Origin of the sequence: Acinetobacter sp. ANC 3832, assembly GCF_002135415.1 — a bacterium.
GTDB lineage: Bacteria > Pseudomonadota > Gammaproteobacteria > Pseudomonadales > Moraxellaceae > Acinetobacter.
This window is the reverse complement of the sequence record NZ_NEGJ01000009.1, coordinates 115,344-173,014: the sequence shown is the minus strand read 5'-3', so window position 1 is coordinate 173,014 and position 57,671 is coordinate 115,344. Positions and strand designations below refer to the sequence as shown.

52 protein-coding genes, 1 other RNA gene and 2 pseudogenes (2 of these 55 cut by a window edge) are annotated in these 57,671 nt (G+C 36.4%); 27 read left to right on the top strand and 28 right to left on the bottom strand.

Going from position 1 to position 57,671, the window contains the following annotated elements:
* From aat to trxB, 3 genes are all read right to left on the bottom strand, one after another.
* Positions 1 to 69 carry the 5' portion of a leucyl/phenylalanyl-tRNA--protein transferase gene (aat, locus tag B9T35_RS13330; RefSeq protein WP_086191594.1) on the bottom strand. 657 nt of this gene lie to the left of the window's left edge, so 69 of the gene's 726 nt are visible here — the first part of the coding sequence; its start codon is at positions 67 to 69; its stop codon lies beyond the left edge, outside the window.
* Between the two features lie 68 nt (positions 70 to 137).
* Positions 138 to 1,688, bottom strand: coding sequence for a class I SAM-dependent methyltransferase (locus B9T35_RS13325; protein WP_086191593.1), 1,551 nt, complete (start codon positions 1,686 to 1,688; stop codon positions 138 to 140).
* 105 nt (positions 1,689 to 1,793) lie between these two features.
* Positions 1,794 to 2,747, bottom strand: a complete 954-nt coding sequence (gene trxB / locus B9T35_RS13320; RefSeq protein WP_086191592.1) for a thioredoxin-disulfide reductase — start codon at positions 2,745 to 2,747, stop codon at positions 1,794 to 1,796.
* Between the two features lie 314 nt (positions 2,748 to 3,061).
* Here trxB and B9T35_RS13310 point away from each other — a divergent pair, with 314 nt between their 5' ends.
* Positions 3,062 to 6,157 (top strand): DNA translocase FtsK, encoded by a 3,096-nt coding sequence (locus tag B9T35_RS13310; protein WP_086191590.1) that lies wholly within the window; start codon positions 3,062 to 3,064, stop codon positions 6,155 to 6,157.
* Between the two features lie 241 nt (positions 6,158 to 6,398).
* Here B9T35_RS13310 and B9T35_RS13305 read toward each other — a convergent pair whose 3' ends face one another.
* The 6 genes from B9T35_RS13305 to B9T35_RS13280 all read right to left on the bottom strand — a co-directional run bounded on the left by B9T35_RS13305 (position 6,399) and on the right by B9T35_RS13280 (position 10,797).
* Positions 6,399 to 6,686 carry a PA4642 family protein gene (locus B9T35_RS13305; RefSeq protein ID WP_086191589.1) on the bottom strand — a complete coding sequence of 96 codons (288 nt, stop codon included), beginning with the start codon at positions 6,684 to 6,686 and terminating at the stop codon, positions 6,399 to 6,401.
* Positions 6,687 to 6,783: 97 nt separating this feature from the next.
* Positions 6,784 to 7,056: a cell division topological specificity factor MinE gene (gene minE, locus B9T35_RS13300; RefSeq protein WP_086191588.1), complete on the bottom strand. Its 273-nt coding sequence runs from the start codon at positions 7,054 to 7,056 to the stop codon at positions 6,784 to 6,786.
* A 2-nt stretch (positions 7,057 to 7,058) separates the two neighbouring features.
* The gene (gene minD / locus B9T35_RS13295; protein WP_086191587.1) at positions 7,059 to 7,871 is read right to left on the bottom strand and encodes a septum site-determining protein MinD; all 813 of its coding nucleotides are present in this window, start codon (positions 7,869 to 7,871) and stop codon (positions 7,059 to 7,061) included.
* A 66-nt stretch (positions 7,872 to 7,937) separates the two neighbouring features.
* A complete protein-coding gene (gene minC, locus B9T35_RS13290; RefSeq protein ID WP_086191586.1) occupies positions 7,938 to 8,654 on the bottom strand; it encodes a septum site-determining protein MinC in 717 nt (238 codons plus the stop codon).
* Between the two features lie 141 nt (positions 8,655 to 8,795).
* Positions 8,796 to 9,845 (bottom strand): preprotein translocase subunit SecA, encoded by a 1,050-nt coding sequence (locus B9T35_RS13285; RefSeq protein ID WP_139842033.1) that lies wholly within the window; start codon positions 9,843 to 9,845, stop codon positions 8,796 to 8,798.
* Positions 9,846 to 9,870: 25 nt separating this feature from the next.
* Positions 9,871 to 10,797 (bottom strand): acyltransferase, encoded by a 927-nt coding sequence (locus tag B9T35_RS13280; protein WP_086191585.1) that lies wholly within the window; start codon positions 10,795 to 10,797, stop codon positions 9,871 to 9,873.
* 240 nt (positions 10,798 to 11,037) lie between these two features.
* On the opposite strand from B9T35_RS13280, the gene B9T35_RS13275 reads away from it, so the two are divergent.
* From B9T35_RS13275 to B9T35_RS13225, 11 genes are all read left to right on the top strand, one after another.
* Complete coding sequence (locus B9T35_RS13275) at positions 11,038 to 11,691, top strand: OmpA family protein (protein WP_086191584.1); 654 nt, start codon at positions 11,038 to 11,040, stop codon at positions 11,689 to 11,691.
* A gap of 82 nt (positions 11,692 to 11,773) precedes the next feature.
* The gene (locus B9T35_RS13270; protein WP_086191583.1) at positions 11,774 to 12,406 is read left to right on the top strand and encodes an OmpA family protein; all 633 of its coding nucleotides are present in this window, start codon (positions 11,774 to 11,776) and stop codon (positions 12,404 to 12,406) included.
* A gap of 146 nt (positions 12,407 to 12,552) precedes the next feature.
* Positions 12,553 to 14,592 (top strand): UvrD-helicase domain-containing protein, encoded by a 2,040-nt coding sequence (locus B9T35_RS13265; protein ID WP_086191582.1) that lies wholly within the window; start codon positions 12,553 to 12,555, stop codon positions 14,590 to 14,592.
* Between the two features lie 142 nt (positions 14,593 to 14,734).
* Positions 14,735 to 15,187, top strand: a complete 453-nt coding sequence (dut, locus tag B9T35_RS13260; protein ID WP_086191581.1) for a dUTP diphosphatase — start codon at positions 14,735 to 14,737, stop codon at positions 15,185 to 15,187.
* Positions 15,188 to 15,414: 227 nt separating this feature from the next.
* Positions 15,415 to 16,860, top strand: coding sequence for a phosphomannomutase/phosphoglucomutase (locus B9T35_RS13255; RefSeq protein ID WP_086191580.1), 1,446 nt, complete (start codon positions 15,415 to 15,417; stop codon positions 16,858 to 16,860).
* A gap of 12 nt (positions 16,861 to 16,872) precedes the next feature.
* Positions 16,873 to 17,778 (top strand): acetylglutamate kinase, encoded by a 906-nt coding sequence (gene argB, locus B9T35_RS13250; protein WP_086191579.1) that lies wholly within the window; start codon positions 16,873 to 16,875, stop codon positions 17,776 to 17,778.
* A gap of 126 nt (positions 17,779 to 17,904) precedes the next feature.
* Positions 17,905 to 18,681, top strand: a complete 777-nt coding sequence (locus tag B9T35_RS13245; protein WP_086191578.1) for a GNAT family N-acetyltransferase — start codon at positions 17,905 to 17,907, stop codon at positions 18,679 to 18,681.
* A gap of 104 nt (positions 18,682 to 18,785) precedes the next feature.
* A complete protein-coding gene (locus B9T35_RS13240) occupies positions 18,786 to 19,634 on the top strand; it encodes a class II glutamine amidotransferase (protein ID WP_086191577.1) in 849 nt (282 codons plus the stop codon).
* Between the two features lie 566 nt (positions 19,635 to 20,200).
* Complete coding sequence (locus tag B9T35_RS13235) at positions 20,201 to 20,656, top strand: bacteriohemerythrin (protein WP_086191604.1); 456 nt, start codon at positions 20,201 to 20,203, stop codon at positions 20,654 to 20,656.
* A gap of 186 nt (positions 20,657 to 20,842) precedes the next feature.
* Positions 20,843 to 21,910: a hypothetical protein gene (locus tag B9T35_RS13230; RefSeq protein ID WP_086191576.1), complete on the top strand. Its 1,068-nt coding sequence runs from the start codon at positions 20,843 to 20,845 to the stop codon at positions 21,908 to 21,910.
* The gene (locus B9T35_RS13225) at positions 21,910 to 22,242 is read left to right on the top strand and encodes an RnfH family protein (protein WP_086191575.1); all 333 of its coding nucleotides are present in this window, start codon (positions 21,910 to 21,912) and stop codon (positions 22,240 to 22,242) included. Before B9T35_RS13230 ends, B9T35_RS13225 begins: the two co-directional genes overlap by 1 nt.
* Before the next feature lie 69 nt (positions 22,243 to 22,311).
* Here the strand turns inward: B9T35_RS13225 and B9T35_RS13220 are convergent, their stop codons facing one another.
* Positions 22,312 to 22,710 carry an outer membrane protein assembly factor BamE gene (locus tag B9T35_RS13220; RefSeq protein ID WP_086191574.1) on the bottom strand — a complete coding sequence of 133 codons (399 nt, stop codon included), beginning with the start codon at positions 22,708 to 22,710 and terminating at the stop codon, positions 22,312 to 22,314.
* Positions 22,711 to 22,822: 112 nt separating this feature from the next.
* Between B9T35_RS13220 and fur the strand changes: the two genes are divergently transcribed.
* Positions 22,823 to 23,260 carry a ferric iron uptake transcriptional regulator gene (gene fur, locus B9T35_RS13215; protein ID WP_086191573.1) on the top strand — a complete coding sequence of 146 codons (438 nt, stop codon included), beginning with the start codon at positions 22,823 to 22,825 and terminating at the stop codon, positions 23,258 to 23,260.
* A 72-nt stretch (positions 23,261 to 23,332) separates the two neighbouring features.
* Here fur and B9T35_RS13210 read toward each other — a convergent pair whose 3' ends face one another.
* On the bottom strand, positions 23,333 to 24,451 hold the full coding sequence (locus B9T35_RS13210) for a PilT/PilU family type 4a pilus ATPase (RefSeq protein WP_086191572.1): 1,119 nt from the start codon (positions 24,449 to 24,451) through the stop codon (positions 23,333 to 23,335).
* 25 nt (positions 24,452 to 24,476) lie between these two features.
* The gene (locus tag B9T35_RS13205; RefSeq protein WP_086191571.1) at positions 24,477 to 25,514 is read right to left on the bottom strand and encodes a type IV pilus twitching motility protein PilT; all 1,038 of its coding nucleotides are present in this window, start codon (positions 25,512 to 25,514) and stop codon (positions 24,477 to 24,479) included.
* Between the two features lie 119 nt (positions 25,515 to 25,633).
* Here B9T35_RS13205 and B9T35_RS13200 point away from each other — a divergent pair, with 119 nt between their 5' ends.
* The 5 genes from B9T35_RS13200 (at position 25,634) to B9T35_RS13180 (ending at position 30,332) form a co-directional block, all read left to right on the top strand.
* Positions 25,634 to 26,323, top strand: a complete 690-nt coding sequence (locus B9T35_RS13200; RefSeq protein WP_086191570.1) for a YggS family pyridoxal phosphate-dependent enzyme — start codon at positions 25,634 to 25,636, stop codon at positions 26,321 to 26,323.
* A gap of 122 nt (positions 26,324 to 26,445) precedes the next feature.
* A complete protein-coding gene (locus tag B9T35_RS13195; RefSeq protein ID WP_086191569.1) occupies positions 26,446 to 27,279 on the top strand; it encodes an undecaprenyl-diphosphate phosphatase in 834 nt (277 codons plus the stop codon).
* 180 nt (positions 27,280 to 27,459) lie between these two features.
* The gene (locus B9T35_RS13190) at positions 27,460 to 28,257 is read left to right on the top strand and encodes a thioesterase family protein (protein WP_086191568.1); all 798 of its coding nucleotides are present in this window, start codon (positions 27,460 to 27,462) and stop codon (positions 28,255 to 28,257) included.
* Positions 28,258 to 28,484: 227 nt separating this feature from the next.
* Positions 28,485 to 29,288, top strand: a complete 804-nt coding sequence (locus B9T35_RS13185; protein WP_086191567.1) for a hypothetical protein — start codon at positions 28,485 to 28,487, stop codon at positions 29,286 to 29,288.
* A 267-nt stretch (positions 29,289 to 29,555) separates the two neighbouring features.
* Entirely contained in the window at positions 29,556 to 30,332 is a 777-nt protein-coding gene (locus B9T35_RS13180) for a hypothetical protein (protein ID WP_086191566.1), read from the top strand.
* 182 nt (positions 30,333 to 30,514) lie between these two features.
* On the opposite strand, the gene B9T35_RS13175 is transcribed toward B9T35_RS13180, so the two are convergent.
* From B9T35_RS13175 to B9T35_RS13160, 4 genes are all read right to left on the bottom strand, one after another.
* Complete coding sequence (locus B9T35_RS13175; RefSeq protein WP_086191565.1) at positions 30,515 to 34,111, bottom strand: AAA family ATPase; 3,597 nt, start codon at positions 34,109 to 34,111, stop codon at positions 30,515 to 30,517.
* A 9-nt stretch (positions 34,112 to 34,120) separates the two neighbouring features.
* Positions 34,121 to 35,374: an exonuclease subunit SbcD gene (gene sbcD / locus B9T35_RS13170; RefSeq protein WP_086191564.1), complete on the bottom strand. Its 1,254-nt coding sequence runs from the start codon at positions 35,372 to 35,374 to the stop codon at positions 34,121 to 34,123.
* A 99-nt stretch (positions 35,375 to 35,473) separates the two neighbouring features.
* Positions 35,474 to 35,851 (bottom strand): VOC family protein, encoded by a 378-nt coding sequence (locus B9T35_RS13165; RefSeq protein ID WP_086191563.1) that lies wholly within the window; start codon positions 35,849 to 35,851, stop codon positions 35,474 to 35,476.
* Positions 35,852 to 36,047: 196 nt separating this feature from the next.
* On the bottom strand, positions 36,048 to 36,563 hold the full coding sequence (locus B9T35_RS13160) for a hypothetical protein (protein ID WP_416202443.1): 516 nt from the start codon (positions 36,561 to 36,563) through the stop codon (positions 36,048 to 36,050).
* 815 nt (positions 36,564 to 37,378) lie between these two features.
* On the opposite strand from B9T35_RS13160, the gene B9T35_RS13155 reads away from it, so the two are divergent.
* The 3 genes and pseudogenes from B9T35_RS13155 to B9T35_RS18285 all read left to right on the top strand — a co-directional run.
* Complete coding sequence (locus tag B9T35_RS13155; RefSeq protein ID WP_086191562.1) at positions 37,379 to 37,825, top strand: ABZJ_00895 family protein; 447 nt, start codon at positions 37,379 to 37,381, stop codon at positions 37,823 to 37,825.
* Between the two features lie 196 nt (positions 37,826 to 38,021).
* Positions 38,022 to 38,492, top strand: a pseudogene (locus B9T35_RS18290) (NAD-dependent epimerase/dehydratase family protein); the annotation flags it as partial.
* Positions 38,493 to 38,600: 108 nt separating this feature from the next.
* Positions 38,601 to 39,040 (top strand): annotated as a pseudogene (locus B9T35_RS18285) (DUF1731 domain-containing protein); the annotation flags it as partial.
* Here the strand turns inward: B9T35_RS18285 and thiO are convergent.
* Entirely contained in the window at positions 39,026 to 40,141 is a 1,116-nt protein-coding gene (gene thiO / locus B9T35_RS13145) for a glycine oxidase ThiO (protein ID WP_086191561.1), read from the bottom strand. The pseudogene B9T35_RS18285 and the gene thiO overlap by 15 nt on opposite strands.
* Positions 40,142 to 40,252: 111 nt before the next feature.
* Positions 40,253 to 41,266 (bottom strand): porphobilinogen synthase, encoded by a 1,014-nt coding sequence (hemB, locus tag B9T35_RS13140; RefSeq protein ID WP_086191560.1) that lies wholly within the window; start codon positions 41,264 to 41,266, stop codon positions 40,253 to 40,255.
* Positions 41,267 to 41,398: 132 nt separating this feature from the next.
* Here hemB and B9T35_RS13135 point away from each other — a divergent pair, with 132 nt between their 5' ends.
* The 3 genes from B9T35_RS13135 to B9T35_RS13125 all read left to right on the top strand — a co-directional run bounded on the left by B9T35_RS13135 (position 41,399) and on the right by B9T35_RS13125 (position 45,014).
* Positions 41,399 to 41,926, top strand: a complete 528-nt coding sequence (locus tag B9T35_RS13135) for a thioesterase family protein (RefSeq protein WP_086191559.1) — start codon at positions 41,399 to 41,401, stop codon at positions 41,924 to 41,926.
* Between the two features lie 400 nt (positions 41,927 to 42,326).
* Entirely contained in the window at positions 42,327 to 43,481 is a 1,155-nt protein-coding gene (locus B9T35_RS13130) for an HlyD family efflux transporter periplasmic adaptor subunit (protein ID WP_086191558.1), read from the top strand.
* 6 nt (positions 43,482 to 43,487) lie between these two features.
* Entirely contained in the window at positions 43,488 to 45,014 is a 1,527-nt protein-coding gene (locus B9T35_RS13125; protein WP_086191557.1) for a DHA2 family efflux MFS transporter permease subunit, read from the top strand.
* Between the two features lie 429 nt (positions 45,015 to 45,443).
* Here B9T35_RS13125 and B9T35_RS13120 read toward each other — a convergent pair whose 3' ends face one another.
* The 8 genes from B9T35_RS13120 to ssrA all read right to left on the bottom strand — a co-directional run bounded on the left by B9T35_RS13120 (position 45,444) and on the right by ssrA (position 52,879).
* Positions 45,444 to 46,367 carry a TIR domain-containing protein gene (locus tag B9T35_RS13120; RefSeq protein ID WP_086191556.1) on the bottom strand — a complete coding sequence of 308 codons (924 nt, stop codon included), beginning with the start codon at positions 46,365 to 46,367 and terminating at the stop codon, positions 45,444 to 45,446.
* Positions 46,368 to 46,382: 15 nt separating this feature from the next.
* Complete coding sequence (locus tag B9T35_RS13115; protein WP_086191555.1) at positions 46,383 to 47,141, bottom strand: E2 domain-associated cysteine-rich protein; 759 nt, start codon at positions 47,139 to 47,141, stop codon at positions 46,383 to 46,385.
* Positions 47,125 to 48,648 (bottom strand): adenylate/guanylate cyclase domain-containing protein, encoded by a 1,524-nt coding sequence (locus B9T35_RS13110; protein WP_086191554.1) that lies wholly within the window; start codon positions 48,646 to 48,648, stop codon positions 47,125 to 47,127. The genes B9T35_RS13115 and B9T35_RS13110 overlap by 17 nt, the downstream gene beginning before the upstream one ends.
* Positions 48,649 to 48,852: 204 nt before the next feature.
* Entirely contained in the window at positions 48,853 to 49,071 is a 219-nt protein-coding gene (locus B9T35_RS13105; RefSeq protein WP_086191553.1) for an AlpA family transcriptional regulator, read from the bottom strand.
* Positions 49,072 to 49,135: 64 nt separating this feature from the next.
* Complete coding sequence (locus B9T35_RS13100) at positions 49,136 to 49,999, bottom strand: phage/plasmid replication protein, II/X family (RefSeq protein ID WP_228147146.1); 864 nt, start codon at positions 49,997 to 49,999, stop codon at positions 49,136 to 49,138.
* Positions 50,000 to 50,583: 584 nt separating this feature from the next.
* Positions 50,584 to 50,955, bottom strand: coding sequence for a hypothetical protein (locus B9T35_RS13090; RefSeq protein ID WP_086191552.1), 372 nt, complete (start codon positions 50,953 to 50,955; stop codon positions 50,584 to 50,586).
* Positions 50,956 to 50,979: 24 nt separating this feature from the next.
* The gene (locus B9T35_RS13085) at positions 50,980 to 52,332 is read right to left on the bottom strand and encodes a tyrosine-type recombinase/integrase (protein WP_086191551.1); all 1,353 of its coding nucleotides are present in this window, start codon (positions 52,330 to 52,332) and stop codon (positions 50,980 to 50,982) included.
* A gap of 188 nt (positions 52,333 to 52,520) precedes the next feature.
* Positions 52,521 to 52,879, bottom strand: a transfer-messenger RNA (tmRNA) gene (ssrA, locus tag B9T35_RS13080).
* Between the two features lie 128 nt (positions 52,880 to 53,007).
* On the opposite strand from ssrA, the gene glpK reads away from it, so the two are divergent.
* Complete coding sequence (glpK, locus tag B9T35_RS13075) at positions 53,008 to 54,489, top strand: glycerol kinase GlpK (RefSeq protein WP_086191550.1); 1,482 nt, start codon at positions 53,008 to 53,010, stop codon at positions 54,487 to 54,489.
* Positions 54,490 to 54,603: 114 nt separating this feature from the next.
* The gene (locus tag B9T35_RS13070; RefSeq protein ID WP_086191549.1) at positions 54,604 to 55,110 is read left to right on the top strand and encodes a hypothetical protein; all 507 of its coding nucleotides are present in this window, start codon (positions 54,604 to 54,606) and stop codon (positions 55,108 to 55,110) included.
* Between the two features lie 87 nt (positions 55,111 to 55,197).
* Here B9T35_RS13070 and B9T35_RS13065 read toward each other — a convergent pair whose 3' ends face one another.
* Positions 55,198 to 55,776, bottom strand: coding sequence for a DJ-1/PfpI family protein (locus tag B9T35_RS13065; protein WP_086191548.1), 579 nt, complete (start codon positions 55,774 to 55,776; stop codon positions 55,198 to 55,200).
* Positions 55,777 to 56,148: 372 nt separating this feature from the next.
* On the opposite strand from B9T35_RS13065, the gene sbmA reads away from it, so the two are divergent.
* The gene (sbmA, locus tag B9T35_RS13060; RefSeq protein WP_086191547.1) at positions 56,149 to 57,345 is read left to right on the top strand and encodes a peptide antibiotic transporter SbmA; all 1,197 of its coding nucleotides are present in this window, start codon (positions 56,149 to 56,151) and stop codon (positions 57,343 to 57,345) included.
* A 66-nt stretch (positions 57,346 to 57,411) separates the two neighbouring features.
* Here the strand turns inward: sbmA and B9T35_RS13055 are convergent, their stop codons facing one another.
* On the bottom strand, positions 57,412 to 57,671 hold the 3' end of the coding sequence (locus tag B9T35_RS13055; RefSeq protein ID WP_086191546.1) for a chromate transporter. It continues 262 nt past the right edge of the window; the window shows 260 of its 522 coding nt (coding positions 263-522); the start codon falls outside the window, past its right edge; the stop codon is at positions 57,412 to 57,414.

Below are 57,671 nucleotides of genomic sequence, written 5' to 3'. Positions count from 1 at the left end.
AATTAATCCTTGTTGTTCAGGATCTGCTTCAATCGGATCTGGGAAAATATATTGAGAGGGTGTGAGCATAGCGCATTAAAAAAGTATAAGGATCAGCAATATCTTAGCTGATCCTTAGCACTAAAATGTAAAATGTTTTATGCGAAAAGTTTCAGCTGTTTGGCAATTTTGATTTTATCGCCATCTAAAAACTTCTGAGCCTTTTCTTGAATAATTTTAAGACTTTGTCCCAAATCTGATATTGAGTTTCCTTCGCTATCTAAGACCAACCATTTCAATTCAGTCAGTACATCTTGAACATATTGTGCAAATTGTTTTGCAGACTTTAATCCTTCCACAAAATGTGCACGATAGAACAGTTGTGTGAATTGATCTGTTGGAATACCCATACCTGTGATTGGGCAGGCTAAAGCTTGGTAATTCACATGAAAACTGGCTTGATTGAGAAGGTAATAGTTAAAGTCTTGAGCATGCTGAATCATTTCTGGATTTGCTTCAGCTTGGCAAGGTTGAGCTAAACCTAAATGGCACAAAATTACCAAGGCATTTAAGAGTTGGGCATAATTAAGCGTTGGGATGGCTTGTTCTATTTCAGCAATGGTTTGAGGTTTGTAGTCTAATTTTTTAAAGTGAGCGCCTAAAGGTCCATAAATATCTTGAATTAAATTGAACTCACCTAAATAGCCTGCAATCGTTTTAGGTAATTGTTCTGGTGCAGTAAGCAGTACAAAAGCCGTATTTCTTAAACGTTGCTGTGTTTGTAATGCGGTTAAGGTATTTTTACCTCGAATAAATAAATCTCTTCTAAATTGACTGTTGGCAAAATAATCACGACATTGTTCTTTAAAAACAGGGTGTTCAATGGCATTTAAGAATTTTTGATGCTCATCCGTAAAATTGATGTTATCCAAATGTGTGTTTAAATCAGTAGAGCCTGCATAGGAAAGTTTGATTTCTTCAAGAATGCGAACCACTTGTTGGAATGAAAAACATTGCCAATCTTGATTAAGATATTCATGGATTAAGTAGTTTGGATTTTGTTTTTTTAAATCTTGAACTTTGCTTAATGCATTTGGATTTCTTTGAGCGAAATTTGGATTTTGTTTTAATAGAGCTTCACTAAATTCTAAAGAGTCTTTGACCTTTTGAATCGGATTAGTACTGCTGCTATTAAATTTAAAATGACTGTGGAAAAGTTCACGAATCGGCATATTAGCTGCCCAGCCTGTGACACAGTTATAACTGATATAAACAATACCATTGGGTTTTAAATATTTGCGAATGAATTTCAATATAATATGTTGATTTTCATGACTAATCCAACTCCAAATGCCATGCAAGCTAATTGAGTCAAACATGGGTAAATCTTTGTTCAGTAACTCTTCAAAACTGGCATCATAAAAATGATGTGGAGCATGGCTTTGTTCAGCCAGTACATTGGCATGAGCCGCATGTGCAGGGTTAAAGTCTGTACCATAAAAGATACCAAAACTTGATGCTGCATGAATATTCAGACTGACACCTTGACCAAAACCAAGTTCGCAATGCATATGATCTTGATGTGAGGACGGGCAATCAACTCCATTTAATAACAAACAAAATTTTTGATAATTTGGACTCAAATCTTTGTAATACCCATAGGTGTAATTTACTTCAGTTTGATAGCCATCGGTCCATGCTGTTGTCATTGTTTTCCCCACAAGGTGAAATTATAAAAATAATTAAATCTCTTTATAAATCAAAAATAAATAAACCGCCATGTAGGCGGTTTATTTTTACAAAAAATAAATGAATTATTTCAAACCATCTAAAAATTTGTCAGCATCAAGTGCCGCCATACAACCTGAACCTGCAGAAGTAATGGCTTGACGATAGACATCATCAGCAACATCACCCGCTGCAAAAACACCTGGAATTGAAGTTGCAGTTGCATTTCCAGCAGTACCGCTTTGTACTTGAATATAGCCATTGCGCAATTCAAGTTGACCTTCAAACATTGCTGTATTTGGTTTGTGACCAATAGCAACAAATAAACCTGAAACATCAATATCTTGAGTGCTGTCATCCTGAGTTGATCTGATACGAACAGCCGTTACACCTGAAGCAGAATCACCTAAAACCTCATCAACTTGATGGTTCCAAATAATTTTGATTTTTCCTTCTTTCTCTTTTTCAAAAAGATGAGTTTGAAGAATTTTTTCAGAACGTAAAAAATCACGACGATGTACAAGTGTGACATGTGAAGCAATATTCGATAAATATAGCGCTTCTTCAACAGCCGTATTACCACCACCGACAACCATTACTTTTTGGTTTTTATAGAAGAAACCATCACAAGTCGCACAAGCACTGACACCTTGACCCATATAGGCTTGTTCAGATTCAAGACCTAAATATTGTGCAGTTGCACCTGTCGCAATGATTAAAGCGTCACATGTGTAATCTTCCATATCGCCTTTTAAGACAAATGGACGAACTTTTAAATCAACTTCATTGATGTGATCGTATAAGATTTCAGTACCAAAACGTTCAGCATGCGTTTGCATACGTTCCATTAAAGCAGGACCTGTTAAACCTTCAGGATCACCCGGCCAGTTTTCAACATCAGTCGTTGTTGTTAATTGTCCACCCAATTGCATACCAGCAATGAGTGTTGGTTTTAAGTTCGCACGTGCAGCATATACCGCAGCACTATAGCCCGCAGGACCTGAACCTAAAATTATTAACCGTGAGTGACGTGTGCTCATTCCAGCCATCCTTTTTATATAAAAAATATAGAATCTGTTAAAATTATACGTGAAACTCTATAACAGTGGTGAGAGTTCGATGTGGATAATATTGATCATCGAAATCGAATTGAACTATATAGAAAAGTTGTATAATAAAATAAGGTTTAAAAACAGTTTTAAATTGCTGAATTATCTACAAAGCTTTACAACACAAGTCAATAATCGTGCATCTTTTTTTATAGAACAGGTGCATAATATAAAGATTTCTTCTCTGAAGATAGCGTTACGCGTCAAGAAAAGAGCAATATGAATAATTGGTTACAGGACAGTATATGACTGCGGTGTCGAGTGTTTATGCACAGCGTTTATTATTAACATTATTCTTGATTTCATTTGGGATCTATCTGTTTTTAGCAACAGTGACGTATACCCCATTTGATCCAGGCTGGATGCATATTTCAAGTGATACTCAACAAGTGTCAAACGCCAGTGGTGTTGCGGGCGCGTGGATTGCAGATCTACTTTTTGGATTCTTAGGATGGGCAAGTTTGCTGATCCCAATATTTCTATTCGTTGAAGCAGCACAAGTATGGTGGCCACGTAGTTTTCTCAGCCGTCCATTTCGTTATGCAGCGCAATTTTTTATTTTGCTCACTTTTGCCAGTCTTTTATATTTACTTTGGAATGTACCCGCAGATACATTGGATAATGCTTCAGGTGGCATTATTGGCTATGAACTTGGGGCGAGTCTTAGCCATTTATTAACCATTTATGGGGCGACCATTTTTTTAGTATTCTTATTGGGTTTGTTATTTACTCTAGCATTCGGTATTCAATGGAATCGAACTTGGGCAACCTTAAAAGCGACACCTGCTTATTTACAAGATTTATTTTATAAGAATGTTCCTGAAAGTGAATCTGCTTATGATTTAACAACACCACAAAAAAATCAAAAAGTTAAAGTGCCTATCAATCATACAGATGATGCTGTTCAGAGTGTTGATGAAGACATCATAAATACCGCTGTGATCTCAAATTCTACTCAATCATCGAAACAACAGCGAGCTGCTGAACGTTTATTTGATGATTTGGTTGATGAGGGGATGCATGACAAAAAATATCAAGAACAGCAGTTTGTTGATGAAATTGATGATGCTGAGTTTGAAAAAACATTAGAGAAAGCACATCAATTAGAAAAAGAAAGTCAGCGTGTTGTACCAACAGGTGAAGTGTGGAAAGCATTACATCAAGAAAATGATCATAAGCGCGATATTGATGCTTTACTTCGTGCCGCAGATGATGAGTTAGAGACATCAAATATTCATCATAAAGCCGAAAATGTAATTTCATCTATACATACGCCACAAAATACCACTGTACCAACGCAACGCTCTCATGATGAAAATCATCTTGATTGGGACGATGATCAAGTCTTTGATGAGTTATTGGCGGTGGTGCCGAATGGCAAAATAGCCACAGATATTCATAGTCCGTATCATCAACAAGCTGCTGAAATGATATCACCATCAGATGTAGCAGTTGCGACGATTGCCACAACAGCAACACAGTCTAATATTGCATCTCAAGCATTACAACAGACTCAAAATTTGGCATCTGAATTAGATGATTTAGCATTGTTGGTTGAAAAAGAACAACAAGAGGTGATAGTACCTGTTCGTACAACCAGTAGTTATGCGCAATCAACACCTTTTGTAAAAGCTGAAATTCAAACCAATTTTCAACCGCATTCAATTGTTTCTGAAGAAGAAAAACAGCGCATTGCGAGTGATAAAGATGCCTTTAGAGAAGCTTGGCAAGATACAGTAGGGGCACCTGAAGAACTTGAAAGTGAAGTGGATCAATCTTTTGACTTTGATGCACCCTTAACCGATGCATCAGGTCGACCAATGTCTCGCGCAATGCAAGTTGCCAATAAACGGAAAGATTTACCGACATTACCAAGTTTAGATATTCTTGATAAAGTTGATCCCAACAAAAAAGTCAATTTTACGGCTGAACAGTTGGCAAGACTCTCGGAATTACTTGAAATTAAATTACAAGAATTTAATGTCAAAGCCAAAGTGATTGAAGCCCAACCGGGTCCTGTCGTGACACGTTTTGAGTTGGATTTAGCACCTGGTGTTAAAGCCTCTAAAGTGACCAATATTTCAAGAGATTTAGCACGTTCAATGTCCATGGCATCTGTACGTGTGGTTGAGGTGATTCCAGGAAAACCTTATATCGGTATTGAAGTACCGAATAGCTCACGTGAAATGGTTCGTTTAATTGAATTGCTTGAAACACCAACCTATCGTGATCCAAGTGGTTTAATTACCATGGCGATGGGTAAGGATATTTCAGGTAACCCAGTTCTCACTGATTTAGCCAAAGCACCGCATATGTTGGTTGCAGGAACAACAGGTTCGGGTAAGTCAGTTGCTGTAAATGCGATGATTTTATCCATGCTATTGAAATATACACCTGCAGATTTACGTCTGATTTTAATTGATCCTAAGCAACTGGAACTTGCGAATTATAATGATATTCCTCATTTACTCACCCCAGTCGTGACAGACATGAAAGATGCTGTAAATGCATTGAATTGGTGTGTTAATGAAATGGAGCGTCGTTATAAACTGATGTCTTACCTAAAAATTCGTAAGTTGTCTGATTATAATCGCAAGGTCGATGAAGCAATTGCCAATGGCGAAGATCTGATTGATCCAACATGGAAACCAAGTGATTCTGCGACTCGTGAGCGAGCTCCGCGTTTAGAACCTTTACCGTCTATTGTGATTGTTGCCGATGAATTTGCAGATATGATTATGCAAGTCGGTAAAAAAGCAGAAGAAATGATTACACGCTTAGCACAGAAGTCGCGTGCGGCTGGTATTCACTTATTATTAGCAACTCAACGACCATCAGTCGATGTGATTACAGGTTTGATCAAAGCCAATATTCCGACACGGGTTGCATTACGTGTAAACAGTAAGATTGACTCTCGTACTATCTTGGATGCAGGTGGTGCAGAAGACTTATTGGGTCATGGTGATATGCTATTTTTAGGGCCTGGTAAAATTGAACCTGAGCGTGTTCATGGTGCATTTATTTCAGATGATGAAGTGAATAGTATTTGTGATGCATGGCGTGAGCGTGGTGAACCGAATTATGTCGATGAAATCTTAACTCCTTATGATGAAGAGCCAACTTCAAGAGGTTTTGAAGATGGTGATAGTGATCCAAGTCGTGATGCACTTTATGATCAATGTGTTTCTTTCGTTTTGGAAACCCGTAAAGTTTCAGTATCTTCTTTACAGCGTAAATTTAGTTTAGGGTATAACCGAGCTGCACGTATTGTAGATCAGATGGAAGAGAACGGTATTGTGAGTTCAATGGGTACCAATGGTAAACGAGATATATTAGTGTAACGTTCACTAATGTTAAAAAGCCTCTAGTTATTAGAGGCTTTTTTATTAATAATACAAAATTGAGATCATCCATATTCTTTAATTTTAAGTGTGGTATGTCATCCATAATAGAGTGGTGTATCTGACTAAAAATTATAAAGGAGGAGATGAATGGTTGAGTCGTTATTTGATTTAAAATTAATGAAATCATAAAGCGTAAAAAAACCTGCTTCAAGCAGGTTTCATCTTTCAAAAAGTATGATTAAGCAAACTTTGCCAATACTTCTAAAAAACCATCTTTTTGGCGTGGGAATTCAGCGATCACATCATGAATGCGTTGACCTTCAGAATTTGTCGCATTCACATCACGACCATCTGCAACAAATTTTGTCAAAAGGCGTTCGTAATCGAAAGGGCGCATATGCTTGAATGCATGATAAAGCACATGAAAATCTGTATTCACGCCTTCAGGAGGAAGTTGTTCCAAATAGGCAAATACACGCTCATCTGACCATTCTTCATTGAACGTTGCTGGCTGTGAAAGTGCCATAACAGCATCTCCTCAAAATATAATTCTGATTAAAAAGGGCAAAATAACCAATGCTATTTTGCCCTGAATCAATTCACTTGACTAATCAATAATGAAATTAACGCTCTTCAGGTAAATTGATATTCATTTCAAGCATCTCAATATTCGCTTCAGAACGAACAGACATTTGAATGTGCTGTTCATCTACACCACGAACATAACGATTGACCACTTGCATGATTTCTTTTTTCATTTGATCAATTTTGTCTTGGCTTAAACGTTTGCCTAAACCTTGTTCAGAGGCAACGATCACTTTTAAACGATCTTTCGCCGTTTGAGCGCTAGATGGTTTTTCATCATTGCTAAAAAGTTTACTCCAGAATCCTGCCATGATTATGCTCCAAATAAACGTGCTAACCAGCCCTTAGGTTTCACCGTAATATGACGATATGGGCGATCTTCACCAAGGAAGCGAGCAACGAGATCATCATATGCTTGACCTGCACTTGTTTCTGTATAAAGAATGACAGGTTTACCTTCATTGGAAGCTTGTAATACGCTTGGACATTCAGGAATGACGCCCATGGTTGGTACACGAAGAATATCTTTAGAAATGTCGTCAATCGTTAACATTTCTTGTTTATCAGCACGTTCTGGATTAAAACGAGTAATACAAAGATGCTTACGGATACGACCTTCGTTCTGTTCAACTTTCTTGGTTTTACTATCAAGCATACCAATAATACGGTCAGAATCTCGAACAGATGAAATCTCTGGATTGGTTACGATAATCGCTTCATCTGCATGATACATGGCAAGAATTGCACCACGTTCAATCCCTGCAGGTGAGTCACAAATAATGTAATCAAACTCTTGAGAAAGCTCTTCCATAACGCGAGCAACACCCTCATCTGTTAGGGCATCTTTATCACGTGTTTGTGAAGCAGGTAAGATATATAAATTTTCAATTTCTTTATCACGAATCAACGCTTGTTGTAAGCGAGCTTCATTATTCAAAACATTGACAAAATCATAAACAACACGACGTTCACAACCCATAATAAGGTCTAGATTGCGTAATCCTACGTCAAAATCAATCACAACAGTTTTATGACCACGAAGGGCTAAACCTGTTGCAAAAGATGCGCTCGTTGTAGTTTTACCTACTCCGCCTTTGCCTGATGTAACGACAACAATTTTGGCCACCGAATCCACTCCTGTTATGGTGATATACCCGTTTAAACGGGTTTTCTATGGTGATTAATTTATACCTTAAAATTGAAGAGCTTCAAATACAAGCTCTTGCTGATCATTCAGGTAAATATGTACAGACTGTTTTACGACATGTTGCGGAATGTCATCAGCCACACAATACGTCCCCGCGATAGAAACCAATTCAGCTTCTAATGAATGACAAAAAATTCTTGCAGTTGTATTTCCGCCTGCACCTGCGATGACTCTACCACGAACACTGCCATAGATATGTATATTTCCTGATGCAATCACTTCAGAACCACTGTTAATTCCAGCGTTCAGAATAATATCGCCATGATCTTGTACAAGACATTGTCCAGTACGTAAAATTTCATCATGATAAGACGTTGCATGACTAATTTTTTTAACAGGCTCTGCTACAGTTGCTGTTTGTGGTTCTGCTTTTTGAACAGGTGTTTCAACTACCTGTTCTTTGGTTGGCTTAATCCGTTGTAACGGACGATCCGCCGGCATGACAGGGAATTGAATGGCACGAGCTTGATCCCCTAAGATACCATCTACCACAGCCATTGGCTGTAATTCTAAACTAATCAGCAATTGAATTAGTGCAATCAATTCTTGCTCAACAGTACTGTCAATAACAACTAAAGCACCTTGGTAAGATGCTTCATTTAACATGCTGGATAGTTGCTGGCGGATAGCATTATGATCATTGCTCTCGAAAGTTAATCGAGTGGTATGAACCATTTTGCCTGTAATCCGTATATCAGCCATAGTTATTCCTTAAAAGGCTTGTGACCTAAATCTGATGTCGTAAAGCTAAACGATGAAATTGGTCAAATGCTAGAACAAATTGATTGTTTTCTCTAGCAAAGATACAAATAATTTCAATGAATTGAGCATTCTTTAACTGGATTATTGCTTCGCTTGATCATTTTTATCTAATACCAGTTGCCATTGTTTAATTTTTACTTGTTTACGTAATGATTCTAAACTTTCGTAGACTGCGGATTCAACCAATTCTTCAAGCAAATGATTTTCAATATTTAAATTGCTGACTTTTTCTGAGATCAGTTGATAGGTAGCGTTCGGTCGTTGCACTGTTCCATTGGTGAGCGGGTCAATTAAACCGTTGGTAATATTTTCACCTAATCGCTGTCCAATATTTTGGATTTGATTTTCAATCATGCTGCCTGCAATCGGAATCAGCCTTAAAAGTTGAGTCAGTTGAGGTGTATCCTCAATGGCTTGTTTTACAATTTGACCGACATTATCTGCAATTACGGTTTGCTGTGCTTTTAATTCAGTGGCGAGCGATTCTTGTAAAATTTCTGCTAGAACTCGGGCAAATAATTCACGATGATGATCAACCAGATCGTGGATAATTTTTTTATGGCTCGAACTGGTATCTAATTCATGACGAACACCGTCAATCACAGTGATCACGATACGGTCTGAAAGCTCTTCCATCACCACACTATAATAAAAAAGTGCTTTATTTTTAATGCTTTCAGGAACAACTTTATAACCTAGTTCATGTAATCTATAGCCAATAATTGCAACACGGATTAAACGCAAGAAACGTAAATAAGGAACAATTGCAAGGACTTCATACCAGTGAATAAAAGGAAAGAAGAACCAACGTTTGTGGTGCTTATTCACAATAGAGATAGCCCATCGAATCAGTAATTCTGCAATTAAAAATGTAATAAACCAACTTTCAGTTTTAATCACCCATGGATGCAAATCAGTTTTATAAAATTGTAAAACTTGCTGTAAATGAATTTGATCAAAGAACCAAGCGCCAAAATTGCTCATTAAAAATGCATTGGCGCACAGACAAACTAAGTTAACGACAATAATCACCATCATGAAAATGTCGTAAACTAAAAAGAGCTTCCATGCGAGCGTATCATGACGAATCGTTTGAAACTTATTCTGTGATGATTGATTTGAATCCGTCATAAATATCCTGTCTTATTTCTTTTAATTATGTAGTTTCAGATTGATACTTTTGTTTCATTTGACTAATCAACATATCTTTTTCTGTCCATAGTTGATCAACCCATTGCTGAAAATGTTCACGATAGAGAGCATCTTCTTCATAGTTCCCACCTAATACCCAATCTGGAATATCTATTTTTCGTAGATTCACCGCAATACGTGAAACATCTCCCAACCAGAATTCACCATAACCCGGCGCGCCATCAGGGTACACAATGGTCATATCCACCAATGCATCGATGTCATTACCCAAAATATTGAGGGCAAGGGCAAGACCACCTGCTTTAGGTTTGAGTAAATTTGTATAAGGTGAACCTTGCTTTGCCTTCTTCTCAGGGGTAAAGCGAGTGCCTTCTAAGTAATTTAACAAGGTGAAAGGCTGGCTTAGCAGTTGCTCGCAAGCCTTACGTGCTTCTTCCATATCTTTATTTTTAAGCTCAGGGTTTTTTGCAATCTGCTCTTTGCTATGTCGTTTCATCATTGGAAAGCCTAGAATTTTAAAGGCTTGACCGACAAAGGGAATAAAAATGAGTTCCCATTTGGTAAAGAAACGGGTGAGTGGCATGCGTTTTAAACCAAAGTACTGATTCACTGTAGTATCAACCCAACTTTGATGATTACAAGTCATTAAATAACGACCTTGCATGCTTAAATCTAGATCATCATCAATGCTAATGTCCCACTTTAATTCAGGTAAGACATGATCGATCAGCCAGTTATTCACACCTAACCAACTGTTGGTAATGTTAATATTTGTTTCATCAATTTTAGGTGATTTTTTGATAAGCTTAGTGAGCCCCAAAGCAAGAACAGGTGGGCCATGAAAAAAAGTACTTCCAGTGATGACAGAGCTAACGGTTAAACCTTTAGAAATTTTTTTTAATATAGGTTGTTTCTGTTGCTGAGTTGACATAGAACAGTCCTAACTATTAGTTTAATGAATAGATTATGATTTAAATATAGCCTTAGACTCATAAATAAAAAAGTATCAATTTAAAAGTATGTGTAAATTATGATGAAGTGATCACTGTTTGCTAATTAAATATTACAAAATGTAACTTAAAGCTTAATTTTTAACAAAATGTCAATATTTTCATTCGATTTAATAGACGATCATTGGCACATACAAAAAATCAAAATCAGGAGGCGTATCATGCGCGCACTAGTAATATCATCAGTAATCGGGGCTCTAGCACTTTCAGGCTGTCAAACTATGGACAATGGTACTGGCGGTGCACGTCAGTATGATAAAACTGCAATTGGTGGTTTAATTGGTGCTGCTGCTGGTTATGGTTTGTCTCGCGGTAATGCTAACTCTTCTGCACAAAACAACCGTGCGGCAGCAATTGGTGCGATCTTAGGTGCGGGTACTGGTTTATATCTTGATAATAAAGAGAAAAAATTACGTCAACAAATGCAAGGTACGGGGGTTGAAGTTAACCGTAATCCAGATGGTTCTGTTGGTCTAGTTATGCCAGGTAACATCACGTTTGATACCAATCAATCAACAATTAAATCAAACTTCTATTCTACGTTGAATAAAGTTGCACAAACTTTAACTGAAGATAATAAGAGTGCGATTCTTGTAACTGGTTATACAGACAGCACAGGTAATGATTCAATTAATATTCCTTTATCTCAAGCACGTGCTCAATCTGTTGCATCGTATTTAGCAAGACAAGGTGTTCCAACATCTCGTATTAATGCACAAGGTCAAGGTGCTGCAAATCCGATCGCTTCGAATGCAACGGCTTCTGGTCGTGAGCAAAATCGTCGTGTAGAAATCAGTATTTATGCGGCAAACTAATCTAAAACATATATAATCTGAATCGAATCATAGGTTTCTATGGTTCGATTTTTTACGTCTAAAGTATTTACGGGGTTTTAAAATGCGCGCATTGGTTCTCTCTGCAGTTGTTGGAGCTTTAGCTCTTTCTGGTTGCCAAAACATGGAATATGACAAAGCAGCAATTGGTACGGGTCTTGGTGCATTATTGGGTGCGGGTATTGCGTATTCAAATGCAGATAAAGACAAAATGGGGCAAGCTGCTGCAATTGGTGCTGTTTTAGGTGGTGGCGCAGGCTTACTTCTTGATCAGAAAGAAAAGCGTTTAAAACAAGAATTAGCGGGTACTGGTGTTGATGTAAATCGTAATCCAGATGGTTCGATTAACATGGTAATGCCAAGTGTTACTTTTGCTTCAAACTCAGCAACGATTCAACCTAAATTCCAAGCGGCATTGAATGATGTTGCTCGTGTATTGGCTGAAGGCGGTACTGCAGGTAAATTAGCATTGGTCATCCATGGTCATACAGACAACACAGGTTCTGACGCAATTAACAATCCATTGTCTCAAAATCGTGCATCATCAGTTTTGAATTACTTGGCTTCACAAGGTATTTCAGCATCTCGTATGTCTGCTCGTGGTTATGGTTCAAGTTCTCCAATTGCTGACAATTCAACAGCAGCGGGTCGTGAACAAAACCGTCGTGTAGAAATTACAGTTTATGCAACAAACTAATTTATAGAATTAAGTTTAGTTGTTGAAAGAAAACCACCTTGGGGTGGTTTTTTTAGCTTTATATGGTTTGTAAAAATTGTATTAAGCATTAGGCAAGTCATGTTTAGATGACTATAATCGAGCTCGAAGTTTTTAGAGGAAGAACGATGTCTAAAGCAAGTCAACTCAATGACAAGCAACTTGAAGCCATGAAATATACTCAAGGACCCTTGTTAGTACTTGCAGGGGCGGGTTCGGGTAAAACATCGGTTATTACAAGAAAAGTTGCTTATTTGGTTCAGCAATGCGGTATTCCTGCATTTAAAATTACAGCAATGACCTTTACCAATAAAGCTGCACGTGAAATGAAAGAGCGTGTCAGTAAATTATTGGGAAAAGAAGAGGGTAAGGGGTTATCCGTTTCAACCTTCCATACTTTTGGTTTAAATTTACTTCGTTTAGAGTTGAAAAATACACCACTCAAAAATAACTTTTCGATTCTAGATGCAGATGATTGCAAACGTATTTTGATGGATTTAATGCATCGCGATAATTTGTCGGGTGCAGAAAGCAAAGAATTAATTGCGAAAGCAATGAAAAAAATATCAGATTGGAAAAATGATTTGATCATGCCTGAACAGGCACATAACACCTGTGAAACTACTGAAGACGTTCAGTTTGCACATTTATATCAACTGTATGAGCGTAATTTACGTGCTTATAATGCCGTTGATTTTGATGACTTAATCGTGATGCCAACACGTTTATTACAAGAAAATGCAGAAGTTCGAGATAAATGGCAAAATCGTATTCGTTACCTTCTCGTCGATGAGTATCAAGATACCAATACAGCTCAGTACACGTTGGTGAAACTTCTGGTTGGTGTGATGGGGCAATTCACTGCGGTAGGTGATGATGATCAATCCATCTATGCATGGCGTGGTGCCAAACCTGAAAATATGGCTTTGCTGAAAGAAGATTTTCATAATTTAAAAGTGATTAAGCTTGAACAAAATTATCGTTCGACCAGTCGTATTCTAAAAGCGGCAAACCATGTCATTGACAATAATCCACATATTTTTGAGAAAAAACTATGGAGTGATAAAGGTCATGGTGAGGTGATTCGAGTCATTACTTGTCGTAATGATGATGATGAAGCTGAGCGTGTGGTCAAAGATTTGATTACGCATAAATTGATGAATGGTAAAAGTTGGAAAGACTACGCGGTGCTTTATCGTGGTAATTTTCAAGCGCGTGTTTTAGAAACACATTTACGTCAAATGCAGATTCCTTATAAACTTTCTGGTGGTCAGTCATTCTTTGGACGTGCAGAAATTAAGGACATCATGAGTTATCTCAGAATTATTATTAATCCTGAAGATGACAGTGCTTTCTTACGTATTATTAATACGCCAAAGCGCGCCATTGGCCCTGTAACCTTGGAAAAGTTGGGTTTATTTGCTCAAGAAAATCATCTGTCTTTGCTCACAGCTGCTAGTGATCAGCGTTTGACGATGGTCATGCCGAAGAAAGCCACAACGCAATTGGCTGAGTTCGCAGGCTTTATTAATGATTTTACGCGTGAATTATTGGATGATGATGAGCCTGTACCTAAAATTCGTCAGATGATGATGGAAGCAGGTTATATCGATTATATTCGTGAATCTGCGGCGACGCCTGCACAAGAAAAAACCAAGCTTGATAATGTAGAAATGCTGTACACCAGTATTCAAAGTTTGATTAATCGTGCTGAAGATGTTGATGAAAAGAATATTGAAAGTGTCATTCGTAAAATGGTACTGCTTGATTTACTAGAGCAACAACAAGAAGAAGAAGATACTGATAAAGTCAATCTTCTGACCTTGCATGCTTCTAAAGGTCTAGAGTTCCCGTTTGTTTATATTATGGGCTTAGAAGAAGAACTTCTGCCACATAAGAACTCGATTGCTGCTGAAACTATTGAAGAAGAACGCCGTCTCATGTATGTGGGAATTACCCGTGCTCAACAAGGTTTAACATTAACCTTAGCAGAGCAACGTAAAAACGGTGGTCAAATGAAGCAAATGACACCAAGCCGCTTCTTAGATGAATTACCGCAAGATGATTTAGATTGGTTAGGTCGTAAGAAAAAGTTGGCTGAAAATATTGATCCTAAATTACAGGCTCAACAATATCTGCAAAATTTAAAAGCATTGTTAAAACGTTAATTGAGTAGTTTTTGAAACTTAGAGGTTTTTGAAGTTTATAGTCGTATAAATAAGTAGATTCTAAATGCCCTAATTTTGATGAACAAACTCAATAACGTTGATTGGTTGTATTTAAAGTTAAAGAAACTCATAGGATTTTATTATGAAAGTTCAAGTAAAAGTACTTGATAAACGTTTAGGTCAAGAATGGCCATTACCGACTTATGCAACAACAGGTTCAGCAGGTTTAGACTTACGTGCATGTGTAGATGAAGCGATTCAAATTGAACCCGGTCAAACTGTTTTAGTTAAAACAGGTATGGCAATATATATTGAAGATACAAATTTTGCAGGTTTAATTCTGCCACGTTCTGGCTTAGGTCATAAGCATGGAATCGTTCTGGGTAATTTAGTGGGTTTAATTGACTCAGATTACCAAGGTGAATTGATGGTTTCTGTATGGAACCGTAGTCAAGCAACTTTTAAATTAGAACCAGGTGAGCGTTTAGCACAATATGTTCTTGTACCAGTAATTCAAGCTGAGTTTGATTTAGTCAGTGAGTTTGAAGCCACTGAACGTGGTGCAGGTGGTTTTGGGCACACAGGTAAAAATTAAGTTTAATTTGAATGAATGTAAAAAAGCCTGAGAATTCAGGCTTTTTTATTATTTGTATCGCATTGTAACAAAAAGTATTTTTTAAAATTCATTTAAGCGTTTAAGATATTAAAATCGAAATTAATGTCTAACTTCAGCGCTACTAAATCTCAATATAATATCGATAGATAATGAGTCTATATTTTTAATATAGCCCGCTGAAGATTAAGCAACTAGAAGTATTGCTTATGAAAAACCCGCAAGATTATTTTCCACATCAAATTTTTCGTGCATATGATATTCGCGGAAAAGTGGAATTATTAACACCTCAATTAATCCACAGTATTGCGTATGCACTTGCTCAACAAATGAAAGAGAAAGGGCAAACGCAAATTGTGATTGGTTATGATGCCCGTTTGACCAGTCCTAGCTATGCCAAAATTATTGAGCATGTATTTATTGAACAGAATTTTAAAGTCACTGCTTTAGGCTGTTGTGCGACACCGCAAATGTATTTTGCTGCACGTCAGTTTGATGGTAATGGCATTATGATTACTGCCAGTCATAATCCTAAAACGGATAATGGGATTAAATGGATTATCCAAAATGAGCCACCAACGCCCGAAATGATTCAAGACATTGGATATCAGGCAGAAAAATTTTATCAACGAAATATTCCTCTAGAAATTTCTTGCGAAGAAAAGCCTCAGATAAAGCTAGAATTTTGTCTACAATATCAACAAGCCATTTTGAGTGATATTCAATTAAAGCGACCATTAAAAGTGGTGATTGATGGTTTAAATGGTTCAGCAGGGCATTGTGCTCAGTTAATTTTACAGAAATTGGGCTGTGATGTGATTGCGCTTCGCTGTGAAGCCGATGGTCATTTTCCTGATCATGCACCTGATCCATCTCAAGCCATTCATTTAGAGCAACTCCGTAAAAATGTATTAACTCATCAAGCCGATATTGGTATTGCCCTCGATGGTGATGGAGATCGCGTTGTTTTAATTGATGAGAAGGCCAATATTGTCTCCGCTGATCGCTTACTGTCATTATTTGCTGAAATGTGCTTAAAAGATCATCCTCATCATGAAATTGTTTTTGATGTGAAATGCTCGACCATGGTTCGTCAAGTGGTTGAACAATTGGGTGGTCAAGCCAAAATGATTCGGACTGGAAGTAGTTTTCTGCGTAAATACATGTCGCAATCCAAAGGCTTGGCTGTATTTGGTGGAGAATATGCAGGGCATTATGTCTTTAACGATGGTCGAGGTATGGGCTATGACGATGGCTTATATGCAGGACTACGTGTTATGGAATACTTGAGTCAGCATTCACAAACGCTGTCTGAGCTTCTTGCTGTATATCCTGAGCGTTGCTATACCCAAGATACTTATATTAGTACACATTATACTGACCCTAAAACAGTGCTGAATGAAATAGAAGCTTCAAGTGATCAGATAGGTGCATCATTAAGTAAAATTGATGGAGTGAGGCTCGATTTTGAAAATGGTTTTGGCATTATTCGGGCATCGAATACAGGTGAGTTTTTCACAGTGCGTTTTGATGCAGATAGTCCATCCAGATTAAATGAAATTCGGCATACATTTGCTTCCATGTTAAGTGAACGTTATCCTATGATCGCGCAAGATATATTAAATGCACATTCATACTCATCTATAGGTACATAAGGGGATAGACGAATGCCACAACAACATACTGGCATCGACAAAGCTCAAATTTTGACTGAGGCTTTGCCATATATTCAACGTTTCGCTGGTAAAACGTTGGTGGTTAAATATGGCGGCAATGCAATGACTGATCCTGCTTTGGAAAGTTCATTTGCACGCGATATCGTTCTATTGAAAACAGTGGGTTTAAATCCAATTGTTGTACATGGTGGTGGTCCACAAGTTGATTCCCTTTTAAAGCAATTAGGTCGTGAATCTGATCGTATTGATGGAATGCGTGTGACGGATGCTGCAACCATGGAAGTGGTTGAGATGGTGCTCGGCGGTAGTGTTAATAAATCGATTGTGAATCTCATTAATAAACATGGTGGACGCGCAATTGGTTTAACGGGTAAAGATGGTAATTTATTACGTGCCCGTAAGTTAATCATGCAAAAGACCAATGAAGATGGCAGTGTAAAAGACATTGATCTTGGTTTAGTCGGTGAAGTGGTTGGTGTAAAAACTGATGTTTTAGAAATGTTTACTCAAAGCGATTTTATTCCAGTGATTGCACCTTTGGGTGTGGATGATGACGGAAATACCTATAACATCAATGCTGATTTGGTGGCTGGCAAAGTGGCAGAAGCATTGGGCGCAGAAAAGTTGATTTTATTGACCAATATTACAGGCGTATTGGATGAAAATAAAAACTTGCTTACTGGGCTCAGTACGCAGGAAGTTGATCGTCTGATCGAAACAGGCGTGATTTATGGTGGAATGATCCCGAAAGTGGGTTGTGCACTAGATGCTGTAAAAGGTGGTGTTGTCAGCGCGCATATTGTTGATGGACGTGTACCACATGCGACTTTATTAGAAATTTTTACAGACCATGGGGTTGGAACATTAATTACCAATCGTACTAAGTCAGTAAAATGATGCTAACTTAAATAAAAGTAACATTTGAAAAGCCACGATTTGTGGCTTTTTTTAATCTTCATCATTTAGTCATGTCATTGTCATCTAGATTGCCTAGTGTAAAGAAAAGCACAAGGAGTCTAGAATATGTTTGCGAAATTAAACCAATATCGTCAAAACTTAAGCATTCCGTTAATAAAACCTAAAAAAGCACAATCACAATATCGTTTTGAATGGGTCGAAGACCTCAAACAACTGAAAGAAGTACAAAAATTTCGTGCAACACAATTTTCTGATCAATTTGGGATCAACTTTGATCATGGCTTAGATCAAGATTTATATGACTTAGATTGTGAACACGCCGTGCTACGTGACAAATGGAGCAATGAAATCGTTGCTTATACACGACTCAAACTTTTCCAAGGTCATGAATTAGCACAGAGTTATAGCGCACAAGAATTTGATGTATCAGGTTTTTCACAATTATCCAATATTGTGGAAATAGGCAGAACATGTGTGCATCCACGTTATCGTTCAGGCAAGGCATTGTCTATTTTGTGGTTACATTTAGTACCGACAGTATTGTGGAAAATGAAGGCGAAGCACCTGATGGGCTGTGTCAGTATTCGCTTAGAGGATAATAAAGCGCGTGCGTATTATACGCATCAATTTATTAAGCAGTTAGAGGATAAAAAAACAATCAATATTAATGCGATATCTGCTTATGAACCGACACATCCTAAATTTAGTTTTCCGCAGGATGAACGTATCCCTAAGTTGTTTGACGTTTATTTAAAGATGAATGCGAAGCTATCTAAACAAGCTTATTATGATCAAGCCTTTAATTGTTTGGACTATTTTGTCTTTCTCGATGTAAATGAAATTGCGAAAAACTTTGTATTAAATAAAATGGTGCATCGTTAATTTGCTTGATTTTTACTCGCTCGTAAGTGTTGCTACTTTTGATATTTGCAAGCGAGTGAGGACTCATGCACAATATTCACATAATTAAAGCTATATGAATACTTATGTGCCAACTACTTGGAATGAATTGTGCGACACCTACGGATATTACCTTTTCATTCCGAGGTTTTTCGCAACGTGCAGGAATTACGTCTGACCACTCTGATGGTTTCGGAATTGCCTTTTTTGAAGATAAAGCTTGTCGTTTATTTGTTGATAATCAATCTGCTGTGGAGTCTCCCATCGCAGAACTTGTTCGAAACTATCCAATTAAATCTCGTAATGTTATTGCACATATTCGTAAAGCAACCCAAGGTAAAATTACCTTAGAGAACTCACATCCATTTATGCGCGAGTTGTGGGGAAGACAATGGATTTTTGCACATAATGGTGATTTACACGATTTTCAACCGAATTTATCGGGTCGTTTTATTCCGATTGGAAATACCGACAGTGAGTTAGCATTTTGTTATTTACTCGATCAACTGGTTGAAAAATTTGGTTATGTAGAGCCTAGTTTAGAACAAATATTTTCTGTACTTGAGACAGTTTCACCACAAATAGCAGAATATGGCACATTTAATTTTTGTTTATCCAATGGGCAAGCACTTTTTAGCTATGCCATCACAAAATTACATTGGCTAGTACGAGAATACCCATTTCAACCTGCACAATTGATTGATTTAGATGTAGAAGTTGATTTTAGTGAAGTCACTACAGCAGAAGATCGTGTTGCTGTAATTACGACAGAACCACTAACACACAATGAAAATTGGACGTCATTTCAAGCAGGGGAAATGATTTTATTTCAAGCTGGGCGACCGATACAGCGTGCAATTACTTGTGTTACTCGCTTAAAAAGAGAAGCTGAGAATCCAAATTTAAAAAGGGTAACCAAAGCGGATCAATATTAGATATTTTACATCAATGTTTACAAGCTCCTTATTTTTTTCATAAGAAAAAAGGAGGCTGTAAGAAACCTATTCATTCATTTGTTAATTTTCAAAAATATATAAAGTAATTTATTTAAGAGTAAATAAATTACTTTATATATGGTGTTTAATTAGTCATTTAAAATTTATATTTATTTTATATCCTGCATTAGTATTTATTTTGTCTTTGGTTTTTATTGAAAATAAAAAATGATTTATTTAAGAGTTCTATTCTTTAATTGAATGATTTAAAGATTTTAGTATTAAATTTTATATAAGTTGATATATATAATTCATCAAAATTGTTTAATTAAATTAAACTATTGTCATTTTAATGATAAAAATAATGAGTGTTAAAATAATATAAACGGTTAATAAATAATTGAGCCTTTTAGTTGGGTATATAAATAAAATTATATTATATCAGTGTGTTATTGATTTTTTGAAGCTTTCTATATAATCCAGAGTGATATGGTTTGTTTTTATTTATCAATTAAATAGATACTATGGTTGAAATTGTACTGCAATTATTTTTTAAAGGTGGTCGTATGAAGATGAATTGGATACCAGAATATAATACTGGAATCGATGTGATTGACGATCAGCATAGAAGGATTTTAGATTATATCAATGAGATTGATGAAGTCGGTATTACAACAGATCGTGCACGAGTAAAACAGATTCTGGATAATATTATTGATTATACGCAATCGCATTTTACTTTTGAAGAAAGTCTTCAAGAAGAAGCAGGCTATAAATATCGTGTTCCACATAAACGTGTACATGATTTATTTATTAAGAAAATTGAAAGTTATCGTACTCGTTTTGAATCCGGGCATTCAATTGAAAACGAGTTACATGAAGTATTGTCTAAATGGTTAATCAATCATATTCAACATGATGATGCAGATTATGTCGGTGCTGTAAAATTAAATATGATGGGTATTATTAAAGAAAATGAAAAGAAAAAAGGTAAAAATTGGTTTGCTCGGTTTTTTTCATAGAGCAAATTCTTTTGAAATAATAAAATAAAGAGAGATAAAAAGAATTAAAATTTTAATAACAAATTCGCGCAGCAAATCATCTGAGGGGGTGATTTGCTTTTTTCTTTGTAATCTTTGATTTTCAGCTATGACAAAGGCAAAATAGCATAAGACTTTTTCACGGGACACGTCATGCAGGACAATTCTATGTCACGATGGTTATCGCCGCTCATGGCATTTTGTTTATCATTTATTATTATTGCTGGGCTTGCGCCAAGCTTAGGTATTCAAATTGATCGACAAATTGATTTTTGGTTATTGTGGTTTGGAACAATGTTCATTTTGGCATTACCCATTGCCTATTTGGAAATTGCATTAGCGAAACGTTCAAAAACAACAGCTTTAAATGCTTTATCTAGTTTAACGCGTGATGCTGACGCTTCGCAAAGATGGCGAATTGTTGGGTGGATGGCTGTGGTCTTTATTCCATTCCTTGCGGGTGGAGTACTGTTCAATATTGGACAAGTTACTGTACAAAATACTGTATTTGCAGCGCAGAGTAACATTGCATTTATTATTTTAGCGATTCTTGCACTGGCTCTCTCTTATTTGCCTCGTCAAATTCTTGTGATTTTAACAGCAGTTACGGTCATTATTTCACTCATCCTTGCGAATGTGTTCGGCACAGCATTACAACCGTGGCACATTACTCCCATTGAATTTAAAGAGTGGGGCAATGCGACCATTCTTGCATTGGTTGCCAGTGGTTTAGGTTTGGGCTTATATTGGCAGACCAGTTTTTTACAGATTCAACAACAAGAAAATTCAACTAAAACAGCATTACCCATTTGGATTGCACAACTGATTGCCGTGATTGCTTTTGGCTTTTTTGCGATGAGTACTCAAATCCCTGCATGGAGTATGACGATTGCTGCTGTCATTGCTGCTGCATTATTGGTGCAATTGGCTCGTGAACAATTGGTTCAACGTCAAATTTCGATAGTGATTCAATTTATCATTCTGTCGGTTGCATTATTGGTTTGGGCTATTCCGAATATTGCAAATATTCTCAATCCTGTATTGATGTTGTGGGGATTGGTTATTTGTTTGATTTATTCAATCTTTGCCGGTTGGATCATGAAAATCAGCCATTTGCGTAAGGCTGTGAACTTTAGCAATGAGCTGTTTTATAACCTATGGCGAATTGCTGTGCGCGTTGTTTTACCAGTATCGATTGTAGTTGCCATCATTTCGTTTATTGGACAATTGATTTAATGAATGTTCAGGATCAAGGACAACACCAAGTTTGGGTGGCTTATGCAGCACCTGAGCAACAATTTGTGATTGCTGTACAATTTGTGGATGGTATGACAGTACGTGATGCAATTGTTCAAAGTAAAATTGAAGATCAGATTGAATTGCCAGAGCATTATAGTTTAGGTATTTTTGGCAGTAAAATTATGGATAGCAATCAATTGCTTCAAGTGGGAGATCGCGTAGAAATTTATCGGGCTTTAAAAATTAATCCGAAAGACATTCGACGTAATCGAGCTGCTGCAAATCCTGTTGGGCGGTATTGCCGAGGCAATCGCTTTAAACAATTGTAATGATATAAATATTCATTGTCTTATAAAAAGAAACCCCTCATTGAGGGGTTTCTTTTTATTTTAAAGTGACTATAGTGGGGGCGCATTCAATATTGCTTCTTTTGAAGAAGGCAAACCCGGTTGTGACTCAGGAATGCTTTCTAAGCCCTCGACTTTATAGACGATTCCTGATTCATTAAAATACACTTTCAAGTGTTGACCGTGAGCTGCTGGAATTTTAGCTTTTTTAGCATAAGTTCCTGGGATATAGTTGTAAATATAGTCCCAACGTAAAGGATTCATCGGATCAGTTACTGTTGGACTGCCCAGCAAAAAACGTACTTGTTGATAATTCATACCAACTTGAATTTTTGAAGCTTGAGCTTGGGTTAAAGGGGTTCCCTGAGGAATATCAACTTTATATACTCCGAAAACAGAACAACCGCCAAGCAATGAAGCGACGAATAACGTCAGCATGATTTTTTGCATTTTGCTACACTATCCCAAATTAATTATGATGCAATTGACCCAAGGATAGATCATACTGCATCTCAACTCTATTGCATATTCCAACTTAAAATTTGTTGCGAGACCTTTTTATATGGCTATTTCAAATCAAGATTTACGCAAAGCTGGACTTAAAGTTACCCTTCCACGAATCAAGATTTTGGAATTATTAGAAAATTCAAAACAACACCACATGAGCGCGGAAGACATTTATAAAACATTACTTGAACAAGGTGAAGATGTTGGTTTAGCGACCGTATACCGCGTGTTAACACAGTTTGAGGCGGCGGGTATTATTCAGCGCCATCATTTTGAAAACAATCATTCTGTTTTCGAAATCATGCAAGATGATCACCACGATCATTTAGTTTGCTTAAATTGTAATAAAGTTGTTGAATTTACTAATGATACTATTGAGCATGAGCAACATGAAGTTGCGGAAAAGTTTGGTTTCTCATTGACTGGACACTCTTTAAATCTTTACGGTTATTGTGATGCACCTGAATGTAAAGAAGCTTTACGTAAGAAATAAAATCACATAAATACAACAAATTAAAAAGGGAACTTAGTCATTAAGTTCCCTTTTTTGTTTGGCTTTTAAAAATTATTGACCATCAAAAGTCAGTTTATTGGTTGCATTCAATAATTGAGCGCCACCTTCTTCATCTAATTTAATTTGTAGACGTAAATCATTGGGTGAGTCAGCATGTTTTAATGCATCTTTATAGGTGATTTGTCCAGCTTTATAAAGATCAAACAAGGCTTGGTCGAATGTTTGCATCCCTAATTCACGTGAACGCTTCATTAGGTCTTTAATCTCATGTACTTCACCTTTACGAATTAAATCTGAAATTAACGGAGAGTTAATTAATATTTCAATTGCAGCACGACGCGAATTGCCATCAGGTGTAGGGATAAGTTGCTGCGCAACCATTGCTCTTAGATTGAGTGATAAATCCATGAATAATTGACTATGACGATCCGACTCAAAAAAGTGAATGATACGATCAATGGCTTGGTTAGCATTATTGGCATGCAGTGTTGCAAAAACTAAATGACCTGTTTCAGCAAAGGCAATGGCATAGTCCATGGTTTCACGTGAACGAATCTCACCAATTAAGATGACATCAGGTGCTTGACGTAGGGTATTTTTTAAAGCGATTTCAAATGAATCTGTATCAATACCTACTTCGCGTTGCGTGATAATACAACCTGCGTGCTCATGTACAAATTCAATTGGATCTTCAATCGTAATAATATGACCTTTGGTATTATGGTTACGATATCCAATCAGTGAAGCAAGAGAAGTTGATTTACCCGTCCCTGTTGCACCTACAAAGATAATAATGCCACGTTTAGTCATGGCTAAATCTTTGAGAATAGGGGGGAGTTTTAATTCCTCCATTGTCGGAATAGTTGTTTCAATACGACGTAAGATCATGCCGGGCATATCACGTTGTTGAAACGCACTAACACGGAAACGCGCTGTTTTGTCTTTATTGGTAATCGCAAAGTTACATTCACGCGTATCTGCAAATTCTTTTCGTTGTTTATCACTCATAATCGAGTGAATCAGTTGACCAACGATTTCTCCCGTCAATTTTGTTTTTGCAATGGGTGAAATTTGTCCGTTAATCTTCATGGATGGTTCAACATCAGCCGTGATAAATAAGTCAGAGGCTTTATGTTCAATCATCAGATTGAGTAAGTCATTAAAATCCATTATTAATATCCAAAATCCGTTTTAATTATAAGAATGCTTCAGGTTGTTTCGCTGCATTACGTGCAACTTGTGGGCTAATCACACCTTTTGCGACCAAGGTTTTTAAGCTTTGATCCAATGTCGTCATACCGTAGTTTGCACCTGTTTGGATTGCAGAATACATTTGTGCGACTTTGTTTTCACGAACCAAGTTACGAATCGCAGGAACGCCAATCATAATTTCATGTGCTGCAACACGACCGCCCCCCGTTTTTTTCAACAGCGTCTGAGAAATAACAGCTTGAAGAGATTCTGATAACATGGCACGAACCATATCTTTTTCTTCAGCAGGGAAGACGTCAATGACACGGTCAATAGTTTTTGCCGCAGACGTGGTATGTAGCGTACCAAAAACCAAGTGACCTGTTTCAGCCGCGGTCAGTGCTAAACGAATGGTTTCTAAGTCACGCATCTCACCAACAAGAATAATGTCTGGATCTTCACGAAGCGCTGAACGAAGTGCTTCATTAAAACCGTGTGTATCACGATGTACTTCACGTTGATTGATGAGGCACTTTTTAGATTGATGTACAAACTCAATCGGGTCTTCTACAGTCAGAATATGGTCATAACGGTTATCGTTAATATAATCTATCATTGCAGCAAGGGTGGTTGATTTACCCGAACCTGTTGGGCCTGTAACGAGTACAATACCACGTGGATATTCACAAATATCTTTGAAGATTTGTCCCATTCCTAAGTCTTCCATAGAAAGAACTTTAGATGGAATGGTACGGAATACAGCACCAGCACCACGGTTTTGGTTAAATGCATTTACACGGAAACGAGCAACTGAAGGAACTTCAAATGAAAAGTCAGTTTCAAGCTGTTCTTCAAAATCACGACGTTGTTTATCATTCATAATGTCATAAACAAGACGATGCACATCTTTGTGTTCAAGTGCAGGTAAGTTAATACGACGAACTTCACCATCTACACGGATCATCGGTGGCATACCTGCCGATAAGTGTAAATCTGACGCCCCATTTTTAACCGAAAATGCCAATAATTCTGTAATATCCATAATGTCCCCGAAGTAACTATTTGCTTAATTATTTTGTAGAATGATAAGGCTTTCACTCAGCATAACCAACAATTTAATTGCTTGGAAGCTGAAATTTATTTGAAATGAGACGGTAGTCAATGAATGATCTAAAACAAGCTCGAAATCAGGTGTTACAACAAATCCAACAGGCTTGTGAAGCTGCGAATAGGGATGTGAATGAAGTACACTTACTTGCCGTTTCAAAGACACATCCAAGTGACCTGATTGAAGAAATGTATGCAACTGGACAGCGCATGTTTGGTGAAAATTATCTTCAAGAAGCCTTAGATAAAATTGAAAATTTAAAATCATTGGACATCGAATGGCATTTTATTGGACATGTACAACGCAATAAAACCAAACATTTGGCAGAGAAATTTGCTTGGGTGCATGGTGTTGATCGGTTGATTATTGCAGAGCGCTTGTCCAGTCAGCGTGAAGCATCTCAAGTGCCTTTGAATATTTGTTTACAAGTGAATATTGATGCTCAGGATACGAAAGATGGTTGTCAACCGAATGAGGTTGCTGAACTGGTCCGAACTATAAGCCAATTACCGCTTTTAAAATTACGAGGTTTAATGGTGATTCCTGCACCGAATAATCCTCAAGCCTTTATTGATGCTAAACAATTATTCGAAACAGTTAAAATAGAACATCAACATCCTGAAGATTGGGATACTTTAAGTATGGGAATGTCTGGGGATATGTTGGATGCGATTGCAGCAGGTTCAACCATGGTACGGGTTGGAACAGCGCTGTTTGGTGCTCGAGATTATTCTCAAAAGTGATCTAGTCAATTTTATTCAAAGAGTGACTCAATGAATCCACGGATGGATTTAAGTAAATTTTAATTTCTATTTAATCCAATAAACGTATAAGGCATCAACAATTCTAAAGATAGAAAAGATTGATGACTTTATTTCATGTTTTGATTCTTGCCATTATTCAAGGTTTGGCAGAGTTATTGCCTGTATCCAGTTCTGCACATGTTATTTTGGCTGAAAAATTAATGGGCTTTGATCCATCCGCACCTGACATGACATTTTTATTGGTGATGTTACATACAGGTACAATGTTTGCTGTGATTGTCTATTTTTGGAAATCATGGAAAAAGACATATTTTTCATCATGGGAAAGTTTTAAAAAGCAGGCTTTGTTTATTATTGTTGCGACAGGAATTACTGGGGTTTTAGGCTTAACGCTACAAGCAATCATCAAACATGTATTTTTTGGTGGAGCAAGTAACTTTGAAATAGAACAACTTTTTAGTAATACAAAATTGATGGCAACGGCTTTAGCGGCTGCTGGGATTTTAATTATTTTATCTTCACGTTTAGACAAAGGTCAGACTGGAGAAATTACACTGGGTCGAGCATCAATGATTGGTGCAGTACAGGCACTTTGCCTGCCTTTCAGAGGTTTTTCACGTTCTGGTGCAACCATTTCAACCAGTTTGTTTTTAGGTATATCTCGCCAAAAAGCTGAAGAATTCAGTTTTGCCCTTGCAGTTGTACTTACACCTGCTGTGATTGCAAAAGAATTTTATCGTTTAATACATACCCAAAGCTTACAACACACTCAAATTAGTCAGTTAATGGTGCCAAGCTTAGCAGGCATGATCTTTAGTTTTATTGCAGGTTTAGTCGCATTAAAATGGTTGTCTGCATGGTTAGAGCATGGGCGTTGGTATTTGTTTGGTATTTATTGCTTGGTTTTTGCAGGAGTTGTTTTGTTATTAGGATGAATAGATTTGTAGAGTCTGAATTTTAAATTTTGCGCTTATCAAATAGGGTATAGTGCAATAAAACATTGAACCCAAGAGATCAAATTTTGCTGAAATAATGGACTTATCAAGTAAAGTTAAGTACAAAAATAGAATGCTTAAACTCATTTAAATTTACAAATACTTGAAACAAGGAAGATCATGTCTGCTTATTATCAATTGCTCAATCGTACTCAAGATGACCAAGGTGTTGTGACAGCGCATTATCAATCGACTATGTATTCACAAGGTGCTTGGAATCCCAATGAACAGCATATGTCTCCTGCAACAGGAGTTATGTGTGCAGAGTTAGAACAATTTTCACCACGTGAAAATATGCGTATAGGGCGAATAAGCTTAGATATTTATGGCTTGATTGCTTTGGGCGAAATTGAAATCACGACGCAAGTGATTCGAGCAGGTAAAACCATTGAGCTGATTGAATCGATAATGAAAGGTCAAGGTAAAACCTTAGTGGTTGCAAAAAGTTGGCGTATGGTGATGCAAGACAGTTCAGCAATTGCAGGTTTAGAAGATCAACCTGTTGATACACCTGAAAATATGCCTGATTTTGATGGTTTAAGAAAGTGGCCTGGACAATTTACTAAAACCGTTGAGGCGAGATCGAATCATCATGAGCAAGGCAAGGGATTAGTTTGGGTTAGTACTACAACGGATATGGTAGAAGGGCAGACAACATCCGATTTTGTACGTTTAATTAGCATGATTGATGTGGCAAACGGTATTGTTCCTCGCCAAGGCAGACCTTTAGAATGGGGCTTTCCAAATTTAGATTTGCAAGTTCATCTTTATCGCCAACCACAAGGTCAATGGTTAGGGTTGGAAACTGTACAGCAATATGGAACAGATGGAATTGGTTTAACCAGTAGTATTTTGCATGATTTACAAGGTCCATTTGGACGCAGTGAGCAAATACTCACACTTAGACCGATCAGTTAATCTTTATCTGACCTGTATTAGAAATTAATTTTAATGCAGGTTTATTCGGTTTCTTACATATTTTTTAAATTTTTCCTATAAAGAAGAAAAATAAAGTGACTGTTAATGTTTATGCAAAATATGTATTCTTAAAAATAATTAAACAAATCATTAGAAACGAAAATCAATAATTTCATTATACTGACCTGAATAACGAATTGAATAATTCTAATAAAGGAAAAAAGTAGATGATCAAGCAATCATTATTGTGGTTATTTTTAAGTGGTTTTTTGGCAGCTTGTAGCTCGACTCAAGTACAAACCGATACACAATCATCAAATAATATGGATGCTGAACCAAGCTATGCAGAAACATCATCTCCAAATATGATGAAATTAAGCACAGCAAAAGTGGCACCAACGACCAATAATAAAATGACGTCTGAAGATCGTCTGGGAACGAAATGGGGAGATGATATTACGTCTAATGTCACCCAAGTCGATTTAAAGCGTTTAAGTTCAAAACCGATTTCAGAAACCATGATTCTCTATGCTGCTAAGCAGTTTCAAGGGCGCAGTATTAATAGTATTTCTTTGGGTGCGGGAAAAATTAACTTTTCAGTGGTAGATGACCACGGAAAAATTTTACCTTTATACCGAGATGGTGAATATTATTATTTATCTGCCAATGATGGGCAGAGTTACCAGTTACGTTATGCAAATTCGAGCAATCAAACCTTTGAAATTGTTGCTAGTGTAGATGGTTTAGATGTTTTAGATGGCAGTAAAGCATCACGATATAACAGTGGTTATGTACTTAGACCATATGCTTCATTTGCAATTGAAGGATTTAGAAAAAGCAATTCATCTGTTGCCTCATTCACTTTTAGCAAACCGAAAGATGCTTATGCAGCCAATAGTGCAAAGGGTTCTATTCAAAATGTTGGTGTGATTGGAACAGTGGTGTATGAAGTTAAAGCACCGAAAGCACCTTTAAAACCTAATAGTGATGGATATGCACCTGCACCGAATGCTTTTCCTGCAGATCGTTAATAAGCACTAGACTTCTTGCATCAGAGAAATTATTAACACTGATGCAAGACTTCTTATAATTAAAACTAAAAAGAGAGTGTATTGCTCTTCTTTTGAAATGTTATATTGTTACATAATTATGAAATATGTATATTGGCAATTTATAGAATTAAAGATATTCTAAAATTGATAATAATCTAAATTAATTTCTTCATTTCCAATTCAGCAAGATTCAATTTGAATCGAAAAATTGGGACGTTTTATTATATTTAAAATATAGGTCATCCAATGAAAACAATAAATTTTTTTATGTGTTTGTTTTTCTGCATATTTCTTACGGCTTGTGCGAAAAAAACCAGTCAAAGTGATGTTGCAGCAGATTCAAGTGCACAAAGTACAGAAGCTACAAGTCCAGCAGCGGATGCTGCCGCAGAAGCTAAGAATAATGATGTTGCTGCCGATGAAACATTAGGGACTAAGTGGGGCGATGATATTAGCTCACATGTGACTGAAGTCGATCTAAAGCGTAAATCAAGCTCGCCTATTGCAGAAACTCAAGTTCAATATGCCAATAAAGATTACAAAGGTAAAACCGTCAATTCTATTTCAGTGGCTGGCGGAAAAATTAGCTTCTCTGTTATCGATGACAATGGTAATGCCTTACCTATGTTTAGAGTCGGACAAAGCTATTACTTGGCTGGGAAAAATGGTCAAAGTTATCAACTTCATTATGAAAATAATACTGGGAAAACTTTTGAAATCGTTGCCAGTGTTGATGGTATTGATGTGATTAATGGGAGTGAAGCGTCACGTACCAATTCAGGCTATGTTTTACATTCAGGTGATAGCTTAACAATTGAAGGTTTCCGTAAAAGTGAAAATGCTGTTGCTTCATTTACTTTTAGTAAACCAGCAGATTCATATGCAGCAAATTCTGCAAATGGTTCTATTCAAAATGCTGGTGTTATTGGAACTGTAATTTACGAATTAGAAGCGCCAGAAGATGTTGCTAAACCAGTAAATAAATATGCGCCACCACCGAATGCTTTTCCAGCTGATAAGTAAAAGAAAGATAGCTTAAAATTTAAAGTGGAATTTCCTCTTTAGGAAAGTCCACTTTAAATTCTCATCAGCAACTTGTATGAAGCCCTTTAATTTCTTGTTTATAAAAAATAAGTGGGATGGCTTTTATACAAGATATTTCAATATCAAAATGATATGAAAATCATATTACGAGCAGTGAGCGCTTAACTCACCACTTTAATGCTACTTGCACCTGCACCCAAAGGTCGGACTTGAATCTGTACAGGAATACGCTCATGCATTTCTTGTATATGCGAGATGAGGACGACTTTACGACCTTGATTTTGCAATTGATCCAACGCATTCATCACCATATGTAAAGATGACGCATCTAATGTTCCAAAGCCTTCATCTATAAATAGAGATTCAATTTTCATTGAACCTGATGCCATATTGGCAATCGCCAAGGACAAGGCGAGGGCAGTCAGGAAGGATTCTCCGCCTGAAAGTGAAGCCACTGAACGAGTTTCCCCATCCATATCATGATCAATAATCGCTAGACTAAGCGAATTTTCAAGTCGCTTTAAGGTATAGCGCTGTGACAACATGGTCAATTGTTGGTTGGCATGTTCAAGTAAAATATCAAGATTATATTGCTGTGCATAATCACGGAATTTTTTTCCAGTGGCATCGCCCATCAAACCAGAAATTTTACCCCAACGATGTTCTTCCTGTTGTATCTCAGCAATTTGATCTGCAAATTGTTGTTGTTTGGCAAGATTTTGTTGATGCATTTCGATTTTGAGTTTGAATTGGTCTCGAATTTCTGTCTGAGCTTTGAGTGCCTCGATGGTATTGAGAATATTTTGCTGTAAAGCATCAAATTCAATCTCAGGCTGATAAATTTTATGCTCAGTCAATTGTTCTTGCATAGTTTTTAGGGCAGAACTTGCTTCATTCAGTAGGCGTTCAGCATTCTGTAATTGCTGACGGATTTGCTGTTCTTGAGCAGAATTGATCTGTGCCAATTGCACTAAATCATCCACATTAAAATCAGTGTGTTGCTCTAGCCAATTTTGAATTTCCACATTCACTTGATTGGCATGGCTTTGGTTCTGTTGTAACTGTGCTTTGAGTTGGTCGAGCTGGTTTTTTTGCTGTTCAAAGTCATTGCGTAAGGTTTCAAAATCTTGTTTGACTTGCTGATATTGCGTTTGAATCCGTTGACGATTTTGCTCAAATTGGCTCAACCATTCATTCGGTTTAATGTCGGTTAAACCTGTCATTTTTAAAATTAGTCGATTGGCTGTTTCGGTATTTTCTTGTCCTTTGACTTTGATTTCATTCAGACTCTTTGCCACACCAGCGATCTGTTGTGTGGTATTTTCAATATTTAAAGACAACGTTTTGAGTTGCTGATTTTGTACATCGAGTTGCTTGGACAGTTTTTCAAGCAGATCTAAATGTTGAATGCGTTGATTCAATCTACCTAATATTTGCTGTGCAGTTACAACGCGATGATTGAACCACGTCGATTTTTCATCATCATTTAGACAATTCAGAATAGGTTCAATTTGGCTTTGCATTTGTTGAGCAGATTGTAATAAATGCTCAGTCTGTTGAATAGATTTGTCCAATTGCTGTTGATGCTTAATGCTTTGTATCCACTGATTAGACTGCATTTCAATCTGTTGAATATCCGTTTGATATTGCTGTTTCATGTGTTCAAATTGTAGGTGAATTTCATTGTGTTCTTGAGCAAAATTAATTTGACAATTCACATTTTTAACTTGCTCATTTACTAAGTTTTTCTGCAAGATTTCACGTTCAGCATTCTTTTGAATAGACAAATGGTATTGTTCCAATTCAGCATTTAACTTACTACATTGTTGTTGTAAAACTTGCCATTTCTGCAAATTTTCTTGTTCTTTTTGAATGGCTTGTTGCTCTTGTTGCTGTTGTAGCTCAAACAAGGCTTTGGACACTGCTGAATCATCTACCTTGTACGGATGCGAAATGCTACCACAGACAAGACAAGGTTCATTATCTTTGAGTTCAGCACGTAAATGTTCAACATTTTCAGTATGCAGTAGACGTTGCTGTTGCAAAATATCTTGTAGTTTTAAGCGTTCAATCTTTGCAGTTTGATAATCTTGTTCAGCTTGTACTGTATCTTTCTTAAGAGATTGAGATTTCTCACGTGAAATAATAAGTAATTCATTCAGTCGCTTTGATTCAGCTTGAACTTCAAAATAATATGCAAGTTTTTGTTGAATTCCATCAAACTGATTCAGTTGTACAATTTTTTGCTCACGTTGAATCCGAACTTGTTCGAGTTGATTTCCAAGTTGTTCTATATTGCCAAATTGCTCAATAGATTGTGCAAACTGATTTTTTTGTTCTATTAATTTTTGCTCAGCTTGAGTTTGATGACCGAGTTGGTTTTCAATATCTTGATATTGTTGAATAAATTTATTCAGTTGATGGCTGTGCGCTGTTAAGCCCTTATCCAAAGGTGTAAATTGTGCTGTTTCTGTCAGTTGTTGATTTAACCCAATCAGTTGTTGTGATACTTGTTCAATCTGTCGCTCTAAAGCTTGTTGTTGATTGATTAATGGCGCTTTTACAGATTCCAACGCTGTTAGTTTAGTACCCATCTTTTTATATTCATTGGCAAAAAACTCACGTTCTTGGATGCATTTACGAACCTCCTCTAAAGCTTCACGGTGGGTATTTTCAAAATTCTGTTGGTGATTTAAATCAGTTTCGGTTTTGGTAAATTGCTGTTTTTCATTTTCAAATTGCAGATTTAAAACATCAAAAAGCTGTTGTTGCTTTTGAATTTGTGGGGCGATTTGCTGTTCAGTTTTTAAAAATTGTTGTTGTTGAAATACACTTGGACGAATGCTTGAAAATATTTCCAAACGCTTTAAACGTGTTTGTTCAGGAGCAAGTTCTTGATGATTTTTAAGCTGCGAATCAACCAACTGCTGTTTTAAAGTGATTTCATTTTGCAATTTTTGCTGACGTTCAAACCACAACTGTTGCTTTTCAAGTTGTGATTTTTCAGTGTCTAAATTTTTATATTCATGATCTGCTTGCTGAAATTGTACAGTATATTCAGTTACTTGCTCATCGGATAGAACTTCAATATGACCAAGTAAATTTTCCAACTCTTTACGTTTCACAGCAACGGCTTTGGTACGTTCAAAAGCCAATTGTCCAATTTTTCCAAAAATAGAAGAATTGGTTAAATACTCAAGTAGTTCGCCACGTTCATTATCTCTGGCCTTTAAAAATGCAGTCACCTCAGATTGCGCCAATAATACGGCACGGGTAAATTGCTCAAAACTGAGTTGAGTAATTTTTAAAATACTTGCATCAACCGCTTTTGCTTTGTCGGCAACCACCACACCATCGGTTAGGCATTTTAAATAACGCTGTACACTTTGCAGTTTTCCATCCGCTTTTTCACGTGAACGTTTGAGTTCCCAACGGGCAAGGTAATGTTTTTGATCTTGTGCAACAAAAGTCAGTTCCGCAAAACCATGCGCCGTACCACGACGTAAAACAGTGAGCGGAGAATTGGTTAAAAGTTCCGAACCATCAACATCTTGCAATTTACCATCACTGTCTTTTAAGCGTGGAATTTTATTAAACAGTGCAAGACACATGGCATCTAAAATGGTCGATTTACCTGCACCAGTTTTCCCAACAATCGCCACTAAACCTGCCGAAGCCAATGGTTCAGATTCAAAGTCGATAAAATGCTCACCTGAAAGTGAAGCCAAGTTTTTAAGTCGAATAGATAGAATTTTCATGACAAATACCTAAGCTTCATGCTCATTTTCAAGTGATTTTTCTGCTTCTTGGACTAAACTTAGAAAGTCTTTTAGGACGGCATCATCAGTGCTATAACCTTGTTTTCCCCAAATTTGCTGAAATAGTTTTTCAGGTGTTGGCGGTTCTAAACTCATCATCGATTGTTCATCAGCATTCTTTTCTGAAGCTAAATATTGTCGTGAAATTCGCACTAAACGATAGCGATCTTTCGGCAAGGCATCTTCAAATTGTTGTCTTAAATTTGGCTGTGGTGGCACAGCAGTGTGATATTCAATATCCACATATTCCCGATGATCAATATTGTCAATTTCACCAGTAGCTAAGGCTTTGAGTTGAGCCAATACAGCGTTTAATTCACCTTTAATTTTATGCAATTGCACATTTCTTGGAATATAAATCGCTTCAAATTGAAAGCGTGATTCATCATTTTTAGTTGGATCAATGCTGACTTCAACGACTTGATGTTTGTAGTTTATTTCACTAAAAGACAGTGGAATCGGCGAGCCACTATAACGAATATTCTCCTGTCCAACTTTTTGTGGTTTATGTAAATGTCCAAGTGCAACATAGTCAATCACTTCATCAAATAGAGCTGTAGAAAGCGCTTCTTCATTGCCAATAATAATGGGGCGTTCTGAGTCCGATGTTTCACCACCTTGCATGTGCGCATGTGACATCAGAATAAAGGCTTGATCGGCAGTTTTTCTCTTTTTAGCTTCAGAAATAAGTTGTTGGTGTAAGTAGGTAATGGCATTTTGACTATTGGTGGTTTGGTCGTTAAAACCTGTGATTTCGGCAGGGCGTAAAAAAGGTAAGGTTAAACACCATGCCACAATTTTTTGATTTTCATCATAAATAGGCAACAGTAAACGATCTAAATCCACCTGACTATCAGCATTTTTATGGATGACGCCAACGGTTTTAGCATTGTATTTTTCAAGTAAAGGTTCAACTTGTTCGATGCGATAACCTGAATCATGATTCCCTGCAATCATCAGCGTTTGCATATGTGGCGCAAGGTCGTGAGCATCGGCTAAAAATTGATACAGTTGTTTTTGTGCTGCCGATGCAGGATTAATCACATCAAAAATATCACCTGCGATGAGCAGAGCATGTGGCTGCTTTTCTTTAATTTGGGTCAGTAACCACGCTAAAAACTGTTCATGTTCATATTGGCGTGAGTGGTTGTAAAAGAATTGCCCTAAGTGCCAGTCTGAAGTATGAATAAAGCGTACAGTCATGCTAAACCAAAGTATTTGAAATGCCTTGTATAACTTAGCATATTTTGGATGTTCAGAGATGCTATAAAGCGACTGAACTTGCCGCTTTAATTTTAATATTTACTGTGCATTTGCATCAACTTGTACCAAACCAAAAGTATTGTTGTCCTGATCAAGAAAGTAGCCTTGCCAGCATTTATTAGGAATGGCAAATTTCTCCATTGCCACTTGCCCACCTAAAGCCATAATTTTTTCTGCTGTTGCCTCAAAGTTTTCTACTTCTATGGAACAGGTAAAAGCATTGGTTCCACAATGAGTAGGCGGTGTTGGTGCAGGGCGTTGTAATAAGCCACCATGAATACCTGTCATTTCAATTTGGTAATATTCGATGGGTAATCCTTCGACTTTTATAAATGTCCAACCGAAAACTTCACTATAGAATTTAACTTCACGTTGTGGGTTTGAAGATTGGATTTCGAAGTAGATGATGCTGGTCATTTAAGTATCCTCGTGAATATTTTTTAATTTCTGAGTGATTCTAAAACAAATATATATGTTGAAAAATATAGGTTGTGTATGCCTATGTTATTTCTTTGAGTTGAGGCTTAATGGTTCTGTTTTTATAGCAAATATTGTTGTTTATAAAATATATTTTTCAAGAGTGATTTGAGTAGGGGGGATGGTTTTATTTATTTCATTTAGGGTTTGAATTAATTTTATTGAGTTCTGAATATAGATAATCTAAAAACTTTTGCTGTTCCTGATTGTCTTTAAAATAGCGTTGATATAGCACGCTACAGCTTTGAACATCAACAATATTATTCTTATTAAATGACCAATCGGAACGATCTTTAATTGTAATCCCTAAACCTTCATCACAACTTTTCCAAAGTTTGGAAAAACGTGTCTGAGCCGATGGATTTAATTTTGAAAAATCTGCATTAACCGTGTATCCCGTCATCGCTGAATTAAAAAATTGATGAATAGAAGTGATGGGTACACCTCCCCAAGTCATATTTGCATTTTCAGGAAGGACGATCTGAGTAAGATTTTTCTCAGGCATGATTTGATCTTGTTTTCCTTTTTTAAATTTTTGATCAACGTAAACTAAATGTGTTCCCGTTGGGACATCAATATGTTTAATCGTTAACGGCGTAGTAGTAATAAAATAAGGGTAATCCGGTCGAGAATTTCCACCTGTCGGGTTCATGTTTACAATACAACCAGACAATAAGAAACAGGTAGAAATGAAAGGGAATAGAATGCGATTAAACTTTTTAGTATCATTTTTCATCTTATTCATCCCTATTTCTATCTTATGATTATAGCTAATAGTGATTTTCTTTATTTAATAACTGTCAATTGATATTGAAAATAATTTAAGCAGAATCTTTAATCAAGCGGAATATCATATTTATGCAAGAACAAAATTTAGTCTTGATTTCGAGCATACTCTAAAATTCTTGGGAAATGGAAATTATAGTTATTTAAAGCTACAACTCAATATTTTTGACTAACTCAACAGATTTTTTTGAGTTTCATATTTTTTGATATGAGGGGATTTTGCATAAAATTGGCATGTAAATTTATTCGCTATTTCGAATGAGTATTGGAAAGTTTCTGTATTTTCATTCTATGATAGAACAAATAAAAAGAGCATAGAACAAAAATCAAAGTTTAGATAAGCAGATACTTTTAATTAAATCAATTGCTTGTTATTAGATTTCAGTTGTTTATAGACAAAATAAAGCCGACGATTCGAGTGATAGTAAATCGTCGGCCAAAAATACTTCCTTCAATTTGATTTGGCCTACTAAACCAAATCTATTTTTGAAGTATGAGTTTCTAAGTCTCATGGGATCAAGGTCACCGAAATTATTCGTGGATGCCAATCCAAATAAATACGGTTGCTACTGACCTTATACTTATATAACGACATGACTTTTGATTTGGTTGACAACAAATTTAAAAATAATTAAAAACTTTCTATACTATGTCCCTTACTCTCCCAATTAGGCAAAGCTCATGCTGTCTTTAAACAAATATTTTTTATGGTTCTTTCTGATTTGTTTAGGACTCAGCATGGTTGCAGGTGTACTGGCTGCCTTGTTACCTATGGGGATGGGGGGAATATTGACAGCATTGCCTTATTTATTTGCAATGATCATTGTGCTGTATATCTTCTTAAAACAACAGCATCGTGCGCCAACAGATCAGGAACGTAAAAAATTTACTTTAGCTTATACCCTTATTTTTTGGGGATATAATTTTGCAGGTGTTTTATTGGGCATTGCGATATTTTCCAAAAATGATCCAGAAATTTGGCAGAATTTTTTACTGTATATGCAACAACCAGAATTTTTAGCCACAGCAATGATTATGATTCTGCTTTTAGCGATTCCACTCTACTTAATTACCTATTGGTTTTACGGGAAACAAGCACAGCGCATGGCTGCTAAAATGTTTGGTTAATCGGCTTCTTGTATAACTGCTTCCCTTGTGAAACAGTGTTTTTCATCCTTTGATGAGAAAAATGAACAACTGGTGAGTCGTTATGCAAGAGATTGAAAGAATGCTGAATGTATTGCTTATCGTTAGATAAATTTGCATAAAAATTAATCTTCACCTATACCTAAGATTCAAATGACTTAATCATGGTGAAGATGTGCTGATGAATCAAACAGTTCTTGTGACAGGTGCAACAGGATTTATTGGGCAATATTTGATTGAAAATTTATTGGTGCAGCACTATCAGGTTATTGGTCTAATGCGTCAGAAAAACAAAATATCTAAGCGTATGAATTTAACTTGGGTGTCAGCATTAGAAGATATTGAACATAAAAATATAGATTATGTGGTGAATTTAGCAGGGGAAAGTATTGGTCAAGGGCGTTGGACCGACAAAAGAAAACAACAATTGATCCAAAGCCGAGTGAAGACAACACAACAGTTGTATCAATGGTTAGAGAAAAAACAGATTCAACCTAAAAAGATTATTTCAGGTTCAGCCATTGGTTTTTATGGCATTGATCCATTAGAGCAATGGCAGGGTGAGTGTGATGAATCATCTGCATCACAAACTATTTTTATGTCAGAGCTATGTCAGCATTGGGAAAATGAAGCTTTAAGTTATACCCGTCAAAATACTCAAAATACTCAAAATACTCAAAATACTCAAAATACTCAAAATACTCAAAATACTCAAAATACTCAAAATACTCAAAATACTCAAAATACTCAAAATACTCAAAATACTCAAATTATTCGTTTAGGCGTGGTATTTGGGCAAGGTGGAGGAATCCTTCCTCAAATGCTCTTATACCGATTAAACTCAATATCATTGGGAGAATTGGCTCAGGTCAACAACCCATGACTTGGGTACACATAGAAGATGTTATTCGAGCCATTCTATTTTTATTTGAAAGTGCATCACCTCAGAAAATTTATAATGTTGTCGCACCAGATCATATTGATCAACTGCAGTTTCTGAAAATTGCATCCAATATTCTAAAGAGAAAACCTTTATTACCCTTACCGAGCTTTGTGATGCGTTTGATGATGGGTGAACAATCACAATTGGTTTTGAATGGACAATATGTTAAACCTCAAGCATTACAACAAGAAGGATTTCATTTTAAATATCCAGATTTAAACATCGCCTTGAAACAAATTCTAACTGTGAATTGAGGGTTGTAGTCGATTTGTACTGTAAGGCGTAGGATCAACAAGTGTCGGTTGTTTTAATATGAGCTGTCTGAGTAAACGCGCAGATGCAGGTCCCATACATAAACCATTACGATAATGTCCAAAATTCGCCCAAAGGTTATTGAGCTCAGGCATATTGCCAATATAGGGAATGCCCGTGGGTGAGCTCGGTCGGAGTCCCGCCCATTGTTTCACAATTGGAAAGTCAGCAAGTTCAGGTACTATTTCAATGCAGGCTTTAAAAATATTTTGCTGTGTTTGCACAGAAGGGCGTTGGTCAAAGCCAATGTTCTCCATGCTTGAGCCACAAACAACATGACCATCTACACGTGGAATCAGATACATGACTTTGTTCATACACATGGTCGGTAGCCAATTTTCAGGCGTTTTAAACAGTAGCATTTGTCCCTGAACAGGTTGCACTGGAATATTAAATTTGAGTTGTTTTGACCAATGATCTGACCATGCACCCGTTGCGATGACATAGTGATCAGCATAGATTTTTTGTCCACTTTGGGTTTGAATAAATTGAATGCTTTGAGCATTTTTTTCAAATTTATCAATCCACGTATTTTCGTGAAACTGTATAAGAGGATGTTGCTTTAAGTAATGAATGATGGATTTTAATAAACGTGGATTGCGAACATTGGCAAGTTGTGGAAAATAGATTGCATGTTTAAATTGTTCAGAGATATGCGGATTTACTTTTTTAAGCTGTTCTTGCTGTAAATACTCGCAATGTTGCATAGGTTCTTGATGTTGTTGTTTATAATTAAGTCCAATGTCAAAATCATCTTCATCAAAAATAAGCATGCCTGTTTCATGAATCTGAAAATCGATGCCTGTAATGAGTTGTAGTGTTTCATTCCATTGTTGATAAAGTTCTTTACCAAATTGAGCCAAGTGATTGACAGCTTGAGGATATCGCCAAGGGTACATGGGGGAGAGAATGCCACCGCCTGCCCATGATGCCGCTTTACCTGCATGTTGTTGATCAAAAATACTGACTGTACAACCTTGTTCTACAAGTTCGAGGGCTGTGAGTAATCCGCTGATTCCAGCACCGATGATGGCGATATGCATATTGAGTTTGATACCATTTGAGCTAGCTAGAATTCTCAAGTAAATCCTCCCATGAACAGAAGGATTTACTTTTGAACATCTTTGCTCTAAAGCAAAGATGAGAGAGATTTATCAGTTCATTTCTTTTAATTTACGTGCAGCATCTTCAGCAAAATATGTCCAAATCCCATCTGCACCTGCACGACGGCAGCACATTAAAGATTCGATAATGACGCTATCAGATAACCAACCATTTTGAATCGCAGCTGCTAACATGGCATATTCACCGCTGACTTGATAAACAAATGTAGGTATGCCAAAGGTATCTTTTACTTCACGAACGACGTCTAAATATGGCATTCCCGGTTTTACAATCACCATGTCAGCACCTTCTTGAATATCAAGGGCAATTTCATGTAACGCTTCTGCACGGTTGCCGACATCCATTTGGTAATTATATTTATTACCACCTTTGAGATTAGACGATGAACCGACAGCATCACGGAAAGGACCATAAAAGCTAGAGGCATATTTTGCTGAATAGGCCATAATACTAGTATAGATGTGACCTTCTGCTTCTAAAGCTTGACGAATCGCCCCGATACGACCATCCATCATGTCACTCGGTGCAATCACATCCGCACCTGCTTCAGCATGGCTAAGCGCTTGTTTGATCAGGCACTCTACAGTTTCATCATTCAGTACATAACCTGTTTCATCAATGATGCCATCTTGACCATGTGTGGTATATGGATCAAGCGCACCATCTGTGATGAGCACCATTTCAGGTAATTCTTTTTTCAATAGACGTAAAGTATTTTGCACCAAGCCATCTGCATGCCATGCAGCTTCAGCAGTGAGGCTTTTATCTTCTTGTGGCGTAACTGGGAATAAAGCCAGTTTAGAAACACCCAGTTCAAGTAAAGTCTCAGCTTTCCTTAACAACAGGTCAGCAGAAAGGCGCTGAACATTGGGCATGCTTGGAATATCTTGAGTTTGATTTTGCCCTGGAAGAACAAATACTGGATAAATTAGATGGTCAGCAGTTAAATGCGTTTCACTTACCATTGCTCTTAGTTTGTCATTTTTACGGATACGACGCATGCGAGTGGCAGGGAAAGCAGGACGATTGAACGTATAGGTCATAACAATCTCAGTGATCAGTATTAAACTATGCAGTATTGTAGACCTATAATCATGTAATTGGAAAAAGCTTCTGTTTTTTCTTCATGATGTTATTGATACCTTTTAAGTTGTTACAGTATTTTTGAGTATTTTATGAACGACTCTCCCCAAAGTGATTCTCCTAAAACTGAGTCACCAAAAAAATGGACAGGCAATATTCAGCTGGGTACAAAAGTTGATTTAAATGTTGTTTTAAACCAACTCACCCAAGCGTTTAATGCTTCACCTTATTTTTCACATAACACCATGCAAATGCGTGTGGTTGATGGTGAAATTGAAGGTTATATCGAAATGAAACCCTATTTAATTGGCAATGTTGCATTCCAAATTTTACATGGTGGCGTTGCTGCAACGCTATTGGACAGTATTGGCGGTATTGTTGCAATGGGTGAGCTTTATAAGCGTTCTGAGCCTGATACTTTGGCCGATACGCTGAAAAAAGTTGCTCGTTTAGCTACAGTCGATATGCGTGTAGATTATCTTGCACCGGGTCGTGGTGAATATTTTATTGCAAAAGCTGAAACACTACGAATGGGGCGTAAAGGTTGCACGATGCGCATGACCATGACCAATAATGAAGGCAAAGCGATTGCAACGGCGATTGCTTCATATGCGTATTGATTCATAAAATTATCGTTATGAATAGACATCTTGCATCAGTATTCACCAGTACATTATTTTCCCCTTAAAAGAGAAATAAAAGGCTGGATGCAAGATGTCGAGTTAGTAAAAGGTTTATGATTTAGTCATGAAAATGGTAGTTTTGATGACTTATATTTGACAATAAATAAGAATAATATCGAGGATTATCAAATAATTTAATAGAAATAAACTCTAGAGTTATATTTTTATTCTCGTAATGTGATTTTTAACTGTAAAATTGCTCCCCTACAATTTTAAGAAAATAGACTTTTTCATACATCTAAACTTTCATTCATTTTAAAACAAACGTAATTGTGTTGATGATGAAGGGTTCAAAGATCAATATGACCAAGTCTATACCTAGACCTAGGAACATGCGATGACGGATGCTCAAAATACCACTGCACCCCAAGATGAATCAGCTGATGCGAGTACAGATGTGGCAATGAAATCAAAGCGTAAAAAAATGCTTTCGATTGTTGCGATCATTCTTATTCTAGTGGCTGTTTTATATGCAATTTGGGTGATGTTTTTTAATAACTCAGTCAATACCGACAATGCGTATGTAGGTGCTGAAACGGCTGAAATTACCTCAATGGTCAGTGGTCAGGTTGCTGAAGTTCGTGTAAGTGATACCCAACAAATTAAAAAGGGTCAAGTACTTGCGGTAATTGACAATCGTGATGCCAAAATTGCTTTAGCACAAGCTGAAGCAGAATTGGCAAAAGCACAACGTCAATATACGCAAAGTTCTGCCAATAGTAGTTCTTTGAATTCACAAGTTTTAGTCAGTAGTGATGATATTAACAGTGCCAAAGCGCAAGTGGCTCAAGCACAAGTTGAAGTTGAGCGTGCGCAAGCAGAATTAGCACGCCGTACTCAATTGGGTGCTTCGGGTGCAATTTCAAAAGAAGAATTGGCGACATCGCAAAGTGCGTTCAATACCGCTAAAGCAAATTTAGAAGTCACGAAAGCAGGTTTGGCACAAGCAGAATCTAAACGTAAAGCAGCTGAGAGTAATTTGGCTGCCAATGAAGCATTAATTAAAGGTGCAAACAAAGCATCAACACCTGATGTTTTAGTCGCGCAAGCAAAAGTTGATCAGGCTAAATTAGACTTACAACGTACTGAAATTGTCGCGCCATTAGATGGTGTAATTGCACAACGTGGCGTGCAAGTCGGGCAACGCGTTGCGCCAGGTTCAATCATGATGAGTATTGTACCCATTACCGATGTTTATGTAGATGCAAACTTTAAAGAAAGTCAGCTGAAAGATGTGAAAGTGGGACAAAAGGCGACATTAACCTCTGATCTATACGGAAAAAAGGTTGAGTATAACGGCACTGTGATTGGGTTCTCAGGTGGTACTGGTGCAGCTTTTGCTCTAATTCCTGCTCAAAATGCAACAGGTAACTGGATTAAAGTAGTACAGCGCTTACCAGTACGCATCAAACTTGACCCGAAAGAATTGGCTGAACACCCATTACGTGTGGGTTTGTCTATGGACGCGACGATCGACTTGTCTTCGAAGTAATCACTTATGAATAGCACAGCACTTTATGGTGATTTGAAAGGCGGCAAATTATTGCTCGCAGCTTTCGTCTTGGCTTTAGCCAACTTCATGGTGGTTCTAGATATGACCATCGCCAATGTATCTGTGCCACATATTACGGGAAGTTTAGCGGTTTCAAGCTCACAAGGGACATGGGTGATTACTTCCTATGCCGTTGCTGAAGCGATTTGTGTACCTTTAACAGGTTGGCTTGCGGGGCGCTTTGGTGCTGTGCGAGTTTTTTGTACCTGTCTGATTGGTTTTACGATATTTTCAATTTTGTGTGGACTTTCCAATAGCCTTGCGATGCTAGTCATCTGCCGTATTGGGCAGGGTTTATTCGGTGGGCCAATTATGCCACTGAGTCAAACATTGTTAATGCGTATTTTCCCTCCTGAAAAGCAATCTCAGGCAATGGGGATGTGGGCAATGACCACTGTTGTTGGACCTATTCTTGGACCGATTTTAGGTGGTACGATCAGTGATAATCTGTCTTGGCATTGGATTTTCTTTATCAATATTCCTGTCGGGATCTTGTGTGCTGTGGGCGCAATGCGCTTACTTAAAGTGGCAGAGACTCCAACTGCAAAACTAAAAATTGACAGTATTGGATTGGCTTTACTGGTGATTTGGATTGGTGCATTACAATTAATGCTTGATTTAGGGCATGAGCGAGATTGGTTTAATAGTGGTTTGATCTGCGCTTTGGCTGCGATTATGGTGGTCGGGTTCGTGGTATTTGTGATTTGGGAAATGACGGAAAAACATCCCGTCGTGAATATCCAAATCTTTAAATATAGAGGATTTACCATTGCAACCATATCTTTAGCATTTGCGTTCGGGGCATTCTTTGGCAGTATTGTTTTAATTCCACAATGGTTACAGTTGAATTTAGGATATACCGCCACATGGGCGGGGTATTTAACTGCCACCATGGGCTTTGGTAGTTTGACCATGTCACCAATTGTGGCAAAACTCGCAACGAAGCATGACCCAAGAGCACTGGCTTGTTTTGGCTTAATGATTTTAGGTGGCGTGACTTTAATGCGTGCTTTTTGGACAACAGATGCAGATTTTATGGCATTGGCTTGGCCACAAATTATTCAAGGTTTTGCTGTTCCATTCTTTTTTATTCCATTGACTAATTTGGCATTGGGTGCAGTTCGCCCTGATGAAATTGCATCTGCAGCAGGCTTGATGAACTTTGTTCGTACGATGGCAGGAGCTATTGGTGCATCCATTGCTGTGACCATTTGGGATGACCATGCGAAATTGGCACGAAGCGAAATCGTTTCGACTATGCATGCAGAACCCACTCAGCAACAGCTTGTTCGTCATGGATTAAGTCCAGAAGGTGCTTTGGGGGTGATTTCTAATTTGGTGGATAAAGAAGCATTAACTTTGTCAGTTAATCATGTTTTTTTGATTTTTGCGATGCTCTTTATTTTCGCAGGTCTTATTATTTGGTTATGCCCGAAACCGAAAGGAAGTGTAGGTGCAGGACATGCACATTAATTAATAATTGAATGATAAAAAGCCTGATGAAAATCAGGCTTTTTTAGTTTGGAAATAGGGAATATTTATCAAATAGGCTGAGAATTTTTGAAATATGTATATGCTTTAATATTCGTATCGTTTGGATTGAAGAAAATAGCTAGGATACAAATAGGGATACATAATAAGTAGTGCTAAGCCTAATTTTATTCAGTTAAGTTCAGTTATATACAGGTAAGAAAAAAGGCTTAACCCCTTTAGGATTAAGCCTTTATACTTGATATTACGTCATATCAAGTTAGTGTTTTGGTGGGATGGCGTCTACCAAACTAGTTAACTATCATATTGATTTTTAATAAAAATTAAATAAATAAAACCTTGACTATACAAACTACTATACAAATCAAGTGTTATTAACGCTTTAATTGTATAAAATTTAATCAAAAATATTTAACACATATCTAACTTATCTCTTTTACCTAGCTTGGTAATTGCATTTCTTAAATTATGTGCCAAATTACTAACATCATAATTAGTCTTACTAGTTATTTTATATTCAAAAGGCGTAAGACCTTTCAAATCAGATGCTAGTTTTTGTTCCACGCCACGTGGTAATGCTATAAATGTCCGTTTTCTTGTTAATAAGCCCATAAATAAACCTAGCTCGAAAATTACATTATCCCTAGGCGCTCTTTGCTCAATTTCTCTAGATATTGTTATATCATCATCTTGTAAAATAGCCAATCCAAAATCTGACTCTTGCACAGCTCTTTCTAATGCTTCAAGTGTATAATCACCACCATTAAACACACTAGTTTCATTCCAAATCGTTACATCAAACTCATCATAATCAAGTTGAGACTTTACATCTCTTGCTATATTTAATGATTCTACAGTACTGATGATAAATAATTTTGGTCTTTCACTTTGCTTTTCAATCAATTCATTTCTTTGATTTAATCGTTGTGACAAATCAACAGCTAATAACTGATATATTTTTGGATATTTTTGCGCTAATTCATTAAAGGCTTTAGCATTTACTTTCAATGCCACAGTAGTAGTATTTGCAATAGCTGTAGCAGATCTAGGTTGTGTAGCATCAAGTGCAGACATTTCCCCAATACTTATACCTGCCGTTCTTTTATAAGGAAATTTATTACCATACACTAATAAATTTACTTCACCTGCAATGATAAAAAATACGTCTTGATCATAGTCGCCTTGTGTAAGGATGGTATCACCCTCAGCAAATTCCACTAATTCACCATGTTCTACTATATCCTCAGCCATTTGTTTATCGTGTTGGACTAATGTTTGCGGTAATAGCGCCTCAACAAGTACTGGTTTATCTGTAAAGCGATCTTTAAGTTGCATTTTTTCCACCTTATTTTATTTAAATTCACACCTCTTCATAGTCTTACAACAAATGACTTCGCAATCTTTTCTAAAGCTATCCCAAAATTCTAGTTCAGCTTTATCCAATAAAAAGTCATTAATTGCCACCATGAAAATCACTGTTGCACAGTTTTTAGGGCATTTACCAATACTTATATGTTTCTTTAAACCATGATCATCACAAATACATGTGTAACGCTTATTAAGGACTTGATCTTCATTGCCAACTAGAATCAGTTCATCATTAGCATAAACATGATAAATTTTTTTCTTGTCACTATTTAGTTCAACAACTTTTAATTGCTCTAAGGTTACACCCAGCAAATTATTCTTAAATTGATCAAAATAATGCTCAACTACTTTTTGATATTTTGCACCATCACCATGTGCCCATTGTTTAAAATCATCGATGGGCCACACACCATTAAGTTCACATTTATACTGTGCTTCTAAAAAATATTGGACTGTTCGTACCCATTTTTCTATAGGTAAATTTATTAGATCTTCATGCAAACCTAAGCAAAAAAAACCACCATTATTAATATGCCTATTAGGACATAAGTTAGGGTAACGCCTATTAGTTGCTTTCACTTTAAGTACATCATTTTCAGCATGTACTTTTAGTTCTTCAATACGGGCATCACCACCATCAGTATAAAATTTCAACTCAAAAATAATCGTATTTTCATCTATTTGTTGAATAGAAATTTTCTTGTTAATTAGGTAACCAACTAAATCATTTAAATTTGGCATGTGCTTTTAGGTCAGTATTTACATATGGCGCTGATTCATACAAGCTACTTTTCTTGACTGTATTATTATTTTCATCAGCTTGATCGGCAGACTTAATTGACTCATAGGTTAAATCAACAGTAACTTGATTTTTAAATAAACTCTTATACTTATCACTCAAATTATCATATGCATCTGTACCAATTTTAGTAGCATTACCCTTGCAAACTTTTTGCGCTTCTTCTGATTCAATTGTAGATATTCCAATTGCATAACGTGAAGTATCATTTCGTTTACCAATTCGTGTTAACGATACATCACCTATCTCATATCCAATTGCTAGTCCTAAATCATCAATACCATCTATTGCAAAACATTCATTCAATTTATCCAAACACATATTAAAGCTACTTCTAATACCAGCAACAGCCTCTGTAGCAACATCTACCGATTTATCCTTTTTGGTTTCAACATGTGATCCTTCACAAACTAGTCCATGCAAACAATCACCAATAAAACGGACACGACGTCCTTTATAGTCATTGCTTAGTGTTGCATCCATTTCAGATCGTAAAACGTGTAAAGCTCTAATAATGTCTTTTTTACCTTCATCTGAATTAATATTCGCACTTACAAAATTTGTAAATCCATCAATGTCGGCATAAATTGATACTATTTCCTGGTGCTTGGCTGATTTATAGTACAAATCATCAAAATCCAAATCTTTTAAAGGAGGGGTAGTTCTACTAAAACTAAAATCATTTAACTTTTTATCATTATTTTTTAACTCTTTCATAACATCATCACATGTCAAATCTAAATCTGCTGCATTCTTAGATGCTTCAATTTCATCAGACTTTAATTTAACTTTTTTAGTATCTTTATTCTCATCTAAACTCAAGCCAATGACATCTCGGGCATTAGTAGTTAAATAAATTCCTACATTGCTTCCACATGCATGTTTTGCAGCATGATTTGCAGGATCACCTAAAAATAAAGGCTCACGATTACTTCTACGTCCATTATTAACGGCAAGGGCTAAACCTGTATCAATACCAATACGAATATCCGCTGCTTCAATTGCCTCATCCCCATCAACTTCACGATTTTTTTTAACAGATTCGATAATCAAATCTGCTATTGCTATAGCCTTATTAATACGATCCTTTTCATATTCATCACCATATGGTTTAGCAATTACAGCATGTAATCTCTGATTATGAAAATCAACAAAAATGCTATCTGTTCGGTCTAATATAAATTTTATACCACGCACATGCGAATCAAAGAAACGTATAGCCCGTTTATGCGTTGTAGATGATTCAGTTCCATTTGCTGTTGTTAATATACCCGCTAAGTTAAGGATATCTACATATAAATGTACTGCATTCATTGAGTACGCTTCGTTAACTTTTATACTCGATAAATTTTTATCGCGGGTATATTCTTTAATTGTGACTTCTTTAACAGCACCACAAAGACTATCGATATGATCTTCCGCACGTGATTTATTCCACTTGTAATACATAATTTTTGATTCTTAAATTTATTGAGTTATATTTTAAGTGAGGATGCTTTTTTAAGTTTCAAGTCACTTTGTTTTTTATTTTATTTGCAACATAAGCTTATGATTATTTTAAATTAAATTAAACTATCAAAACCAAGTACATTTACCCAAACCACCCTTAGTACTCAGGCTTTGATATAACACTAACTTACCACTTAAGCCACTTTAAGCACTTAACACGGCGTTGGGATCATTAGCTGATTTTTTATTACACCACCAATTCTCCAAGTCCTGACGATCAAAGTAAACGGATGCTTGTCTAGTAACACCCTCTTTGATAGGTCGTGGGAAAGATACGTCTGTTTGTATTAGTTTAGCCAACTTGTCCGCTTTGATTGATAAAATATGGCACACTTCATTTTTTGTTAGTCTTAGTTTTTGCATACATCCTCCTTTGGTTTTTTATTATTAATATTATCTATATTGATATTATAATCTTGCATAAATTTTACTCTTTTACGATGGATTGTTGACCGTCCATATAGAAGATTAATATCCCCACATAACAAGCAATTATAAAACTTCCTATCTGTTTTATTTTTAATGGCTCAATTACATAATTAAAATTTGGTATTTTTAATTTTTTTAAATGGATTTTAAAAAATATATCTAAATGATCTACATCATGCCATTTCCAAGCAAACATCAAATCCCAATCTTTTAGCTGTCTATAATAAATTTTAATCTCAGCTCTAATCATGACATCAGCAAGTGCTTTTAATTCAGGATTCACAATGTCCTTTTTAATCCTTTTTTGATCTATCTCTTTACCTTTATGATAATAACCTAGTACCCACCGTTTAGATGATTGACCAAAATAAACTCCATTTTGATATATGGTTTTAGGTTTATATGGATAATAACCACCTTTTTTTAATTGATCTAAATAATTTAAAGCCAATTGTTTATTATCAAAGATTAAATCCTGTTTAATATGGGTTTGATAGATACGATATTGACCTTTTTTAATGATATCTAATTGTTCATCTGTTGGCTCAATTAATCCCATCTCAATAAATCTTTTAACTACATCTAAGACCAAATCGTCGATACTGGCACATCCTGTAATGTTTTGACCATTTAACCATTTATAAAAATTACCACTGATCTTTAACCTATCATCTACAGATTTGACTTTTAAAACATGTTTATTATTAGACTCTATATACAAAGGACTATAAGATTTTTGTGCTTTACCAAAATCATGGTTCTCATCCAAATAGATTGTTAACCCTTTAGACAACTTCTTTGGATCATGTGTTACATCAACAACTACATCTAACCAATCTATATTAATTTTATTTTTATACATTTATTTATCTCCTTTATAATATTTTTTATTATTTTTAATATACTTAAAATAAAAAGCATCTAAATTAATATCAAAAAAATACACATGACTATTTTTTAATAAGTCAAAAAACACTTAAAGGATTAGATATAAAAAGGTAGGTATACTAAATTTTAAAAATGTTATAATTATATTATGTCAAAATGCAACAAATGTACTATTAATATTAACAATAGGTGATTATTATACTCCATTTTTTCATCAAACTCAAGTTGACCAAATTTAACTCTATTTTCACTACATTTAATTATCAAAATAGCAAAAATTATTTTAATTAAAACCTATTAAAATAATCCCCTCATATCATTTAATCCAATTAATCTAAAAAATTTAACGCTGCACAAACTGATCAAATGTGTAATTACCTAATTATCCGCTTTAGACTAGATGGCAATATCGTAAACAAATGACCATATAAAAAATAAAGACATCGTAGATGCTTTTTTAGCACTACCGTCGTTCCATAAAAAGGTAATTCGAGATATGATTATTGCGTTGTCCAATAACTCCACAAAAACATAAAAATATATTTGTTTTACAATCAATTATAAACTGACATGATACACCAATTTTTTTACCTCATCTTGATACTCATTCCAATCCAAAACGACTTGTCCATATTGGGTAAAGACATCATATTCGGGGTTGTTCTCATCCAATAAAATAATTTTGGGATATCTTTGCTGTAATTGGCTTATGTCCAATTGATCTAATTTAGGGTAAATCAAGCCATAGCCCAGCCAATGTTGTACAGCAAGGGCTAAAACCTGACTATTTTCATGCTCAGTTTCAGCCATAATGACATTGGGATCAAACACCGCAACTTGATAATGACAATCATCTGTTACTTGTATGTGTAATAATCTAAAGCCTAATTTAGTCGATTTTGAACTATCATACGCTGATATAAATTGCATAATATTTTACCCTTAATTTTTTTATTACGCAGCAGTCTCTCCAAATTCATTATCCAAAACAGTATCTTCAAAAAAATTTGCAAGTAATTGTTTTTGTTTATCAGTTAGATTTAGTTTGATTGCCAAATCATCTATTGATTGATTGTTTTCAGGTACTTCAGTTGATATAACATTAACTAAACTATCTAAATAGTTTGCCCATGTTTGCATCATAGCTTTACGTTGTTTTAAATAGACTGCCTTGTTATATATATCTTCGACACCACCAACTTTATGGGCAAGTGCAGACTCCACCCATTCACGCTGAAAACCATGTTCACGCAATGCCGTACTCAAAATATTCCTAAAGCCGTGGGGTGTTTGTTTTCCTTTATACCCCATATCTTTTAATGCTTTGCCAAAGGTATTTTCAGATATGGGTTGGTTTGCTTTCAAACGACCACGAAATAAATAAGGACTATCTCCACTATAACTTTTTAATTCTTGCAATAAATCTAATGCTTGGTTTGATAAGGGGATAGTATGTTCGATCCGTTTTTTCATACGATGGGCAGGGATATTCCATAATTTGTTATCAATATCAAATTCACCCCATACCGCTTTTCTCATTTCGTTAGGTCGACAACCAAACATAAGTGACAATTGTAATCCTATAGATGTTTGACGACTTTTAAATGCATGGATTACCTTTAATAAGTTTGGTAACTCTTCCACCGTAACATGGGGCATATTTTGACTTTTATGCTTTTCTAAAAATTTTTCAATCCCCACTACAGGGTTATAGTCTATTCTGCCTGTTACTTCGGCTAGGTCATAAATATCTTTACACAAACCTCTTACACGATTACCCATCTCAATAATCGGCTTGCCAGTTTTTGGGTGGGGCTTTTGCTGGATTTGCTTAAATAACTCCAACCATTCTTTCTTGGTAATCTTTCTATAGTCTCTTTTTCCCATCACATCATAAACATGATTGGTTAATGCTCCTTCATTTCTTACCCTTGTTCCATCCGTCCAAGTTTTACCATTACAATACTCTAATGCTAATTTCTTAAAAGTATATTCACCATTTTCAATTTGCTTTTGTTGATTTTTATAGTCGATAGGGTCAATACCATCAGCAATTTTTTGTAGCCACTCTTGTGCCTGTAATCTTGCCTGTTTTCCACTAACTTCAGGATATGTACCTAAGCCTAACCACGTCCATTTTCCACTAGCTGGACTTTTATATCTTAAATCCCATCGTTTATTACCTTTAGGACTAACAACAAAATGAAGATTATCACCATCATTGATTCTATATTCTTTAAGCTCTGCTTCTAATGATGACAAAACAGCATCTTTCATTGGCTTCTTAATATTTGCTGATCTTTTCATGGTATTACTTTACTTCTTGTATAGTGATAATCAACCTAACTCAGATTATACACAAGACTATACATAGAAGCATACATTGTATACCATTATAAAAAGTTATATACAGGCATAAAAAAAGGCTTAACCCTTGAGGATTAAGCCTTTCCACTTTATATTCACTCATATTCGTGTATATAAAGTTAGTGTTTTGGTGGAGATGGCGGGAGTCGAACCCGCGTCCGCCAGCACTACGCTCGAGAATACTACATGCTTAGATATCGTCAATTATTTTAACCCGTTGTGACCCGACGAACAGGGTACTAAGGCGATCCTCTAGATTTAGTACAAAGCCCCGAGGCGTGGCTTTAATACGGACTTGTGTGCGTGCGCTTCAGTCGGTCTCTCTAACCACAAGTATTCGGAGAGGCGGACAAGCTGCCCTTAGGCAGCTAGAGCGTATGATTCGTCGTTTGCGACTAAAAAATGCAAATTTGATTTACGAGAGAAAATGCGCTCTCGGCATGCATCTATGAGTTTCATCACCAGCGTCGAAGCCAGGAACATCCCCAAAGTACAGTCGCATCTTAGCATAAATATAGAAAATTACTATGTAATTTATAAGCATCTATACAACAAGAGGCGATTAATTACATAATTGCACCAATATCACTTTTTTCAAGAGTAAAAATAAAAAAGATGAGCTATTTACTTGCACTCGATCAAGGAACGACATCTAGCCGAGCAATTATCTTTGATGAACATGGAAAAGTTCATGCAAGTGCTCAGCGAGAAATCCAGATAAAAACCCCCCATTCAGGTTGGGTTGAACAAGATGCACAAGAAATTTGGACGACACAAATTGCAGTCGTTCAACAAGCCATTGCATCAGCTCGCTTATTGGCGAAAGACATTAAAGCATTGGGGCTTACCAATCAACGAGAAACAACAGTGGTTTGGGATAAACGCACAGGGCGACCACTCGCACCTGCAATTGTCTGGCAAGACCGTAGAGCTGTTGAGTGGTGTAATCAACTTTTACAGAAAAATTTATCACAGCAAATTCATCAAACCACAGGTTTACGAATTGACCCATATTTCAGTGCAGGAAAGTTGGTGTGGTTACTGGAAAATGTGGATGGCTTAAGAACTTTAGCCAATCAAGGGCATGTTGCTTTTGGCACCATTGACAGTTGGCTCATTTGGAATTTAACCCAAGGTGCTGAACATGTTATAGAAGCGAGTAATGCTTCAAGAACGATGTTAATGAATCTGAAAACTCAGCAATGGGATGATGCTTTATTAGAAATATTTGATATTCCAAAAAGTGTATTGCCTAAAATTATCAGCTCAGATGCTTATATTGCCAATACAGCAACGGGTTTATTGGGGGCTGAGATTCCAATTGCAGGGATATTGGGAGATCAACAATCTGCACTGTTTGGGCAGTCTTGTTTTGAAGTTGGTACAGCGAAAAACACCTATGGTACGGGGTGTTTTATGCTGTTTAATACAGGTTCTGAAATTCAATACAGTAAAAATCAGCTACTCACGACTTTGGCTTGGAATTGTCAAAATAACAGTCATTATGCGCTAGAAGGGAGCGTTTTTATGGCAGGGGCAATTGTGCAATGGTTACGTGATGGTTTAGGTATTATCAAAAATAGTGCTGAAGTTGAAAAACTCGCTTGCCAAGTTAAAGATACTGATGGTGTCGTTCTCGTCCCTGCATTTACAGGTTTAGGTGCGCCACATTGGGACAGTGAGGCACGTGCATTATTATGTGGCATGTCTAGAGGGACAAATAAAGCACATATTGCACGTGCTGCGTTAGAAGCAATTGCTTTTCAAGTTTCTGATGTATTAACAGCTATGCAATCTGATATTGATAAACCATTAAAAGAATTACGTGTGGATGGTGGTGCAAGTCAAAATGATATGCTTATGCAGTTTCAAGCAGATATTTTAAATGTGCCTGTACTGCGTCCTAAAATGCTGGAATCTACAGCATGGGGTGCAGCAGCTATGGCAGGTCTAAGAGTTGGTTTATTTAGTGATTTGAAGCAAATTGCAGAATCTTGGCAACTCGATCGAGCTTTTGAACCCAATATGAATGAAGATCAGCGAGCACAACATTTACATCAATGGAATGATGCATTGAGTCGAACGAAATCTTCTTAATATGTGGGACATCTTAGGTAAATATTCAAAACTTCTTTATTTTTCTGTTTGAAGGTGGAATAAAGAGGTTTTTGCAAGAAACGTATTGAATTATTAATATTCAAATATTAAAAAATGATGGTTAATAATGAAAAAATCACTCTAATATTTTGCTGTATTTTATCTGCATGTTCTTTAAGCCCAGATACAGCAATTCAAAATAAAATGGCAGATGCATATAGTCTGCATAATGATGATATTGAACAACGTGCTGAGCAAATTGGATCATTCTTAAGAGATTTAAAAGTCGAAGGATATATCCATAAAAAACCAGAAGCATTACGTGTCGACTTAGTATATGACACTTATTTAGTACATAAACCTTTAAGTTTTAAAGGGCAAAAGGTTGTGGTACTTGAGGAGGAATACTTTACTCAGTGGGTGGGCTGTTGCATTGCCCCTGGTGGTAGTATTTATTTTGAAAAAACCAAAGATTTAAAAGAAATTCAAGATTATGCCAAACAAGCAAAATGTAGGGTTTCAAAAGCTGATGAATTATTAGAAACGTTGAAAAGAGATGGTGTAAAGAATCATCTGCCAAAGGCGGAGTATTATGAATTACGTTGTAAAGATATGGGCTAATTGAACGATTGGAAAAAAATATGAATTATTCAAAATGAGCTTAGAATGATCATAAAATCAAAAGAAACTTTATGATCATTATTTATTTTAAAGAGTAATTGTTGCGCCTAACGCTTTGATAAATTGAGCCATCCAAGCAGGGTGAGCAGGCCAAGCAGGCGCTGTCACTAGATGACCATCGGTCACTGCATCTGTCACAGGAATATCTGCATATTGACCGCCTGCAAGTTTTACTTCCGCAGCACAGGCAGGGTAAGCAGAGCATAATCGACCTTTCAGTATATCAGCCGCAGCTAGAAGTTGCGCACCATGACAAACTGAAGCAATTGGTTTTTTGGCAGCATCAAATTCACGTACGATTTCAATAACACGGTCATTCATACGTAAATATTCAGGCGAACGCCCACCTGGAATCACTAAACCGACATAATCGTTTGTATTTACAGTTGAGAAATCATAATTAATTGCAAAGTTATGACCACGTTTCTCACTATACGTTTGGTCACCTTCAAAATCATGAATCGCTGTAGCAATAGTGTCCCCAACTTTTTTGTCTGGACAGACTGCGTGTACGGTATAGCCTAAGCCAGTGAGAAACTGATATGGCACCATGGTTTCATAGTCTTCTGCATAATCGCCAACCAACATTAAAACTTGTTTAGACATAGATTAAACCCTCGATAGAATAATAATTTTTGCAAGTTATCGATTAAAAAATAGCATAAGCAATGAATGTTTTTAAGGCAGAGGATTGAATCTTTAGTCGTAGTTTCTTATTCGATTTTTTAGGCGTTGATGCTTCTGTCAATAAGATTTAAATCATCACGATTATTTAAATTTTATAAAATTAGATTGCAATGATGAAGTGAGTTTTTAATGGATTTATCTGATGATTAAGTCAAGTTTGGTTACAGAAATAGAATAGAACAATCGAAAAATTATCAAAAAGATAACAACTACTTAAGCAAACTTAAGTTTTTAGGATTAGTATCAAAGGCATAGCATAGCCAAAATAATATTTAAGGAAAGCCAAGCTAAATGTTTAAGTCCTTTTTTCCAAATCCTAAGTGGTTTTTTAGTTCATTTGTGTTGTGGTTTTTTATTAACCTTGCATTGTGGTATTCAGGCGGTAATTCATGGGGGACGTTTATTGGTTTTCCAGCAGATTATGCAACGGCTGAGTTGCCTATTAGTGTCAGCCGTTTTTGGTCAGCACAGTTTATTTGGTTCTATTTATGGTTCTTCATTTCAACTGCCATTTTTGCTACCTTTTGGAAAATAAAATCAACCAATCCATGGCAAAGATGGTCTGTTTGGGGCTCTGCATTTATTTTATTTAATATTTGGTTTAGTGTACAAGTCAGTGTTTCTATTAATGCTTGGTATGGTCCATTCTGGGATTTAATTCAGAAAATGCTCAGCAGTGGTGGTGGAGATATTCAGCAATTATATATGGGAACCTTAACGTTTCTTTTAATTGCAATGGTTGCGGTTACAGTTGCAGTGATTAATTCATTTTTTGTTAGCCATTATATTTTCCGTTGGCGTACTGCAATGAATGAATATTATACGGAACATTGGTCACAATTACGTGTTATTGAGGGTGCTTCACAGCGTGTGCAGGAAGATACCATGCGCTTTGCTACAACCTTGGAAGCACTTGGAGTCAGCTTTATTAAAGCAATTATGATTTTAATTGCCTTTTTACCTGTACTTATTCAATTATCCGAACATGTCCCTATATTGCCGATTATCGGTGAAATAAAATATTCTTTGGTTTGGGCTGCTGTAGGATGGGCCGTTTTTGGTACAGCATTATTAATGGGTGTCGGGATTAAATTACCAGGTTTAGAATTTAATAATCAAAAAGTTGAAGCCGCATATCGTAAAGAGTTGGTTTATGGTGAAGATTATGAAGAGCGAGCACAACCACAGACGTTAAAAGAATTATTTAGCAGTGTACGTAAAAACTATTTCCGTCTGTATTTTCATTATGCCTATTTTAATTTAGTCAGCACTTGGTATGCACAGCTGGATGTTTTATTCAGTCTAGTTGTCTTATTCCCATCTATTGCAGCAGGAACAATGACTTTAGGTTTGCTGAATCAGATTGGTAATGTCTTTGATAAAGTTCGTGAATCCTTTCAGTATTTGGTTAGTTCATGGAAAACAATTATTGAATTACTTTCTATTTATAAGCGTTTAAAAGCTTTTGAGGCAGTTCTTAAAGATTAAATCTAATATAAAAAAGAGCCCGCAAATCGCGGGTTTTTTTTATGCAAGATACTTCTTTCATATCCTTTATAAAAATAGGGCTCCTGTTCCTGCTCCAATTAGCATTAACCAAACTGGGTGAACATTTCTAAATAAACTTAGGCAAGCGACCACAGCGACAATAACAACCAATAAAACATTCTGTGCAGAAGCGCCTGCAATAATCCATGCACTGACCAAAACCAATCCCACGGTAATCGGTTTCAATGCTTTTTCAAATTTGGTACGCAAAGGATTGTCTTTAAAGCTATTCCAAAATTTAAGTGCAAAGATGGTAATGATTGATG

Coding starts and splice junctions, on each gene's coding strand:
- B9T35_RS13195 (WP_086191569.1), top strand. CDS start 26,446: ATGACTTTATTTCATGTTTTGATTCTTGCCATTATTCAAGGTTTGGCA.
- trxB (WP_086191592.1), bottom strand. CDS start 2,747: ATGAGCACACGTCACTCACGGTTAATAATTTTAGGTTCAGGTCCTGCG.
- B9T35_RS13175 (WP_086191565.1), bottom strand. CDS start 34,111: ATGAAAATTCTATCTATTCGACTTAAAAACTTGGCTTCACTTTCAGGT.
- B9T35_RS13275 (WP_086191584.1), top strand. CDS start 11,038: ATGCGCGCACTAGTAATATCATCAGTAATCGGGGCTCTAGCACTTTCA.
- B9T35_RS13180 (WP_086191566.1), top strand. CDS start 29,556: ATGAAAACAATAAATTTTTTTATGTGTTTGTTTTTCTGCATATTTCTT.
- B9T35_RS13120 (WP_086191556.1), bottom strand. CDS start 46,367: ATGCAACTTAAAGATCGCTTTACAGATAAACCAGTACTTGTTGAGGCG.
- B9T35_RS13125 (WP_086191557.1), top strand. CDS start 43,488: ATGAATAGCACAGCACTTTATGGTGATTTGAAAGGCGGCAAATTATTG.
- hemB (WP_086191560.1), bottom strand. CDS start 41,266: ATGACCTATACGTTCAATCGTCCTGCTTTCCCTGCCACTCGCATGCGT.
- B9T35_RS13285 (WP_139842033.1), bottom strand. CDS start 9,845: ATGACGGATTCAAATCAATCATCACAGAATAAGTTTCAAACGATTCGT.
- B9T35_RS13220 (WP_086191574.1), bottom strand. CDS start 22,710: ATGCAAAAAATCATGCTGACGTTATTCGTCGCTTCATTGCTTGGCGGT.
- glpK (WP_086191550.1), top strand. CDS start 53,008: ATGAGCTATTTACTTGCACTCGATCAAGGAACGACATCTAGCCGAGCA.
- B9T35_RS13235 (WP_086191604.1), top strand. CDS start 20,201: ATGAAGATGAATTGGATACCAGAATATAATACTGGAATCGATGTGATT.
- B9T35_RS13265 (WP_086191582.1), top strand. CDS start 12,553: ATGTCTAAAGCAAGTCAACTCAATGACAAGCAACTTGAAGCCATGAAA.
- sbcD (WP_086191564.1), bottom strand. CDS start 35,374: ATGACTGTACGCTTTATTCATACTTCAGACTGGCACTTAGGGCAATTC.
- B9T35_RS13245 (WP_086191578.1), top strand. CDS start 17,905: ATGTTTGCGAAATTAAACCAATATCGTCAAAACTTAAGCATTCCGTTA.
- B9T35_RS13070 (WP_086191549.1), top strand. CDS start 54,604: ATGATGGTTAATAATGAAAAAATCACTCTAATATTTTGCTGTATTTTA.
- B9T35_RS13240 (WP_086191577.1), top strand. CDS start 18,786: ATGTGCCAACTACTTGGAATGAATTGTGCGACACCTACGGATATTACC.
- B9T35_RS13280 (WP_086191585.1), bottom strand. CDS start 10,797: ATGTCAACTCAGCAACAGAAACAACCTATATTAAAAAAAATTTCTAAA.
- B9T35_RS13310 (WP_086191590.1), top strand. CDS start 3,062: ATGACTGCGGTGTCGAGTGTTTATGCACAGCGTTTATTATTAACATTA.
- B9T35_RS13105 (WP_086191553.1), bottom strand. CDS start 49,071: ATGCAAAAACTAAGACTAACAAAAAATGAAGTGTGCCATATTTTATCA.
- B9T35_RS13130 (WP_086191558.1), top strand. CDS start 42,327: ATGACGGATGCTCAAAATACCACTGCACCCCAAGATGAATCAGCTGAT.
- B9T35_RS13135 (WP_086191559.1), top strand. CDS start 41,399: ATGAACGACTCTCCCCAAAGTGATTCTCCTAAAACTGAGTCACCAAAA.
- B9T35_RS13305 (WP_086191589.1), bottom strand. CDS start 6,686: ATGGCACTTTCACAGCCAGCAACGTTCAATGAAGAATGGTCAGATGAG.
- B9T35_RS13325 (WP_086191593.1), bottom strand. CDS start 1,688: ATGACAACAGCATGGACCGATGGCTATCAAACTGAAGTAAATTACACC.
- B9T35_RS13185 (WP_086191567.1), top strand. CDS start 28,485: ATGATCAAGCAATCATTATTGTGGTTATTTTTAAGTGGTTTTTTGGCA.
- B9T35_RS13110 (WP_086191554.1), bottom strand. CDS start 48,648: ATGTATTACAAGTGGAATAAATCACGTGCGGAAGATCATATCGATAGT.
- B9T35_RS13065 (WP_086191548.1), bottom strand. CDS start 55,776: ATGTCTAAACAAGTTTTAATGTTGGTTGGCGATTATGCAGAAGACTAT.
- dut (WP_086191581.1), top strand. CDS start 14,735: ATGAAAGTTCAAGTAAAAGTACTTGATAAACGTTTAGGTCAAGAATGG.
- B9T35_RS13190 (WP_086191568.1), top strand. CDS start 27,460: ATGTCTGCTTATTATCAATTGCTCAATCGTACTCAAGATGACCAAGGT.
- B9T35_RS13155 (WP_086191562.1), top strand. CDS start 37,379: ATGCTGTCTTTAAACAAATATTTTTTATGGTTCTTTCTGATTTGTTTA.
- B9T35_RS13090 (WP_086191552.1), bottom strand. CDS start 50,955: ATGCAATTTATATCAGCGTATGATAGTTCAAAATCGACTAAATTAGGC.
- B9T35_RS13165 (WP_086191563.1), bottom strand. CDS start 35,851: ATGACCAGCATCATCTACTTCGAAATCCAATCTTCAAACCCACAACGT.
- B9T35_RS13085 (WP_086191551.1), bottom strand. CDS start 52,332: ATGAAAAGATCAGCAAATATTAAGAAGCCAATGAAAGATGCTGTTTTG.
- B9T35_RS13270 (WP_086191583.1), top strand. CDS start 11,774: ATGCGCGCATTGGTTCTCTCTGCAGTTGTTGGAGCTTTAGCTCTTTCT.
- minC (WP_086191586.1), bottom strand. CDS start 8,654: ATGGCTGATATACGGATTACAGGCAAAATGGTTCATACCACTCGATTA.
- B9T35_RS13255 (WP_086191580.1), top strand. CDS start 15,415: ATGAAAAACCCGCAAGATTATTTTCCACATCAAATTTTTCGTGCATAT.
- B9T35_RS13205 (WP_086191571.1), bottom strand. CDS start 25,514: ATGGATATTACAGAATTATTGGCATTTTCGGTTAAAAATGGGGCGTCA.
- B9T35_RS13100 (WP_228147146.1), bottom strand. CDS start 49,999: ATGTATAAAAATAAAATTAATATAGATTGGTTAGATGTAGTTGTTGAT.
- B9T35_RS13200 (WP_086191570.1), top strand. CDS start 25,634: ATGAATGATCTAAAACAAGCTCGAAATCAGGTGTTACAACAAATCCAA.
- sbmA (WP_086191547.1), top strand. CDS start 56,149: ATGTTTAAGTCCTTTTTTCCAAATCCTAAGTGGTTTTTTAGTTCATTT.
- thiO (WP_086191561.1), bottom strand. CDS start 40,141: ATGCATATCGCCATCATCGGTGCTGGAATCAGCGGATTACTCACAGCC.
- B9T35_RS13225 (WP_086191575.1), top strand. CDS start 21,910: ATGAATGTTCAGGATCAAGGACAACACCAAGTTTGGGTGGCTTATGCA.
- B9T35_RS13210 (WP_086191572.1), bottom strand. CDS start 24,451: ATGGATTTTAATGACTTACTCAATCTGATGATTGAACATAAAGCCTCT.
- B9T35_RS13115 (WP_086191555.1), bottom strand. CDS start 47,141: ATGCCAAATTTAAATGATTTAGTTGGTTACCTAATTAACAAGAAAATT.
- minE (WP_086191588.1), bottom strand. CDS start 7,056: ATGGCAGGATTCTGGAGTAAACTTTTTAGCAATGATGAAAAACCATCT.
- argB (WP_086191579.1), top strand. CDS start 16,873: ATGCCACAACAACATACTGGCATCGACAAAGCTCAAATTTTGACTGAG.
- B9T35_RS13160 (WP_416202443.1), bottom strand. CDS start 36,563: ATGAACCCGACAGGTGGAAATTCTCGACCGGATTACCCTTATTTTATT.
- fur (WP_086191573.1), top strand. CDS start 22,823: ATGGCTATTTCAAATCAAGATTTACGCAAAGCTGGACTTAAAGTTACC.
- B9T35_RS13230 (WP_086191576.1), top strand. CDS start 20,843: ATGTCACGATGGTTATCGCCGCTCATGGCATTTTGTTTATCATTTATT.